This window comes from Clostridia bacterium (assembly GCA_026414765.1).
Lineage (GTDB): Bacteria > Bacillota > Clostridia > Acetivibrionales > DSM-27016 > SKW86.
In genome coordinates, this window is the sequence record JAOAIJ010000003.1 from 1 (window position 1) to 43,322 (window position 43,322).

Here is a 43,322-nt window from a genome sequence, read left to right on the forward strand (position 1 = left end):
GGATTGGTTGTGGTACTGTGGAAGCATCCCAGAATCGACACGATCTTATTGCCGTTCACGCCGGTATCTTCACGCTTGGCTGCTGCGCCAACGTGTCCGCTGAATACAAATCTGATATTTGGGTATACCTTTACAAGGTTATCATACAAGTATTGAGGGGAATTTGAGCCGTAACCCCCGTTAGACTGATTAATGGAGCCGTCGCCATTCAGATATGAGTGTGTCTGAATAATCACATTATGGTCCGGATGATTCTGTACAACACCTTTGGCCCAATTAATGGCTGCAGTACGCGGCCAGAGCTCCAAACTAAGCACCATCCATTTTTTCCCTTCAGCTTCGAAGGTACGATAGGAGTTTTCCACCTTATTGGATTCAAACGTCACTATACCGGGAAACCGTGACAAAGGAACAGCGGAGTTGAAAGCAGTCGTGTTACGAACATTAACTGAGGCATCGCCCGGCGCCGCACTGCCGCCTACTCCCGTCGCTGCCGTGTCATGATTTCCGAGGGCCGGAAGGTATGGAATGCCGGCACTGCCCAACACTTGCAAGCCTGTTGCTATAATCGGCATTTGGTCGGCATCGTGCGCAGGCCAATTTGCCAAGTCACCGGTAGCGAGAACATAGCGCAAATCCAAGGTACTTTTGTTGTTAACCAGCCACTGCGTACGGTTTTTGAACCATTCACCCGTGATAGCCGCTGAATTTGTCACTTCATTTTGTGTGTCAGGGATTATTGCGATTGTAAATTTGCCATCCACGACTGGGTCTACCGCCATTACTGGCGTGAAATTTACGACTGTGAGCAGAAATACCATACAAAGTAAAAGCACCAGCCCCTTAGCTCTTTTGGGCTTTGAAAAATTTGACTTACCAGAGCGTACAAACATACTAATTACCTCCTCGTTTTTTTAGTTGTGTAACATTCTTACCGCAGTAAGACACGACTTGACCATGCAGGAGCAGACCTGCAAGGTATCAGGATTTCTAGGCCGGCTTCACCCCCTTTGATTATAAAATTCAGTTCCTTCGCTCATATGTCATCACCTCCTTTCATAAATACAAGCTGATAAAGACTGAGTCAGTGCCCAACTTGTCCACATGTCAAGCACCAATTATTTTTCTAATATTCAACTTATAAAAAGGAAAATGTTGTAATATTCTAGAAATTCATACTACTTATTTTGATGTTTTCAAAGCACATTGTAAACTGCAAAATGGAAATATTTCTATAAATACAACTTTAAATTGGAAATATAATGGAAATGCAAAATTTTAGATAAGCCTGCTAAAAGGTCATAATTGTTCTAATAACCGAGCTTTCAAGCAACTAAACAAAAATTTTCCTACAAGCAAAAAAGTCTTCACACAATTGTGCAAGACTTTCTGATAAACTGCTGCTTCACTTACTCTGCATCTTTCTATATTACTGTAATCATCCTTGTACCTTCAAACGATATCTGCGAATAATCCTCCTTCATATATCTATAACCTTTAAAACATCATAAAACACAATTCTATGCTCTATATGAAAAACACTAATCAAGTAATGTTTTTGGAGATCAACGTAGAATGTGTTCATTTATATCACTCCCATGTATTTCTTAAAAACATTCAAATAGGGCAAACACAAGGTTTGCCCTACATTTTACTGAATAATCTGCAACATTTTTCCATATATATTTTTTAAAATAACTGTCAATTATCCTATGTCAACTTTCAACTGACTTCACCCCACTACCTGATTTTCACTTATCATATTTGCCCATTTACCGCACTTGTCTCCCCAACGTGCGATTACTTCCCCGTTCGAAGCTATTTCTATGACTTCACACATATTTGAGCAATCACTGCACTCTACACTTTTTGCTTTGTAATCGTTCTGAGCTGTTTCAAAACCATAAAAATTGGTTTTGAATCCTCCACCAGCCATTTTTTCCTTTGCAATCAAAGCTGCTCCGAAAGCCCCCATGACATCATGGTATTCGGGGATTATGATCTTTTTGCCAAGCTGTCTTTCAAAAGCTGCTACAATACCCACATTGGCAGCAACACCACCTTGAAACACGATTGGCTCCTGAATATTCTTACCCTTGCCGAGATTATTCAGGTAATTCCTTACCAAAGCTTCACAAAGTCCGTTAATTATATCTTCCATGCTATGTCCGGTTTGCTGCTTATGAATCATGTCGGACTCGGCAAAAACTGCACAACGTCCCGCAATTCTCACAGGTGAATCGGATTTCAAGGCATACCCCCCAAACTCCTCTATGGGTATTTCAAGCCTTGCTGCCTGTCTATCCAGAAATGATCCTGTGCCGGCGGCACATACTGTGTTCATAGCGAAATCATACACAACACCACTTTTAAGAATAATTATTTTAGAATCCTGTCCACCTATCTCCAAAATGGTTTTAACACCCGGAACCAGTTTTTGGGCTGCAACAGCATGAGATGTTATCTCATTTTTCACTATATCTGCTCCAACTATTATACTGGCAAGTTGTCTGCCACTTCCCGTTGTTCCTACACCCTTGATATTAATATTCTCTCCTATGAGTTCTACCAATGCATTCATACCATTGCGTAATGCATTTATTGGTTGTCCGCTTGTTCTTAGATATAGTTTTTCAATAACCTTATCATTTTCATCTATAACTACAAGGTTTGTACTTACTGAGCCAACATCAATTCCCAGATAATAGCCAGTTTCCCTCAAAAGCTGCTCTCTCCCTTCTCTTTTCCAACAAATCAATAAATGCTTCAACCCTTGTAAGATATCCTGCTTCACCTGTCATTTCATCAATAATCAAAGTTAAAACCGGAATATTGTAATCCTTTTCAATAGCAGGCAAAATACTTTCAGCAACTATCTCAGGCATGCATGTAAGCGGATATATCTGTATTACCCCATCATATCCATTCCTAGCGTAAAGGATTGTATTTCCTATAGTTTCCTGAGCATGCCCCCCGATCATGGTTCCCAAGTAAGGCTTTGCTGCTTCTGCATAGCTCATATCCCTCGGTAGGTGCAATGCATTCTTAATAATATGGTCTATAACCCATTCACTGACTGTAACCGACCGGTCTACTTCGATTCCCATGTTCCCAAGTTTAATGTCAATATTGAAGCTTGTGTATGAATCTATAGTTGTGTATATTTCTCCAACAATTCCAACCTTTAATGGAACACAATCCCTCTCCATCTCTACATTCTTCAGTTCGTTTTCCGTTTCCCTTATCAGTCCTTTTATTTCCTTGGAGCCCCTTATTGCTTTTACATTATTGAGAAATGTCTTATAAATTTTATCAGTAGTGCCCTTTCTAATTTCCCTCGGTCTTACCTTATAGCTTAGTTTTTCAAGTTCATCTACCATTCTTGAAACTTGCGCTGTATTTTTTATTGCTTTCAATAACACTGGTATATTAAGTCTTCCTGAAAGTTTTTTTATTCGGTTCGCCAGCTCTTTTATTCCCTGATCCGGCATTTCAAGAGTGATCATATCCATCTCATAACCATTATCTCTCAGTATTTCCCTCTGTATTTCACAGTAATACCCAAATCTGCAAGGACCACAACCACCAGCCATCAGGATAGTATCAGCACCATCTTCATAAGCTTGTACGTAGTTTCCCAAATTAATCTTAAGAGGAAGGCAAGCAAGTTCTGGTGCTAATTTTGTTCCTACTTCCAAAGCCTTCTTATTATTAAATGGAGGAATTACGTAATCAACCCCTAAATCGTCCAATAATGCCTTTACAGTAACGTATGTATTACCCATGTGCGGAAATGTCAGTTTCATTTTTGCCCCTCCACCTTATCATATCAATAAATGCTTCCAGTCTCGTATCCATACCGGCTTCACCCGAATGCTCATCAATAGTGAGGATGGTCAGGGGGATATCCCGTGCCCGTCTTAATTTCCTTTCTGCCAGATCAGCTACAAAAGAATCTATCCCGCACCCGAATGACATAAGAAAAATAACACCGTCAATATCCTGTCTGTCCAATATATGAAGAGCACTTCCCATTGCCTTGCTCCCAAAATTCCAAAACATCCTTTTATTTAGCGTGCCTGACTTTTCGTTAATCAAGGATTCGTCCATCATATCAACTGTAATGACGTTAACCCCATATCCTTCAAGTTTGCACAGCATATCCATATTTAAATAACTGTCATAAACATTATATACATGGCCTATAACTGCAACATTAAGTTTTCTCCCGTCATAAGGTAAATGCTTGTTGATTTTTCTATTTGATGTCCCGAATGGATTTGTACCATTTTTTATTTTTGCCTTATGCTCGTTATATGCTTTTAACGCGTTTATATAGGCATTCTCAATAGTCTGTCTGGAGTCAGTAAAATACTTACCTGCATCCAAAGCTGCTTTTAGTGAATTACTTTTAGATTTCCTCATATTAACTTCGACATCTATAATCTGAGGAAGATTGCTGAAAGTATGCCTCACCATATCCGGAAGGCCTCCGAACTTAGGACATATATATTCATTTTTCGAGACACTTGTAAATCTGGGAATAAACAAATAATCCACTTTATCCTTAATATTAATTATGTGCCCATGAAACACTTTCACAGGCAGGCATGCCTCATCAACACACGATTTTACCCCGTCATCCAGTATTTTCTTTGTTGTCTGATCGGAAACAATAATCTCTGCTCCCAATTCTTCAAGGAATGCTTTCCACAAGGGATAATACTGGTAATAGAACAACCCTCTTGGAATTCCTACTTTTTTTCCCAATTGTCAACACCTCGAAAGATATTATTAGCTTTTGACAATTGAATTATTCAAACAGCTTTCAATAATAAATCCAAATACTAAACATTTGTCCTTATCCGGATAAATTTATTGGAATAGTATTGTATTTGCTAAAATACTATATTAAAATAACAATATTATCTAAAAAATATTGTTATTTTCAAATTTCTTCAGATTAAGCTTCCTTACCCAGAACCAAATGTTCCTTATTGCAAGTATTGCAGTTATAATTATTACCAATAATGTAACCGCTTACATAACACTAAAACAAAGGAGTTGGCAAAATGAAAAAAAGAGTTCCACTATTTATTGTTTCTGCATTAGTGATACTTGTTGTAGCAGGTATTATTTTGCAGCAGCTCGGGGTATTCTCACAGAAGGAAGTCGTTGATACGGCAAAGTCAAAACAGGCTGTCACAACCGAAAAGGGTAAGGATACCGCAAATACAGCTGAAGAAAAAATAAGCGAAAAAGTAAGAATAGTAAAGGCAAATGAGTTTATCGACATCGATGACAAAACAGTAAAATTTCTCTTCAAAACTGAAAAGGATGCTACTGTTGAGTTCTATGTAGGTGACTCGCAGGATAATCTACAGTTGGTTAAAACAGTCGACAAATACAAATTTCAATCCGGCCTCATACTTGACTGTTTCAAACCGGGTCAGAAATACTATTATCAAATAAAGTCCAAAATCAATGGGGAAATGAATAAAACCCCTGTATTATCCTTTGAAAAGTTGGCTGATACAAAAACCGACAAAATAGCTGAGTGGGCAAAAACAGCTGTTTTTTATGAACTTCAGGTAATGAATTTCTATGATGGTAATGGTGATGGTATAGGTGATTTTAAAGGTCTAAAACAAAAGATCAACTATCTGAAGGAACTAAACATAGATGCTTTGTGGCTCATGCCCTGTTTTGATTCACCAAGCTATCATGGGTACGATGTATCCGATTATTATAAAATAAAGCCTGATTATGGTACCATGGAAGATTTTGAAGCGTTCCTCAAGGAAGCACACGATAATAACATCAAAGTAATTCTGGATCTGGTAGCCAATCATTCTTCTTCTGAAATCAACTGGTTTAAAGAGTCAGAGGGTAATATAAACAGCGAATACAGGAATTATTATACTTGGAGCGATCCTTTCGACGATACCAGTGAAGCCGGTCCTTTGGGTACAGCATGGCATACAAATAATAATTCGGACTACTACTATGGAGTTTTTTGGTCTGGAATGCCCGATCTGAATTACAGGAATCATGTTGTAAGAAGCAAAATGAAAGAAATAGCTAAATTCTGGCTGGATAAGGGTGTCGATGGTTTCAGGCTGGATGCTGCCATGCATATAGATAATAAAGACAGAGATGTCACACATAATTGGTGGCAGGAATTCAACAGTTACGTTAAGTCCGTTAACCCAAATGCTTTTGTTTTAGGAGAAAACTGGACTGATACAAGTACAATAGCACAGTTTGCAGATGATCTTGATTCCTCATTCAACTTCCCTCTCAGAGATACACTGTTAAGGGTAGCAAACGGGGAATACTATGATATTCTTGAAGATATCCACAGCATGTATGAATCGTATGCAGAATATTCAACCAGGTCATTTGATTCGACCTTTATCTCCAACCATGATGTGGGCAGGCTTCCCTCGGTGGTAGGCGGCGATACTAAAAAAATAAAGCTGGCTGCATCCTACTTACTGACTTTGCCTGGAACCCCGTTTTTATACTATGGTGATGAAATCGGCCAACAGGGCACAAAACCTGATGAAAACATCAGAGAACCTATGGACTGGTATGCTTCTGCAAAAGGTACCGGCATGATTGATAATAATGAATGGTCAAAAAGAATCGGCAATAGTGCTTCATTTGCATATACCCTGCCTAACGACGGCGTTTCAGTAGCTGAACAAAGGAAAAAGGCTGATAGCGTATTAAATCATTACAAGAAACTTATAAACATAAGAAAACAAAATCCGATATTCTTTACAGGTGACTATAAAAAGGTTGATACTGTGGAAGAAACTTATGGCTATGAAGTCTCCGGAAGTATCCTGGTTGTACATAATATGTCAGCTGAATCTAAAAAGAGCATAACCTTGAAAAAAGACTCAGTTGACCTGTTTACAGGTAAAAAATATAAAGCAGGTGCAAATATCAGCATCACCCCGTATGATACAGTGATATTCAAATACGCCGGTTAAGTCTGCTGAAGTAGTGCAAGAACTGTTTAGCAAAAATAGCTTATAAAGTAATACAAAAGGGAGACGGTTAACCGTCTCCCTTTTGTATTACTTTATATTTGATGTAATATTATGCTTTGTTGTCGCAGCCTAATACGTTTACAATTTTCTTCTTAACAAGTTCTTTTATTGCAGCTCTTGCAGGGCTGAGGTACTGTCTTGGGTCAAAATGGCTCGGATTCTGAGCAAAGTACTCTCTTACTGTTCCTGTCATAGCAAGTCTCAAGTCTGAGTCTATGTTGATTTTACATACTGCCATAGAAGCAGCTTTTCTTAACATTTCTTCAGGAACTCCCTGTGCACCAGGCATATTTCCGCCGTATTTGTTGATCTTCTCAACAAACTCAGGAATAACTGATGAAGCACCGTGGAGTACTATTGGGAAACCAGGAAGTCTCTTAGCGATCTCTTCCAGTATATCAAATCTTAATTTTGGTTCACCCTTGAATTTAAAAGCACCATGGCTTGTCCCAATAGCGATAGCCAATGAGTCAACACCTGTCCTCTTAACGAATTCTTCAACCTGGTCAGGATCAGTGAAAGCAGCGTCCTTGTCAGATACGTTTACATCATCTTCTATACCTGCAAGTCTTCCTAATTCTCCTTCTACAACTACACCCTTATCGTGTGCATAGTCAACAACCTGCTTTGTAAGCTTAATGTTGTCTTCGAAGGAATGGTGCGAACCGTCGATCATAACTGACGTAAATCCGCCATCTATACAAGATTTACAAAGGTCAAAAGTATCACCATGGTCAAGGTGCAAGCAGATTGGAAGACCAGTTTCAATAATAGCAGCTTCTACAAGCTTCATTAAGTATGTATGATTTGCATACTTTCTTGCTCCTGATGATACTTGAAGAATCAATGGAGCCTTTACTTCCTTGGCAGCTTCAGTAATACCCTGTACTATTTCCATGTTGTTAACATTGAACGCACCTATAGCATAGCCGCCTTCATAAGCTTTCTTAAACATTTCGGTTGATGTAACTAATGGCATTTCAAACACTCCTTTGTCAATTATATATTAGCTATTTTAGCATACTACAATTTGTTAAGTTTTTATCATAATAATTTTACCAGATTTATCTTCAAAATCAAGCCTAATTTTAAAATTAACGCACTATACCTGCTAAATCAACCTCTTACAGTATCTGATTTTTGCTGCAAGTTTATTTAATATTTACTTCTTACCACTGTTTAATGCATTCTCAACAGCTTCCAGTATAACCCTGCTGCTATTTGAAGCACCCGAAATGATATCAACATCCAAAGACTGTTTATCCAGCACTTTTTGAATTATCACCTCTGCCGGTCCGCCCTTGCCATTTTTATGCTTAACCAACTCTATATCCTCAATTCTGTGATCTTTTACAGTAACTTTTACTTCTACGTTTATAAACTCGACATCACACACGCCTGTATAAATACCATCATTGACTTTACTCAAATCAACTTTTTCTATCTTTATTTTGTTAACATTTTCCTTATAACTCCTTACTGAGGCTATATACCTCGCACCAAAAACTGCGCCTCCCAGAATTACAATCACTACTGCCAGAATAATTATTCTCTTGATATTTGACATTAAAAGCACCCCTAGTTTAAGTATATTAATATGTTGAACACAAGCACTATTGTCAGTTCTGATATATGTCAACATATTTCTCAAATTATATCAGAATGTACCTTTTTTTCATAGTTGGAATTGCATTTTAAATGCTATTATGGTATATTTTATTTTGATTGTGCAGAATTACTCAGTACGCATATGATAATAATCTTCCGCCTCTGAGTAATCAAAAACAAGCAAATTTACATAATTATATTGAATTAAGAATTTAAAATTCTCAATTCTCATTATTAATTTTAATAAACTAAGGAGGTACTCGAAATGGCAGAATTAAAGGGTGCTGCTATATTTGGTCAGTCAGGTGGACCAACATCAGTTATTAACGCCAGTGCAGCAGGTGTTATTCAAGAAGCTCTAAAACAGGGATGCATTACAAAGGTTTACGGTGCAGCTCACGGTATCAAGGGTGTTCTTACAGAACAGTTCTATGATATGAGCCAGGAAGATTCATATGAATTGGATTTATTAAAGACAACTCCTTCATCAGCTCTTGGTTCAGTACGTTACAAGCTTAAGAAAGCTGAAGAAGATGAAACTGATTATAAGAAACTCTTGGAAATTTTCAAGAAATATGATATCAGATATTTCTTCTATAATGGTGGAAATGATTCCATGGATACTTGCAACAAAGTCAGCAAATATATGCAAAAAGCTGGTTATGAGTGCAGAGTAATGGGTGTTCCTAAAACAATAGACAACGATCTTTGGGGAACTGATCACTGCCCTGGTTACGGAAGTGCGGCAAAATACGTTGCTACTTCTACAATGGAAGTTTACCATGATGCAAGAGTTTATGATACAGGAATGATAACCATTCTTGAAGTTATGGGAAGAAACGCAGGCTGGTTGACAGCAGCTACAGCTTTAGCTGCACATAAAGGAAACGGACCTGACCTTATATACTTGCCTGAGCTTCCTTTCGATATGGACAAATTCCTTGAAGATGCATCTGCAATCTATAAGAAAAACGGTAAGGTTATAGTTGCCGTATCAGAAGGTATTAAGGATAAAGACGGAAAATATATTTCAGAATACGGTTCAAACCTTGCACAATCAAAGGATTCTTTCGGACATGCTCAGCTTGGTGGTCTCGCAGCTACTCTTGCAGCTATCGTAAAAGAAAAAACCGGTGCCAAGGTTCGTGGAATCGAATTCAGCCTGTTGCAAAGATGCGCAGCTCATGTTGGTTCATTAACCGATGTTAACGAATCCTACATGGCAGGTCAAATGGCTGTTAAATATGCAGTAGAAGGTATTACTGACATGATGGTTGCTTTCGAAAGAGCAGCCGGTCCTGAGTACAAATGCAGTATAAAGCTTATCAACCTTACTGATGTTGCAAATACTGAAAAGAAAATACCAAGAGAGTGGATAAATGAAGCAGGAAACGGACTTAATGAGAACTTTATAAACTATGCACTTCCGTTAATCCAGGGTGAATCTCAGCCACCTTTGGAAGATGGATTGCCAAGATTCGCTAAGTTAAAGAAGGTTCTTGCTACAAAATAATTCTATATTTAAAGGATATACAAAAAGGGAGTAGTTGATTACTCCCTTTTAATTTTACCGTATTCTTATGCCTTTTTTCCGCAATTCGGGCAATAAACTGCGGCTTCATCTATCTCTGACATGCATCCTGAGCATTGCTTCAGATTTTTTATTTCAATTAACTTCAGTTTCTTTTCTTCAATACTTTTTTCAAGAGACACTATCTCGTCACATTTAATACTGATTTCGGCTTCAACCGCCTTACCTGAATTGTAGCCGTCAAATACCGATTTCCCTATATCGAACATAATATTTTTGATTTTATCTTCATCAGATTTTATTGCCAGATTAATCTTTGTTGCCTCTAAAAAATCACTTGATGCTCTAACCGCCGTTCTTGTGGCATCCTTAAACTTCTGCCGGAAATTTTCTACTAATGACATGTGCTTTTCTCCTTTCATAATACAGACCGGTGTGATAATCTATCTCTCAACATACAACCCGGTTGAACTTTATTCCTTTATTCTACATTTTATTATATTTTCCTTTTAAAAGCTCATTATTTTTCATATTTTTTTTGATTGACAATATAATTTGGAATAAATTATACTATATATAGTGTTGTAAAATACATTACCAACAAAATATATTAATCCATACAACTGGCGGAAGTGGAGTTTACCACAGGGAGTATGGTATGTAGCCTGAACGATTATGTTTCAAAAGCGACATTGAATTTGCCGACCGCCTGGGCTTTATCATATTTGCCTGGGTGGTTTTATTATTTGAATAAAGGGTAAATATGAATTGAAAAAATTATCACCGGTTTTACAAGGGGGTTTTATCAATGTTTGAAAAGGCCTGGAATGGATTTATACCTGGAAACTGGCAAGAAACTATCGATGTTCAGGATTTTATAAGTAAAAATTTCTCATCTTATGACGGTAATGAAGATTTCCTTATGGATTCAAGTGTCCGGACAAAAAAGCTCTGGAGCAGGTGTAAAAAGCTTCTTCGCGATGAATACCTTAAGGGCGGAGTTCTGAATGTAGATACGAAAACAATCTCAAATATAACAAGTCACATACCCGGTTATATTGATGAAAGATATGAAGTTATAAAAGGTCTTCAGACGGATAAACCTCTAAAAAGAGCTGTCATACCTTATGGGGGCATAAGGATGGCAAAGCAGGCTTGCGAAGAATATAACTTCACTCTCTCCCAAAGAACGGAGGAGATTTTTGAAAAACACAGAAAAACCCACAATGACGGGGTATTCAGCGCATACACCCATGAAATGCGGAATGCCAGAAAAAGTGGTGTTATTACCGGATTGCCCGATGCATATGGACGTGGAAGAATTATCGGAGATTACCGGAGAGTTGCGCTTTATGGTGTAAGTAAACTCATAGAAGAAAAGAAAATGGATCTAGATAATCTTCTTAATACGGGAATGTCAGAAGAAATCATACGTTTGCGGGAAGAAGTTACAGAGCAGATAAATTCACTAAACGAGCTTATAGCTATGGCTTCATCCTATGGCTGTGATATATCACGCCCGGCAGAAAATGCACAGGAAGCCATTCAGTGGACATATTTTGCTTTCTTAGGATCCATTAAGGAAACGAATGGAGCAGCTAATTCACTTGGCAGAGTCAACACCTTTTTTGATATATATATTACGAGGGATCTGGATAATGGAATACTCACGGAAGCCGAAGCCCAGGAGCTCATTGATCAGTTTGTAATAAAGCTCCGGCTGGTAAGACACCTTCGCACACCGGAGTATAATGAGTTATTTGCCGGAGACCCTGTATGGGTAACAGAGTCATTGGGTGGGATGTGTGGAGATGGCAGACATATGGTTACCAAAACCTCATACCGTTTTCTGCAAACTCTGTTCAACCTTGGTCCTGCACCTGAGCCCAATCTGACAATACTCTGGTCCGAAAAGCTCCCTCACAGCTTTAAAACGTTTTGTGCAAAAGTTTCCATGGTCACCAGTGCTATCCAGTATGAAAATGATGATATAATGAGACCGGATTTTGGTGATGATTACGGCATTTCCTGCTGTGTATCGGCAATGCGTATCGGTAAAGACATGCAATATTTCGGTGCACGCTGCAACCTGCCAAAACTTCTCCTTCTGGCATTAAACGGCGGGAGGGATGAGATAACCGGAGAGCAGGTAGGCCCTGAATTCGAGCCCTATACTGAAGATTATCTTGACTATAAAAAAGTGCTTGCAAAATACCAGTATATGCAGAAGTGGCTGACTAAGCTCTATGTAAATACCATGAATGTAATTCATTTCATGCATGACAAATATGCTTATGAACGCCTCATGATGGCCTTGCATGATACAAAGGTCGAAAGGCTTATGGCTTTCGGTATAGCAGGACTTTCAGTCCTTGTAGATTCCTTAAGTGCAATCAAATATACTTATGTCAGAGCGATAAGGGATGAAAGAGGACTCATTACAGATTTCGAAATAAAAGGTCATTTTCCTCAATTCGGTAATGATGATGAAAGAGTGGACAGTATAGCAGTAGATATTGTAAAAGGCTTTTACAACGACCTGAAAAGGTATGGCACTTATAGGAATGCAAAACATACACTTTCTGTTCTTACAATTACATCTAATGTTGTTTATGGAAAGAAAACAGGCTCTACGCCGGATGGCAGAAAAAAGGGTGAGCCTTTCGCACCCGGTGCCAACCCTATGCATGGGCGTGATAAAATGGGTGCGCTTGCAGCACTGAATTCGGTTGCAAAAATCCCGTATGAATACTGCAAAGACGGCGTATCGCTCACACTGACACTTATCCCGAGAGCTTTAGGAAAGGACACGAAGTCCAGGCTTAATAATCTCGCTGCACTCCTGGACGGTTATTTTGTGCAGGGAGGGCACCACATAAATATAAATGTACTAGAAAGAGTAGTGCTTGAAAAGGCAATGGAAGACCCTTATAACTACCCTCAGCTTACTATCAGGGTTTCAGGCTATGCTGTGAACTTTATCAGGCTGACGCCCCAGCAGCAGAAAGAAGTTATTGCCCGGACTTTCCATAATGCCATGTAATAACTGAAGAGGACAAAACTATCTTTTAAAAACGGTTTTGTCCTTTTATATAATCTTATCTTTACCTACTGTGTCAATCACACGGAGCACGCAAAATCTTCTGATAGTAAACCAGATCCAGCAGTTTTCCAAACTTGCTGCCCACCTCTTTGAAGCAGGCACACCTCATATAGCCGTTTTTTTCAAAAAGCCTTATACTGCTGTTGTTTTCTCCGCATATACCTGCTATAAGGACATGTATAGCATTCCGCTTCGCCAATGTTTCTATATGCCTTACAGCCAAACTACCTATTCCCTTGCCTGTATATCCGTTTTTCAGATATACCGTAACCTCTGCAGAAATATTATAAGCTTCCCTTTTCCTGAATTGGGTTAGTATGCAATATCCGCATATTTCAGAATCATTTATTATTACAAAAGCCTTATACTTTGGATTTTCAAAGAATACAAGGTCTCTCATCCCGGCTTTATCCAACGGCTTTATATGAAAAGTGGCAGTTGAGTTGAGAACATAATAATTATAAATGTCCAATACAGCATCAAGATGTTCTTCTTTTATCTCTTCAAATACTACTGCCTGCATTTTTGTTACCCCCTGACTTATTACGGAAACACAGGGCAGCCTGCAAGTGCCCCTACACTTTATTACTTATTTTCTTTTCTTTTTCTTTTTCATTACCGAATATCCGAATTTGCCCAATACTTTGTGCAGAGTCCAGTATTCTCCATGTGAATAGCATATTAAGTCTGCCTTGCCCAAGTGCATTTTCCCCTTTTCATCCATTAACCCTTCATCTACGTTTACTGCTACAATTTCACCTAAAAACATATCGTGAGAACCCAGCTCTATCACATTTTTCACTACACACTCAATATTAACCGGACTTTCTTTTATAAGTGGCACACTGACCTTTGAAGCTTTTTCCGGTGTCAGCTTTGCAGCCTCAAACTTATCAACGTCCCTACCGGATTTCACACCGCAATAGTCAGTAGCAAAAGCAAGTTTTCTACTTGTAAGGTTTATAACAAACTCACCTGTTTCTTTAATCATAGGGTATGAGTATCTTTCCTTCCGTACGGATATCGATACCATGGGTGGCTCTGAATTTATAGTACCAACCCATGCCAGAGTAATAATATTGTTTCTTCCCTGTTTGTCTGAACACGTTACCATTACAGCAGGAACCGGATTCAGGATGGTTGAGGGTTTCCATATTTGTTTTGCCATAATAACCGCCATTCCGCCGCTGTGCACGGCATTAATTTAGTATAATTTATTAGCTTACCATACACAGCAAGAAATGGTAAGCTGTTAACTGTATTATCCTAATCACCTTTATCCTTGCAAAATATATTAACCGGACACTCGTCGCACCTCGGGTTTTTATTAAGACAGTATTCTGCTCCTACCCCATCAATCTGCGCATGAAAGTCATTAAACAATTCTACATTATGCTCAAGATTATCCATAAAGAACTTCTGCATTTCTCCATAGCTGGTATTTTTATTAAAATACCCCAGTTTGCCAAATACCCTTCTTGTATAAGAATCCACAACAAATATAGGCTTTTCAGCAGCATACAGGATGATACTATCTGCAGTTTCCTCACCTATACCATATAATGAAAGCAATTCTTTTCTCAGACTATACAAATCCTTATCGAAGAATTTGTTCAAATCACAATTGTAATTATCCATCAGGTAACTGCAAAACACCTTTAACTTTTTTGCTTTCTGTTTATAAAACCTTGTTGCCCTAATCAGATTTTCAAGCTTTCCGGTATCTATACTGGATATCTCATTGATGCTTAGTAAGCCTTCCGCTTTCAAATTATCAATTGCCGTAGTAACATTCTTCCATGATACAAATTGAGCCAGCAATGCCCCGATAATCATTTCAAATCCGGTCTCGGCCGGCCACCAATTCCTGTGACCATCCTTATTATACATCAAATCGTATATTTTAAGTAAATCACTATTGATTTTTTTATTCACAGATAGCCCTCCATTTATATCTCTTATGTTTCTCCCCCTGCTTATCATACCCTGATCCATGGTATACCAACTCTTATACAAAAATAGCCCGCTGCTTGCAATAATTATCATACACAACAAACATCAAGTATTCAACCTTTCATTTGACAGTATTGCTATAAAGCAGCTTTTTCTCTATAATAATATCAAGAACTCTTTAAACGTATTATCTATTAATTAACAAAATTTGCACAAAAGAATAAATTAGGGGGTCATTCCAATCAAGAAGCACTTTTCACTGCTCATTGTTGCAGCAATTATTGCATTATCTTTTCCTGCGTCAGCAACCGGAAAAAACGAATTGATTTTTAATGGAAAGCAGCTCTCTGTAAGCACAAATACGATTTCTGTAGACGAAGCAGAAATGGTACCTTTAAATACCATGGCTTATCTTACCGGTATAAATACTCGAATCAATCCAAAAGAGAAGACTGTTGTTTTAAAAAATAATAAAATTGATCTTGAAATAGAAATAGGAAGCAGTCATATGATAGTAAATGGCGAGGATGTAGATACAGGTATTGCTATTCCTTTAATAAACAATATTGTCTATATTCCAGCTGACTTTGTAGAAATAGCCTCCGGTGGAACAGTAACCTGGGATGGAAAGTCAAAAAGAATGGCTTCTGTTATTGACCCAGATTTATATTTACCTGATTCTGCATCGGATAATACAGCCAGTAAAACTCAGAAGTTAAGCATAAATATCAGTAAGTCTGCATTTATCGGTAATCTTGTACTGGTTAACAAATCCAATCCTGTATCCGATAAGTTTATACCTGACGGTCTCATAAGCGCACTTGATAAGAATAAGAAGTACCTAATACCTTGCAAGACCTCCAGTGTTAAACTAAAAAAAGAAGCGATGGATGCTGCTGTAAACATGTTTAAAGCTGCAAATAACGCAAAGCTCAAAAATCTTATAGTATCAAATGGTTACAGGTCATATGGCCTGCAAAGTTCTTACTACAACAAAAAAATCAATGCATATAAAAAGATTTATACTGCAAAGCAAGCTGTGGAAAAGGCCTCCTTGATAGTTGCTCCCCCGGGAAAAAGCGAGCATCAGACAGGATTGGCAATCGATGTCACTACAAAAAAAATGCTCAAATCCAAGCAAGGATTAACTCAAGGTTTTTCATCCACACCAGAAGGCAAGTGGGTTAATCAAAACTCCTGGAAATATGGCTATATTGTACGCTATCAGGCGGATAAGACAAAAATAACAGGTATAATATCCGAACCCTGGCACTTAAGGTATGTAGGTCTTCCACACTCGGAAATTATGAATAAGAAAAAAATGTGTCTTGAAGAATATCTGGAGTACATTGCTAAATCGGGTCATATTTCATTCAAAACTGTTTCCGGGTCTGAGTACGAGATATTCTATATAAATGTGCCTGCCTATATAGAAACACTATCCTTAATCTATACGGCCAAAGAGAAATATGATGTCTCTTCATATGGAAAGAGTGGTTTTATTATAACTAAAGCAGTAAAAAAATAGGATGTGACTCCACATCCTATTTCACACCTATATCATTACGTTTCCAGTTTGCTGTAACGATGTTCAGCCAACGCAAATAGTCCGATTGCTGACGGTATGGTTAACAGAACAGTAATTACTATAAGGCTAAGATATACTGTTCCTTCGGATAAACCTAAAAAAATCAGGAGCATGGAAATACCAAAGAGGATTCCCATCATAAACATTGTCAGAAGAATACCGATCAATCCGTTAATATTACGTTTTACAGCCTCCTGAGGATTAGTCCATTCGAGCTTCGGTCTTATCACATCTATCATAAGATTTAGTACAATCAAGAGCACAGATGCAAGAACGGCAATCACAAACAGGATTAAAACCTTGGTTATGGCAACATTCAAAAATGCAATCAGAACAATACCTGCGATAGCAATACCTATTGCCTCGACAGCTACGCAGTGAAATATTTTTGCAAGCACCTGATATTTGGGGGAAACAGGAATCATCTTTGATATCCAGAACATCTGCCCTTCCCTTGATATGGATGTATTCGCTATAATATTCAAATTGGCTCCAAACAGCATTATGCCAAGCGCTCCAAGTGAAATATACATGCTATATCCAGGGTTTTCCATAATCATAAGCATCTTTTTCCCGACTTCCTTGTCTGCAATAAATGGCATTATCACCAGGAACGGAGCCAATACCATCCCAAAAATCCCATTCATTACATAAATGGGCGTTCTGATAAAAAGCTTCCATTCCTTACGGAAAAGTGCCATAACAGGACTTGCCTCAGCTGACTTCTGCCTTGCACCCTGTTTTTCCGTAAGTATTCTACGTTTTCGCACAGTCTCCTGACCGGAAACGAAACTCCTGTAGAATACCCGGTTTCCAAGCCACATAAGCGCAATATACAGTAATACTGATACTGCTATAAACAAAAACAAGTAAGCCAGCCCTTCTGTACCTGATTTGGTTATTCCGTATGTAGCCCATAAACTTGGAGGAAATTTTTGTCCGATGCTTTCGATAATCTTCGACTGTGTTGCCATTAGGTTGTCAATAAACTCCTGCTCGTTTCCCTTAGGCATTCTTTGAAAAAAGAAATTAAATCCTACTGCTGCAAGCAGTCCGAAAAAACCTCCGACTATAGTCAGGAGATCTTTGCTCTTACGTACATTGACAAACCTCATCAGGAGAAGAACGAAAAAGGCACCGATCAACAGTGGAATTGCCGGCATTGTAAGAAATACTACCATACTTTTTACCCAATAAATAAAGCTCTGATCTGTACCCGTTCCATATATTATGAAAGAAGGAACCATAAACAGAAAAAGAATCAGATATTCACTAAACATAATAACAGCAAATTTGCTGCCAAGTACCTGTGATGGCTTTAAAGGCAATGGTATCAGAATATTAAGATCCTTGGCAAAATAGAACGAGCCAATAATGAGAAATATCCCGAATATAAGAATAACCAACTGTCCGCCAACCAGCGACAGGGTCAATACCAGCTCAGGTTTGTTTAAAAGCTTTCCTGCTGTAAACAAGCCATACATAAACAAACTTATCATAACCATTAATGTACCGATTCCAAAAAGTGCACTAATACCTATCAGTATAGGTTCCCAGAGCCGCTTTTTTTCCTTGGTGATTCGGTATTTTAATGCAGATATTCCAAAGTGAATATTCAACGCCGTCTTAAATAAAGTAATAAATGTTTTCATCCTTCAGTCAACTCCAAAAAGATTTTTTCCAGAGATTCTGCCTGATCTCCCTGTCTTAATTCCTCCATGGTTCCCATTGCAACCAGTTTTCCCTTGTTTATAATGCCTATTCTGTCACAAAGTTTTTCTGCTACCTCCAGCACATGGGTTGAAAAGAATACTGTGTTACCCCTTTCACAGTGTTTTCTCATTAATTCCTTTACAAGATGTGCTGATTTTGGATCAAGTCCTACCATTGGTTCATCAAGTATCCAAACAACAGGGTCATGTATCAGGGCTCCTGCAAGAGCTATTTTCTGCTTCATACCGTGTGAAAAGCTTTTTATAAGGTCTCCAGCAGCATCTTGTAAACTGAACATTTCAAGAAAAGTATTCATGCGTTCCTTTCTGACCTGTGAAGGAACCTGATATACATCCGCCATAAAATTCAGGTATTCAATACCTGTAAGCCTGTCAAACAAATCTGGATTATCCGGTACGTAGCTTATACTTCTTTTTGCTTCGATTGTCTGTTTTTGGTTATCAAAACCATTAATAATGATGCTGCCTCCATCAGGATTTAAAAGCCCTACAATCATTTTGATAGTAGTAGTTTTACCTGCACCATTCGGGCCTAAAAATCCGAATATTTCCCCCCGCTTTATTTCCAGATTCAGATTATCAACAGCTTTAACCATACCTTTATTGTAGCTTTTAGAGAGGTTGTTAATGCTAATCATGCTGTGCCTTCCCTTCATTTAGTTTTAGTCGTTTCCATAGCACCTTGAATAATCTTACCAACTTCTAATTATACCATATGTGCCTATCGATCTTTTATATTTATTACGTTTTAGTGTAGGAAAAAGTTCATTAACAATCACAAATTACACCATACCTCTTCATCAGCGCCTTACATGCAGGAATATCAGCCTCTGCCCAGTCATATATCAACAATTCGTCAATATCGACCCATTCAAGCTTTACATGTTCCTTTAAAACAGGTTCACCATGCAGAATTTCACATTCATAAACATGCAGCATGATTTTGTTTTCTCCTATTTCAGAACTTCCTGCAGCCAGAAAACCATTTACCTTTATTTCGATCCCTAATTCCTCCTGCATTTCCCTTTTAAGTGCATCAATATGTGTTTCACCTTTTTCAACCTTACCTCCTGCAAATTCCCACTTGAGGGGTGACTGCATAGCAGCAGACCTCTGTACTGCAAGAACTTTATCATTATTTACTATTGCCGCACCAACAACATGTATTTCACTCATGCACAATCCTCCTAGAAATTATTGCCCGCCCAATATGTTATGTCGACTATATATACTTCTGGATAAAAATAACCAAACTAAAAATAATGGAATAAAAAATAAAGAGGCCATGATTTTACGCAGTAGAATCCGACCTCTTTAATAATATACCTTTGCACTAATTTACATATTTTGTTTTTCCTTCAACTTACCTCATGCTTATTTCTCAGGGTAGTTTTCTCTCTTTTGATAGTGAGTATGCAAAAGGTCATGAGATTTATGGCTACCCGGCTTTTCAAAGAATTCATCATAAAGCATCTTAATTTTAGGATTTTCATGTGATTTCCTTATTGGAGCTTCACGATCTTCCTCATAAATTGCCTTTGCTCTTTCTTTTCTGAGATCTACCCAGCTTCTGACCTGTGCAGGCTGTATAGGCTGACCTCCACCATTTACACATCCGCCCGGACATGCCATAATTTCAACAAAATGGTATTCTGCCTCTCCTTCTTTTATACTCTCAAGCAGTTTTCTTGCATTTCCAAGCCCATGTGCTACAGCAGCCTTCAGCTTCATACCGCCAGCTTCTACAGTGGCCTCTTTAATACCTTCCGTACCCCTTACAGCTTCATACTCAATCGCTGCTACCTTACCGCCGCTAAGGATCTCAGCTACAGTTCTGAGAGCGGCTTCCATAACACCGCCTGTTGCACCAAATATAACTGCTGCACCGGTAGCTTCTCCCATAGGATCGTCAAAATGTCTTTCAGGAAGTTCCGCAAAGTCAATACCTGCTTCTTTTATCATCTTAGCCAGCTCTCTGGTAGTCAATACAACATCTACATCTGCGTACCCAGTTGAAGAAAGTTCCGGTCTCTGAGCCTCAAATTTCTTAGCTGTACAAGGCATGATTGAAACAACAAATATCTTTGAAGGATCTATTCCCATTTTTTGTGCATAATACGATTTTAATACAGCACCAAACATTTGATGCGGTGATTTACAGCTTGAAAGGTTATCAAGGAATTCTGGATAGTTATGCTCACAGAACTTAATCCATCCCGGACTGCATGAAGTTATCAAAGGCAGCTTACCACCATTCTTAATTCTTTCAATGAGCTCCGTACCCTCTTCCATGATTGTGAGATCGGCAGCTGTGTCTGTATCGAATACCTTTGCAAATCCAAGGCGTCTCAATGCTGCAATCATATTGCTTGTTACCCTTGAACCGATTGGCATTCCGAATTCCTCGCCTAAAGCAACTCTTACCGCAGGAGCTGTCTGCACAACTACATGCAGCTCCTTGTTTGCAAGTGCTTCCCAGACTTTATCTGTATCATCCTTCTCACGAAGAGCCCCAACAGGACATACATTTATACATTGTCCACACATTGCACAAGGAACCTCGTTCAGTGATTTACCAAAGGCAGACGATACTATAGTCTTAAAGCCTCTTTCCATTGTGTCGATTACTGACACAGTCTGTATGTTCTTACACATACTTACACAACGCCTGCATAATACGCATTTGTTTGGATCTCTGACTATAGAAGGCGATACTTTATCCAAAGGAAGTTTTGCTGATTCACCCTCAAACCTTATATCCTGTATGTTCAAATCTTCAGCAAGCTTTTGCAGCTCACAGTTTCTGCTTCTTACACATGTAAGGCACTTCTTCTCATGATTTGACAGTATTAGCTCAAGAGTCACCTTCCTTGCTTCTCTTACTGCCGGAGTCTGAGTATTTATAACAAGTCCTTCCGATACAGGATACACGCATGCAGCCTGTAAGCTTTTTGCCCCTTGTATTTCAACTACGCACATTCTGCATGCGCCAATTTCATTTATTTCCTTAAGGAAGCAAAGTGTCGGTATAGATACGTTTGCATGTCTTGCAGCTTCCAATACCGTATAATCCTTAGGAACCTGAATCTTTCTACTGTCTATTGTAATACTTACCATTTCCATTTTTCACACTCTCCTTCCATTAATGATTCTTGAATATTGCCTTGAACGGACATTTCTCCATACAAGCGCCACACTTGAGACATTTATCCTGTTGTATTACATAAGGTACTTTCTTTTCACCGCTTATACAGTTTGCAGGACATACTTTTGCACAAATGCCGCAGCTCTTACATCTTTCAGCGTTAATTACAAATTGCGTCATTGACTTACAAACTCCTGCAGGACACTTTCTCTCATTTACATGAGCCATATATTCATCTTTGAAGTATCTCAAAGTACTGAGTATAGGGTTAGGGGCAGTCTGTCCCAATCCACAAAGTGCAGATGCCTTTATGTTTTTGGCCAGAATCTCAAGCTTTTCTATATCCCCTTCTTCACCTTTTCCTTCTGTAATTCTTTCCAGAATTTCATACATTCTCTTTGTACCTATACGGCATGGAGGACACTTACCACAGGATTCCTCAACCGTAAATTCAAGGAAGAATTTCGCAATATCAACCATACATGTATCTTCATCCATTACGATAAGTCCACCTGAACCCATCATGGAACCTATCTGTATCAATGAATCATAATCTATTGGTGTATCTATCAACTCAGCAGGTATGCACCCGCCTGAAGGTCCGCCCGTCTGAGCAGCCTTGAACTTCTTTCCGTTGGGAATGCCACCGCCGATATCATATACTATTTCTCTGAGAGTTGTACCCATAGGAATTTCAACCAATCCGGTGTTGTTTATCTTACCGCCGACTGCAAAAACCTTGGTACCCTTACTCTTTTCAGTACCCATGCTTGCAAACCATTCCGGACCTTTAAGGAAAATTACCGGAATATTAGCATAAGTTTCAACATTGTTCAAAATTGTTGGCTTTTGCCATAAACCTTTTACTGCTGGGAACGGAGGTCTTGGTCTCGGTTCGCCCCTCTTTCCTTCGATCGAAGTCATCAGAGCTGTTTCTTCTCCACATACGAAGGCACCTGCACCCAACCTGATTTCAAGGTCAAAGCTAAAATCTGTTCCAAATATGTTTTTACCGAGAATACCATAATCCTTAGCCTGATCTATAGCGATCTGAAGTCTCTTTACTGCAATCGGATACTCTGCTCTAACATATATATATCCCTGATTTGAACCTATCGCATAACCTGCAATAGCCATTGCCTCTATTAATGAATGAGGGTCTCCTTCGAGAACACTTCTGTCCATGAATGCTCCAGGATCACCTTCGTCAGCATTACAGCAAACATATTTCTGATCATTCTGGGATTTGCTTGCAAACTCCCATTTCAGACCTGTAGGAAATCCTGCGCCACCTCTTCCTCTAAGGCCGGACTTCTTAACAGTATCTATTACCTCTTCAGGCTTCATTTCGGTTAACACTTTGGCTAAAGCCTTATAACCGTCATATGCTATATACTCATCTATTTCCTCAGGATTTATAATTCCACAGTTCCTTAAGGCAACCCTTAACTGTTTTGTAAAGAAGTCTACACCCTCAAGCGACTTTGTAATATCTGCCTGTTCTTTATCACCAGCAAGTAATCTTTTTACAATTCTGCCCTTTAAGAGATGCTCCTCAACAATTTCCTTTATATCCCCTAACTGAACCATTGTATACATAGCACCTTCAGGATAAACAACAACTATGGGGCCTTCAGCACATAGACCGAAACATCCGGTTCTTACTACTTTCACTTCGTTTTCCAGTTTATTTTTTGCTAATTGTGTTCCTAGTTCAGTTATTATCTTTTCTGAATTTGAGGATGTACAACCTGTACCACCACAAACCAGAACATGCGCTCTATAAAGTTGCATTTATAACCCTCCCTTATTTCAGTTGACAGTTGAAAGTGGACAGCTCGATCATCTTCATACCCATGTTTTCAACGTCTATTATATGTTAATTCCGCATTTGCACTTTCCTCGCTAATCACCAGGAAAGTTACCTTTCGGTTAATAATATTTACCTTTTTGTTTATTTCTTTTTTTATTACTTCAGATCTGATGCTCCTATAGTCAAGTCTGCACATACCCTGCCGTTTACAATATGTTCAGCTACGACTCTCACAGCTTTTTCCGAATCCATTTTAACATAAGTTACTTTGCTGCCATCCGGATTTATCACTTCAATCACCGGTTCAAGCTTACAAACACCTATACATCCGGTCATTGTAACACTTACATTGCCTATATTCCTTTTTTTCAATTCTTCGAGTAATGTATTCATTACAGGTCTTGCTCCGGCAGCAATTCCGCAAGTAGCCATACCAACAACTATTCTCAACCCTTCCTTATTGGTTCTCAGGCTGATTTGTTCCAGTGTTTTCTTTCTTATCTCTTCCAATTCAGCTATAGATTTCATCTAATACACCTCCGAATGTAATCTTTATCCCCTCATTAACGAATTCCTTAATCCAGGCTAGTACATTATACTCAGTGATAGGGACTTCTCCAAGTTTTTCTTTAACTTCAGAAGAATTAAAGCTAAAACTTTCTTTGTTACTATTCAATATAAGCTCAACCTGTATATCAGGATTTGAAAGAATAGTACTTATGACAGTTTCAGGTATATCACCCAAAGGAATCCGATCTATACTGCTTATCCTGAAACTCACTTCCAATTCTGTCCCTTTACCCTTTTCCGATCTGATTTCAAGCTTACCGCCTGCTTCTTCAGCCGAAGCTTTGAATAAAGAGATTCCCAAGCCCACTTTTCTTGTTGTCCTTGTTGTAACAAAGGGGTTTGTCACTTGTGCCAAAAGCTCTTTATCCATTCCTGAACCATCATCCGATACAATTATTTTCAAGCAATCCTTTGCCTGATCTGCATCTATTATCACCTTTATTCTGCCTGCCTTGGCTGTCACAGAATTCTGTATTATATCAGTCAAATGCAAAGATATGTCCTTCATTATATCTCTCTTTTACTATTTATCCTTATATTTTTCTACTATGCCCTCTATATCATCAGGAACAAGTCTTCCATATACGTCTTCATTTACCATTATTACAGGAGCCAATCCACAAGCACCTATACACCTGCAGGCGTCAAGGGAAAATTTGCCGTCCTCTGTGCATTCACCAACCTCAATACCAAGCTTTTCCTTCAATTTATCAAGTATCGGTCCGGAACCTTTTACATAACAAGCAGTTCCCATGCAAACATTTACCTTGTATTTTCCTTTTGGATTCAATGAAAACTGAGTATAAAACGTTACAACTCCATAAATTTCTGTAAGAGGGATATCAAGTCCTTCTGATATCTTTTTCTGAACACTCATAGGAAGATACCCGTATACCTCTTGTGCTTCATGCAGTACAGGAATAAGTGCACCTCTAGTTGTTTTGTACTTTTCGATAATTTCCTGCAGTTTCTGCTCTTTCTCATCTACACATCCACAGCAGCAGTTATTTGTACTCATTCAATCTGACCTCCTAATCTTACTTTGATAGAATTATCTTTCCTATAACCTTATCAACTTCTTTGGCTAAAACTTCTGAACTTGCTAAATAATATGTAAAACACTAGATTATACATACATGTTTGAATATTATTTAACAATGGTTGTTAAGTATTTAACAATTTCATCATTATTATAACAAATATTTTGTTAATATTCAATAAATTTAACAAATAATTATCATTAGGTAATAATTATATTATTAGCCAATAAAACTAACTAGATTATCATTGATGAAATTGTAAAGAATAAAAAACGAGGGGTACTATCCTCTCGTTTTTTATTTTATGTCCTCAATATTAAATGGCGTCTCCTGGTAGACATAATAATTCAACCAGTTACAATACAATAAATTGGCATGGCTTCTCCACAGAACCAGAGGATCCTCAGCAGGATCATCTCCGGGGAAATAATTATTAGGTACGGCTATATCGAGTCCCTTCGCTATATCCCTGTCATACTCGGCTTTTAGCGTAAGGGGATCATATTCGGAGTGACCTGTTACAAAAATCTGTTTTCCGTCTTTAGTTGCCACCACATATACCCCTGACTCCTGAGACTCGGAAAGCACTTCCAATTCTGAAACCTTTTCTATATCTTCCCTTTTAATTTCCGTATGCCTTGAGTGCGGAACATAAAATATGTCATCGAAACCTCTGAACAACTTAATGTTTTTCTTATTCAGCGTATGTGGGAAAATACCAAACATCTTATTTTCAAGAGGATATTTGGGTACCCCGAAGTGATGGTAAAGTCCGGCCTGAGCTCCCCAGCAGATATGAAAAGTTGAAGTGACATTATGATAGCTCCAGTCCATTATCTCTTTAAGTTCATCCCAATAATCGACTTCCTCAAACTCCATGCTTTCTACCGGTGCACCCGTTATTATAAGCCCATCAAATTTCTGTTCCCTGATTTCATCAAAGGTATTGTAAAACTTGATTAAATGCTCTTCAGGAGTGTTTTTTGATGTATGAGTTTTGGGATGAAGCAGTACTATATCTACCTGTAGGGGTGAATTCCCCAGCAACCTCAGTATCTGTGTTTCGGTAGTGATTTTAGTAGGCATAAGGTTAAGTATAGCTATTTTAAGCGGTCTGATATCCTGATGGAAAGCACGATGCTCAGGCATTACAAATATATTTTCATTTAACAGTATTTCATAAGCAGGCAGATTGTCCGGTATTTTAATCGGCATTTCAACTTCCCCCTTGAAGTTTACAGCTCATTTCATATGTAACCACTGTTATCATAAGCCAATGTTACAATAACAGAAAATGTACCCCAAAAAGAAGATCCGAATTCTTCTTAAAGTGCAACTATTATTTTGAATATAACAAATACTCACAATTCCGTGTTTTGTAAGTTTGCATAACAGGTTAATAAATTAGCCTGTACATATAAATTTATAATACTATAGGTTAATTAACAGGTCAAGAAAATATTGCATGCAAAAGGCGGGATATGCTCTATTTAAGCAATTTCCCGCCTTAATAACCAACTTGAGTTTTCAGATATAAGATTAATCAGCTTTCCTGGAATAACACAGTCGACAAGTACCTTTCACCGGTATCAGGCAGAAGAACAACTATTGTCTTACCTTTATTCTCAGGTCTCTTTGCTATCTGAGTTGCTGCAAAGGCAGCTGCTCCTGAAGATATCCCCACCAGCAGCCCTTCACTTTTAGATAGCTTTCTTGAAGTCTCAAAGGCTTCTTCGTTTTTAACCTTAATAATTTCATCGATAACGGATTTGTTTAGAATATCAGGCACAAACCCCGCCCCTATTCCTTGAATTTTATGAGCTCCGGGGTTGCCTCCGGACAATACTGGTGAATCATTTGGTTCAACTGCAATTATTTTTATATCAGGATTTTTTTGCTTAAGTACTTCTCCCACTCCAGTTATTGTCCCACCTGTACCTACTCCGCCGACAAATATATCCACCTGACCGTCAGTATCTCTCCATATTTCCTCTGCAGTAGTCCTCTTGTGAATTTCCGGATTAGCAGGGTTTTTAAACTGTTGGGGAACGTATGAATTCTGTGTTTCCGCAGCTAACTCTTCAGCCTTCCTAATAGCACCTTTCATCCCTTCAGCACCAGGAGTAAGTACCAATTCCGCTCCCAAAGCCTTCAGAAGATTCCGTCTTTCAATACTCATCGTATCAGGCATAGTCAATATTAATTTATATCCTCTTGCTGCTGCAACAAAAGCCAATGCTATCCCTGTATTACCGCTTGTAGGTTCAATAATAACCGTATCCTTGTTTATCAGACCCTTTTCTTCAGCATTCTTAATCATTGCATATCCAATTCTGTCTTTTACACTTCCTGCCGGATTGAAGTATTCAAGTTTTGCTATGAGCTTTGCGTCAATATTATTTGAACTGTTATAATTTGATAGCTCCAATAGCGGAGTATTCCCTATAAGGTCAGTTAAGTTTTTAGCTATATTTGGCATTTAGATTCCTCCATTTTATATTCCTATAATTCCGATATGTTTTATTGGTTTTATTGTAATATAATAAGAAATAATTGTCAATATGTTTTTCAAAAATATATGTTTTATTCCGAGCGGTATACTCAAGTTTAAGCTATTTATTATTTTATTATTATGCATAATTTATGAATTTAGTCAGAATTTTTACCTTCACCGAGTTTGCTTATCAAGCATTCCATACTCAATTCCTCCAGCTCAATAAAGCATTCCCTTTCAAGAATATTACCAAGTGTATGTGCATCAGAAGATCTTATAAAGTTATATCTGTTAAGATAAGAATATTTTTCAAGTAATTCTTCAAGATTACAGCTTTTAGAAATTTCTATAAATTTAAAATCAAGATGCTGCGGAATAAGACCAAGGTTTGATATTACACTATAGGAATTTCTGTCGATATGAGCAGGAATAGCAACTCCCCCAAGCTCCTTTACCAATCTGCATGCATCATCCAAACCTATATTTACTGCAGTTATCAGCATATTTTTGTGATAGCCCACTATTTCATCATATTCATTCATCATTATTTGCTGTCCAAATACTTCGCTGCGGTTATCAATCTTCGGAAGCAGTTCATAGATATACTCCTGCATCCTGAAAGCAGCGACCTTCCCCGGAAAGAGGCATATCAGATGCACCTCTTCCCTGGTTTCAAGCTCCATTCCGGGGACTGCCAATATATTGGCATTTTCTGCACATTTGGCTATGGCACTATAGTTTTCCATAGAGTTATGATCGGTTACTGCAATTATATCCAATCCCTTTAAAGAGGCCATATTTACTATATTATTCGGAGTCATATCATTATCTGAACAAGGCGACAGCGCAGAGTGTATATGCAGGTCTATTGCAACCTTCATAGGAGCCTCCCCCAATAAACATAGATTTTCTTATTTCTTATATTCTATGGCCTTCGTTGGCCATAATTTCAGCTTTACCCTAACAAATTATGAGCCTTCCAGCATATTTCATATGCCCTCACAGTTGTTCCCAGTAAAACCACGCCTTCCTCATTTGCCTTGTTGATTGTATTTTCATCAACTGCAATACCCTCAGGTATGATTACGCATGCAACTTCCGTAAGTAAAGCAACTGCGATGACGTTAAGATGAGTATGGACAGTTATCCATGCATCCCCCCTCGAAGCATGTGACATGACCCAACTCATCAGATCGCATACATACATACCCGAAACTTCTTTATCAAGATTCTTTTCCCCTGCAATTACCTTCATATCCAGCTTTTGTGCAAACTCTTCAACCCTCACAAGTATCAGCTCCTTTAATCTTTTGAATCGGTATTCTTATCCAGAACAGGAGGCATTTTAGCTTCCAACTCCATCATTTGGACTGCCAGATCCCTTACTTTTTCCCTTAACCTGAAAATGCAATCAGTTTCGTTTGCATTTCCTCTGACAATATCTTCAGCAAGAGCTCTGCAGCTGGGAGCACCACAGGCTCCACAATCAAGCCCGGGAAGGTTTTTGTTTATAAGCTCAAGGGCCTCAAGCTTTTTCATTGCCTCACGAATATTTTCATCCAGCTTCATAACCGGCTTATACTCTATTTTTCCTGTCCATACAAGATCATCTTCTGATTTTTCCGACTGGTCGGAAGAAAAGCATTTTTCTTTAGCTTCATCAATTATTTTCTTTAATCTTGTCTTTGCTACATAAACATTCTCTACCGTCAAGGGCCCGCCCAGACACCCCCCGGTGCACGATAAAGCCTCAATAAAATCCACATCATCAAGTCTGTCGTTCTCAATCTCTTCAAGAATCGTTATAACATTATGAATCCCATCAACTGCCAGAAACCTGTCAGTACCCAGCGCGAGGCTTTCCCCACCGGAATTAGCCCAGCGTATTCCCTCAAACCCGGCCTGTTCAAGCCCTTCACACTGCCTTATTTTATTCATACTGTTCAAGAGTTTCATATAAATATCTTTTATTGAAATTACCCCGTCGACAAATGAATCTTTTTTTTCATAAGGGGCTTTTACACTTGTTACTTTTGCTGCGCATGGAGTTATGAAAAACACTCCTATGTCTTGTGCGTCAATACCTTCTGTTTTCGAAATCTTGTTTTTTGATATCTCTGCTGCTACCTCCATCGGAGATTCCAGTCTTACTATATTATCAATAAGGTTCGGAAACCTTACCTGGATAAGCTTGACAACCGCGGGACAAGCCGAGGATATAAGCGGCTTCCTAATTCCTTTTTTTATCAAGAGCTTCCTGGTTGCCGCTGTTACTATCTCTGCTGCACGCGCCACTTCATAAACATAGTCAAATCCAATACTCTTCAACGCGGTAAGCAGCTGGTCCCTGGGGACTGTATTTTTAAACTGCCCATATAGGGATGGCGCAGGAATAGCTATCTTATACCTGAAAGACTTTATCGCACCAAACGGATCGCTTATAGCTTTTTTGGCATGATAGGGACAGACCCTGATACATTCTCCGCAATCGATACAACGTTCATTAATTATCCTGGCTTTACTTTTTCTTACTCTTATCGCTTCTGTAGGACATCTCTTGATACAATTCGTACAACCCCTGCACTTTTCTTCATCAAGAGTAACTGAATGAAAATATGTCCCCATAATGCTTCACTCCATTCTATAAGAAATACATGAAAGTTTATATCTGATTAAAAGTATATTTCCCATATCCCAGTCATTAGACTATATTGACAACAATTGTCACTTTTGTTCCTTTTCCTACTTCAGTTTCAATATTCAGATAATCAGAATATCTTTTTATGTTTGGAAGCCCCAACCCTGCCCCAAATCCCATTTCTCTTATTTTATCCGAAGCAGTAGAGTATCCTTCCTGCATGGCTAACTCAACATCTACTATTCCGGGCCCCTCATCCTTAAAAACTATAGTTATTTTGTCCGCACCGATTTCTACCTCTGCAATTCCGCCGCCCGCATGGATTACCGCATTTATTTCCGCTTCATACATGGCAATAGCAGCTTTTTTTATTGTCAAAGGATTTATTCCTAACTGATTCAAGGTTTTTTTCACATTACTGGATGCTTCTCCGGCAATAGTAAAATCATCTGCAGGTATGGTATAGTGAAGATATATTCTGTCTTCGCTCAATCCCACACCCCCTTTCCCGTTATGCCTGCACTGTATAATTTACCACAGGCTGTAAACATAGGGTTTTTGGTAGTCATCACAGCAATCCCCTTTTCTCTGGCAAGCGCAATAATGCTATTATCCGGCTTCTTCCCTCTCACAAAAACTATTGCCTTTATGTCCATCATCTCTGCTGTTCTCACAACCTGAAGATTCACAAGTCCTGTGAGCATCAATACATTGTCCTTGACATAAGCCATAACATCACTCATAAGATCCGATCCGCACGCAGCTTCTATATCCATCTCAAGATTTTCTTCTCCAGCCAGTAATTCAGCATCCAGAACTTTTAATATTTCTTTTATTTTCATATACTACACCCCTACATCAAATGTTATTATTATTCGGATCTTTTATAAATCGGTACTTAACGCTTATATTCTTTGATGAATAAATTATAACACATTGTTAATTAAATAACTATCAGTAATATATAATATGTTCAAAGAAAAAGACATTGCTGCCGGTCTTTAGTTTTCCTTTGCTTTCATCTGATTTGAATAATTTGCTCATTAAAGACCTATAATAATTCCGACAAGCTCATACTTGTCCAACAAGATACAAAAAGGAGGGTTTATTAATGAGAGTAGAAAAAATGGATCAACCAAATACAGGTATAAAATGTGTTGTTAATACCTGCTACTATTACATGTCAGGCGATCACTGCTCCGCTCAGAGGATAGAAGTACAGCCAAGGAATGCTGCTGATACTCAGGAAACAGACTGCGCTACTTTTGCACCAAAGGGATAAAAACATACTATACCTGAAGGCTGGGGCTTGAGAGAAAAAAAGACTGAAACCCGATAACAAAATCAAGTTCCAGCCCTATTTGCTTTATTAACTGTAGAATACATTTCCACCAATAAACTCTCTGATAATCGAGTTATTTGGTATATCCTTCGAATCAATAGGTAAAAAATAACTCAAGAATTCTATCAGCCTTTTAGCTTCAGAATATTCCGGCTGTGCACTGTCTACCTTTGTCAACTGAGGTTCTGCAAGAGTTTTAAGTACTCCTAGCTCATAAATCAGTGAGGAATTAAACATTATATCAGCTTCTTCCTGGAAGGGGAAAATGTTCCTTATTTCACCCCTCCTCACAGAAGGCCACCGTTTCAATGTATTCAATGCTGAACAGCCTCTGAATTGAAAGTCTCTCACTATCCTTCTGATAACCCTTGTATCAGTTGTAGGTATTCTGTTATGGTCATCTATATTCATTGAAGTCAGTGCACTTACATATATCTTAAACTTGCTCTCCCTCGGAATTGTAGATGTAAGTTTTTCATTCAGTCCATGTATGCCTTCTATGACCATAACCTGATCATCCGCTATACACAAGTTCCTTCCCTTGCTTTCCCTGCACCCGCTGGGAAAGTTGAAAACAGGCACTTCTACTTGCCTGCCTGAAACCAGGTCTGCCAGATGCTGATTAAATAATTTCACATCGATAGCTTCCAATGCTTCATAATCATAATCACCGCTCTCATCCCTCGGTGTATCCTCCCTGTTGACAAAATAATCATCAAGGGAAATTGTTATAGGCTTTATGCCATTAACTCTGAGCTGAATTGCCAGTCTGTTTGCAAACGTAGTCTTTCCTGATGATGATGGGCCTGATATAAGTACAACTTTTTTCTTTTCCTTACTGTTTGAAATCATGTCGGCAATCTGGGCGATTTTCTTTTCATGCAGCGCTTCCGATATCCTGATAAAGTCACCGATACCTCCACCTTTTATTATATCGTTTAAAGCTCCGACATTTTCCACACCTAAAATATGATTCCATCTTTTATATTCGATAAAAATATTAAAAAGTTTTTTCTGTTCTTTAAACTCAGGAAGAACACAGGGATTGCTTTTTTCCGGAAACAGAATAATCAGTCCGGGTGCATGATATTTGACAGAAAACAATTTTATGTAACTTGTATCCGGAACCATATAGCCATAAAAGTAATCATATACCCCTTCACAACTGTAAATCGTTACATAAGGCTTTTCTCTGTATTCAATTGCATGATATCTGTCTTCCCTTCCTCCCTTTATAAAGAATTCCTTGGCATCTTCTTTGGATAAGACCTGCTTTACAAAAGGTATTTTCGCATTTACAATCTCACACATACGTTTTTCAAGCATATTTACTTCATCTTCAGATAGTGTCTTATCACCTTTAACCTCACAGTAAAGGCCTTTACTAATGCTATGGCTTATCGATACTTTTCTTCCGGGGAAAAGATCTTTTACCGCCTTTATCAATATAAAATAAAGACTCCTCCTGTATATCCGCATTCCATCTTCATAAGTCATATCAATAAATTCCACTTTGCACGGTTCACTAAGCTGAAAATTCAATTCTTTTATATCGTTATCCACCTTAGCAGCAACAATAGGAGAACTGTACTTTCCCTCATACTCACGGCTTAATTCAATCAGTGAAATGCCCTCTGGAACATCTTTTTCTTTGCCATCCTGAAAAACTATTTTGATCATTTTTGCATCGTTTTCTTTCATATGCCATGTCCCCTTATGTGTAAGTATTATTATTTCTGCTCTGATATAGTATTCTATACCGATATTATAAATTCCTTCTTTATGTTTAATACATTGAATGAACACTTCTCAGGTGTACCGCTAGTCGGCGTGCGTTTTTTCCGTTCCTGTTGAGCTTATTTATATAGCTTATATTAATAGCTTCTGTTTTAAACCCAGCATCACTACACAAAGTAAATTTCATATTTGGTCAATAAGAAAATATACGTTTCATAAATCCCATATTAATTGACAGAATACTTGACTATAATATAAAATGAAATACGTCTGTGATGCGGACAACAGGCTTTTAGTACCGGGTCGCCGCAGCAATACAGTTTTTCTAGCAAATTTATTGTATCAGCACCTATAAACATAATGATTTAGAACTATAAATGTGGAGGTATAAATGCAAGATATAAAAAGCAAGATAGGCAATGAAGTATCCAGAAGAAAAACTTTTGCCATAATATCTCACCCTGATGCAGGAAAAACAACTATGACCGAAAAGCTTCTGCTTTACGGTGGGGCCATCAGGCTGGCAGGATCGGTAAAAGCGAGAAAGGCAAATAAATATGCAGTATCGGACTGGATGGAAATTGAAAAGCAAAGGGGTATTTCGGTAACCTCCAGTGTAATGCAGTTTGAATATAACAACTATTGTATAAATATTCTTGATACCCCGGGTCATCAGGACTTCAGTGAAGACACTTACAGGACTCTTGTTGCAGCTGATAGTGCCGTAATGCTTATTGACGGTGCAAAAGGCGTAGAAGAACAAACCATAAAGTTATTTCATGTATGCCGTATGAGAGGAATACCTATTTTCACTTTTGTCAACAAAATGGATAGAGCCAGCAAAGACCCTTTTGAACTGATGGAAGAGCTGGAAAATGTTCTGGGTATACGTTCATATCCAATGAACTGGCCTATAGGTATAGACGGGGATTTTAAAGGAGTATATAACAGAAAGCTGTCGCAAATAGAATTGTTTGATGGCGGAAATCATGGTCAAACAGCCGTTTCTACCATTACCGGCAAAGTTGAAGATCAGGTGTTTGCTGATTTTTTAGGTGAACACTATCACAAAAAGCTACGGGAAGAAATTGAACTTCTGGATATAGCAGGAGACGAGTTTGATAAAAAGAAAATCTTAATGGGTGAATTGACACCTATGTTTTTTGGAAGTGCTATGACAAACTTCGGAGTTCAACCCTTTCTTGAAGAATTTCTTGACCTGGCCCCATGTCCTGGAATAAGGACTGCATCAACAGTGGAAGTAGATCCTGAAGGAGAAAAATTTTCAGGATTCATATTTAAAATTCAAGCAAATATGAACCCTACTCATAGAGATAGACTGGCTTTTATGAGAATCTGCTCCGGACGCTTCTCACGCGGTATGTCTGTCTACCATGTACAAGCCGGCAAAGAAATAAGACTATCCCAGCCACAGCAGTTTATGGCTCAGGAACGTACTATTATAGAAGAAGCATATCCCGGTGATATAATCGGTCTCTTTGATCCCGGAATATTTAACATAGGTGATACGTTAAGTGAGGGCAATAACCAGCTTAAATTTGACGGTATACCCATATTCCCTGCCGAACACTTTGCAAGGGTATCAGCCTCTGACTCAATGAAGCGCAAACAGTTCCAGAAGGGGATTACCCAGCTTTCAGAGGAAGGTGCTGTACAAGTATTCAAACAGGTGGATATCGGTATAGAAGAGCTTGTGATAGGTGTCGTTGGAGCACTCCAGTTTGAAGTGCTGGAACACAGATTAAAGGGGGAATACGGAGTTAGCTTGAGAATACAACATCTTCCTTTCAGGTTTGCACGCTGGATTGAAAATGAGGGCTTGGATCCAAAAACTCTAAACCTGACCAGCTCGACAATGATTGCCACAGATAAGCTTGACCGCTATGTACTGCTTTTTGAAAATGAGTGGTCTATTCGCTGGGCAGAAGATAAAAATAAGGATTTAAAACTACTGGATATTGCAAAACAATAAGTAAGTGAAAAAATTTAGTCACCTCAAATATCAGGATCATCTGGTATTTGGGGTGTTTTTACTTCATGCTCCACTTCTCAGATAGTAAATTTATTTCACAATTACTTTATATTCAAAATAACTTTTGACTTTTGTTGTATATACAATTATACTATTTACAACAGGAATAATTATGCAAGAGTAAAACATTTTTATTAGAGGTGTCTTTATGTCACAGTTGCGGCAGGGCGGTTTCTTAATCTCCAAAATACATCAGCTATCGGGAAGGATATTTTCAAAAAAACTAAAAAAACATAATATAAATGAAATCAATCCGGCACAGGGCAGAATACTCTTTGCCCTATGGCAGAAAGACAATATACCCATACAGGAACTGGCAAGGATAACAGCACTTGGCAAGTCTACACTGACGCGCATGCTGGACAGGCTTGAAGAGTCCGGACACCTTATGCGCAGATTTCCAAGCAGTGACAGACGTAAAGTACTGATACAATTAACGGATGAAAATAAGAAAATGAAAGCAGCCTACGAACAGGTATCCAGCGACATGACAGATTTATTCTACAAAGGCTTTGAGGATACTGAGATATTGCAGTTTGAAGGATACCTTAAAAGAATATTTAGCAACCTGGCAGATTTTGAGGGTAAAAAAGAGTAAAGGAGAAGCAGCATGACAAAAAAAACAAACAACCTATCAAATGTTTTCACACCAAAGACTGTTGAATTTCTTGCAGAGCTAAAAATTAACAACAGTAAGGCTTGGTTTGAGGAAAACAGGGAGACATACAATCAATATGTGCTTGGCCCTATGCAAAACCTGGTTATGAGCCTGAGTGGTTTTATGCTGTCAATCGACCCCTGTATTGAAACAACTCCATCCGTGGGAAAAACCATATCCAGAATACATCGTGATATACGGTTTTCCAATGACAAATCTCCTTACAGAAGCAATGTATGGATTACCTTCAAAAGGCCTTCCAGGGAATGGCAGGACGCTCCGGCCTTTTTCTTTGATTTATCCCCCTCCTCCTACTCTTATGGAATGGGCTTTTATGCGGCTGATAAGAAAACCATGGAGAAGTTCAGAGCAATAATAGAGAGCAGGCACGATGAGTTTAGAAACGCAGTTTCAGTCTTCTCTAAACAGGATATCTTTGCAGTAGGCGGAGAAAAATACAAGAGAATTCTGAACAAGGATATCCCTCAGGATTTACTTGACTGGTATCAAAGAAAAGACCTTTATTTTATTTGCAGCAAAAACATAAGCGAAAATCTTTTCAGCAGCAGCCTGGCAAAAGACCTGATAACAGACTTAAGCCTGCTTGCGGATTTTTACAGCTACCTGTACAAGATAAAAGATACAAAATTGTAGATTAACCTGCTCAACAAGTTTATAAGTTAATAAATAAGAAAGGACGTATATATATGTCAGGTGTATATTCTTTTGAAAATGTAGTCAATCTTGCAAAGGAAACATCATCCAAAGATGAATTATCGGCTGAAATCGAAGAAATCCGCTGTAAGTCACTGCAACTCATTGAAAGCTGCGGTATAGCGATGGTAGGTTCAAGTGACGGAGATGGATATCCTAATATCAAAGCAATGCTGAAAATGGAGACAGAGGGTCTGAAAACATTCTGGTTCAGCACCAATACCTCCTCCAAGAGAGTAAAGCAGTTTAAGGATAATCCCAAAGCCTGTGTTTATTTTTCTGATCAAGCTAGTTTCAAAGGTTTGATGTTTGTAGGCGAAATGGTAGTTCTCTCTGATTATGAGTCCAGAAAAAGGCTGTGGAGAGAGGGATTTGAAGTTTATTATCCTCAAGGAGTAAATGACCCCGACTATTCGGTACTATGCTTCACCGCAAATTGGGGCAATTATTATCACGGCTTAAGCAATATAAGTTTTAAAGTATAAAAGGCGTAGTCATACGCCTTTTACTATGCTAATTAAATGTATTTTCTTAAAGACAGCCTTGCAAAGCTATTATCTTCTATAGCCATTTTACTACCGGTTCACGTCTTTTTGACTCTTCAGGAAACCCTTGTGCAGGATAGCCGAATACTATAGGCCCAAATATTTCTTCATCCCCTTTTATTTCCATTGATGCTCTTATGTCATCCGTTAATCCCATTTGACCGAATCCCAGCCAGCAGCTGCCTATTCCCAGTGATTTTGCAGCCAGCATCATATTTTCACATACCATAGGGCAATCATAGGCGTATGAAAGTACTTTCTTACCAATAACAAAGACTATTGCGGGGGCTGAATAATAGATCGAGTCTTCAAGCATTTCGTCAATAGATTTTCTCATCTGTTTGAAGGATTCATCCGCATGCTTCATATAATTCTGATATACGGGTTTTGCGTTTTTTGCCAGCTCTTTTCTTATCTCTTCACTCTGTATTACAACAAATCTCCAGGGCTGCAAATTGGCACCTGTAGGAGCATAGTTCCCTGCTTCAATAATAAGTTCCATGTCTTCCCTGCTGATAGGCTGTATACTAAAAAATCTTACAGACCTGCGTTCTTTTATGTTGCGTATTACCTGATTCATTTTTATCATCCTTTCCCGTCTGTCAAAAGACTTTTTATAATAATATTAATTATAGTATATAGATTTTTCTGAAACCCGGCTTTTAAAATACAACCAAATATTTATATAATACTATCATAATAAAGCAAAACACTGGTAACCCATAGATTACCGGTGTTTTGCTTTATTATGACTATTTTAATTTTGGTTTTACAGGAATTAACAGATCTAATTGCATGCATTTATCAAGTTCCTCGTTGCTTAAGTGAAATTTATTAATGTAGTTCAGATGCTCTTCCAAAAGACCGCCCATACACTCGGAGTTACCCCAATCAGGTTCATATTCCTCATTGTTTTTTGCCCATTCACAAAGCCATCCCCATTCTTCAAAATTCCCCATCTGTATCATATGAGCAGCATATAAACCCCCAGCAAATTTCTTTTTTATAAATGGCTCATGTACTTCCATATTGTCGGGAATTGTGACCCATCTCTCATAACCATGATCGCTCCCGTCTGGGTTGCTTCCATCCGGATGGTTAAAACCGTATTGACGCAAGTCAGGTTTTATTTTATGAAGTTCTGTCTTATCCATGAATTTCTTAAGTTCATATGCCGTATCGTATTCAGGTGTACCACCTATGCGCTGAATAGATGCCACAGTTGCGGGCGGAATATATACTATCCTTACATCAGTTAACTTTGACAGCTTGTCGCTTGCTTTCTTTAAATCATCCATTGTTTTTTCCTCCTTAAAATTAATTTTTGTTACAGTTAATGCATCAATGATTTTAAGTAAGGACTCATCAGCCAATAATCTGTGCTTTATATTTACTTCAGTGTTCTCTTTCAGGCGCGATACAAACTCTTCTAAAATAGATTTTATCGTGGATAAAGCAGTTATTTCATCAGATAGCTCTCTTATCTTATCCAGAAAAATTCTTATCGCATCCGCAAATTCTTCCCTTTGCAGAATTAGTTGAATATCCCGTAACGGAATTCTGAGTTTTCTTAAAATAATAATCTGTTTCAGCCTGTTAAGAGAATTTTCATCGTACGAACGATATGCATACCCGTCCATTTTTACACTTTGAATTAATCCGATCTGCTCATAATATCTTATGGTTCTGGTAGATATATTAAAGCTTTTCGATACCATGCTTATTGTCTGTAAGTCCATAGTATCCCCCTTTCAGAAATCAGTATAAAGTGCGACGCGACGTCAAAGTCAAGTGCCAAGTGAATATTTATTTAGCTTTGATTTACAGATTTTTTTATCCGGCAAATTGTTTTACATTGCAATTCAGTTATCCCGACAAACACATCCATAAATTCCAGCATTCGTTTGAATATATCAAAATGTTTTCCTATAACCATACAAAAATTTCTTATCCATTACTACTATCCAATAGTTCTTTAACGTATCATCAGGTACTAATTCTCAATTATATCAATTTACCATAAGCTAGCAGCAGCTTCAATACCTTTTCAGAAGTAAAAAAACGTGACTTCCAATTTGGAAATCACGTTTTTGGTGAACTATCCGTTACTCGAACGCAAGACACCTTGATTAAAAGTCGCGTGTATTAAAACATTCGTTATAAATTCGCTGATTGTGCGTATTTCACACTCTATTCTTTCTTAAACATCCATATTTCCATTTCTTTCCACTCCAATTTTCAGCTACTGTTTTGACTAACTTGTCCGATGTATCACAGTTTAATGGCATAACCCTACCGTGGTAAACATAATAAATTAAGTATGAGTGCAAAACTTCATATCCTCCCTTATCATATTCTTCAGCGGTTGGAAGATAACCGTCACATCCATTTGTATATCCTCCAAAATAGAAAAAGTTACTACTGGATGCCTTAACTGCATTAACAGCAAGTTCACACATTATTTCATTTGCAACGCCACAGAAACACCCATCATCAACAATGAAATACTGAATCTCTATATCTACACTTTGTTGTTTTACGTTTTCATTGTGCAATCGAGCAACCTCTTCAAGCCACTGTGTACCATCAATATTGTTTTCCCTCATGGCTTCCTCTGAAATTGCCTTGGCTCGTTCTAGTGTAGGAACATCTGCAAAGAAAGTTTCCTTTTGTGAAAACATAGATAGTATATTAATTTTGTTGGGCTTAAGGCTATCAACACAAGTAGCGATAGCATCCCTAATGGCAAACGCCATATTATCCAAAGCTTCTAATGAACCATTATATTTGGGTTTGACATTCCCAGAGGCACCTTGTGTTATCATAACTTTGCATCCATATTTTTCTTCAAGCAGTTCTCTTGTAACTCCAAAAAAATCTGACGATATCAGGAAGTTATCTTGAAGCAACACATTAGCATGAGCTGTAACTCTTAAAATAAGTAATCGTAACTGTTTGGTGTCAGTATCTACAATTTTAAGAACACCTACACGTCTATCTAAAATACCATGAGCATTACGTCGGTTTAGTCCAATATCAGCTTCTGCCATCCCCCATACTGCTTTGATTGATGAAGTGTTTTTTTCTGCCTCACTCACTCCGAACAGAATCTGTTTACAAAGGAAGTTAAAATATTCTGGTTCGAGGCTGATATTAGGTGCACTATGCGTATGACTAAAGCATAACATAACCTTTTCACGTGTAATACCAAGCTTGTTTCCTATCTCATCACGTAACAGGTTTGCATCCCGGCACATAAATCCTATATGGTCGATAGCTACAAGACAGCACATTCCTTCATTTGAATGCCATACTGAGATCTGGGCAAACAGTCTGTGCAGTATTCCCCTTGATAAATTATCTTTTCTGTTAAAACCAACGGTTTGAACATTAGACGATGGAGTAATATCCACCTCTGCGAATCCTAATAATATGTTGTTTTTCATAACTTTGCTCCTTAAATAAAAAATTTGGTATTTAAGAAATGCAAAGCCCAATTTTGGACGGTAGGTCTTACCGCTCCATACAACCACCGTCCTATATCAGACAATGCATGGAGCAAAAACAATGCACAACGGCTGTAAGCTCATAGTAAACACCTCGATTTCGTTTGCTCTTAAGCTACTAAATCCTTTGCCTGGCTATAACAATATTAATAGTATCATAATTATTATGGAAAAAAAAGAAAGAAAAATTGTACATATTTCACCGTTTCAAGTGCTGTAACACACACCGTTATTACCCGATTTCATACTTTTATTAAGACGGTTTTTACGGTAGGTTGCAACGGGAGGATTTATTATGATAGATATATGAGTTGCTCTGAATGAGCGTTTTTATATTTGTTGACTGTAAAATAGTAGCAATGATATAATCAGTCGATGGTTAAGTATTATGAGAGGAGGCGGTTCTATGGCAACAAAAGTCAAAAAATATGAGGTGCTTGATTTATAAACTTCTCTTTTCACCATAACCATGTGAATTGAGTATAGTTTATAATATATTTACAAATAAGGAGATTATTATGGACTATATAAAATCCAATAAGGAAGCCTGGGAAGAAGCGTTTGAACACCGCTCACGAGGGTGGGGGGAGGACTTATCCATAAGATTACAAAATGAACCCTACCCTTTTCTCGAAAAAGAGCTTATTGAGGAACTACATGAATTCGATTTCACTAATAAGACTATAGGTCAATTTTGCTGTAATAACGGTAGAGAATTACTATCAATTATGAAATTTGGTGCTAAACAAGGCATAGGATTTGATATCGCTGAAAATATGGTTGCATGGGCTAATGAGACTGCACAAAAAACAAAATCAAATTGCTCCTTTGTCGCATCGAACATTCTTAATATTGGCGAGAAGTATTATAACAGCTTTGACTTTATCTTTGTAACCATCGGAGCCTTAACATGGTTCCATGACTTAAGTTTATTTTTTGAAAAGGTAACTTATTGTCTAAAAGCTGGTGGAATGTTGATTATCAATGAAATGCACCCTGTTACAAATATGCTTGCATTTGCAGGGGAAGAAAATTATGATGAAGAAAACCCGAGCAAACTGGTAAATTCCTATTTTAGACAGGAACCATGGGAAGAAACCAATGGTATGGGCTATATGTGTGAATATCCATATAAATCAAAAACTTTTTATAGCTATTCCCATACTTTTTCTGACATCGTAAACGCATTAAGTTCCAATAAAATAATGCTTTCAAAGCTACGTGAATTCCAACATGACATATCCGGTAGCTTTGGAAATTTAAACAATCTCGGCATACCCCTATCCTATATTCTTATAGCTAAAAAGTTAGGTTAGTGTGTATCCGTAATAAAACTCTATATAAATAGCCGGATTGTTTTGTAATAGCTACATAAGTGAGATTTCCTTTGAGGCGAAAGTTTAAATGACTTTTGTCTTTTTTCATACTCACTTTTAAGCAAACACTTTGCTCTTACCTGTTAAATTCAAAACAACATAACAGCAACATTTAGTATAGAATCATAAAACTATAGCGTATATTTTTGACAGGCTTAATCCAATATCAGACACGGGGTACTCCCCGCCATACAGTAGGGCGTACATAACGTCATTCCGACAAATATAACGGAACGAATTATATACACCCACCACAGTCCACTAACCACCGTATCACACGCCCATATCATTACTTGCAACTATATTGTCCCTTTGAAAATTGGGACATTTCGGAATTTATGCAAATACTCTCGGCTCTCATTTTCGCAAATGTGTGGTATTAAGAGGTCTTATGAAGGTTCCGGCGCTTATTATACTTCATCATAGCGTGTTTGGAGCCGTCCACAGTCAGCTGTCCACCATATAAGCATAAAAGGATTGACTTAATTTAACAGGTAATTGGCGTTTGATTAACGAAAAAAGCAGACACTATGATTAGGTCAAAACACATAAAAATCTGATTGCTGGAATTTCAATGAAAAGAAAAAACGTGATCCCCAATTTGGAAATCACGTTTTTGGTGAGCTATCCGCGACTCGAACGCGGGACACCTTGATTAAAAGTCAAGTCGTTAACTTTTTCAATTCTCAGAAAATGGCAAACCCCACAACGTGCTATTTCAAGCCATTTCTTTGATTGGCACTTCCCCATTTTCCAGCAACTTCAAGCACAAGTCAAGGGCAAGGGTGATAAGGAGCGAATTGTACCTCTTGGAACATATACCCAAAAAGCTATGTTAAAATATCTTAATTTCCTACGCCCCCAGCCCGCTCTTGATAGTATCAAGAATTTACTGCTTTGCAGTGATGGCAAGCCGACAACTAAGGAAACAGTAAAATCTATGGTTGTTAGGCTATCAAAAGCGATTAACATTCCCGGCCTCCATCCACACCTATGCCGCCACACATTCGTAACACGGTATCTAATGGCAGGAGGCAACCTGTTCACTCTACAGAACATCCTAGGTCATACAAGTCTTGAAATGGTGCGGAATTACTCACACCTAGCTGCCAGC

39 protein-coding genes and 1 riboswitch are annotated in these 43,322 nt (G+C 38.1%); of the genes, 10 read left to right on the forward strand and 29 right to left on the reverse strand.

All coding sequences use genetic code 11. The features are described from left to right. The 4 genes from N3I35_00070 to N3I35_00085 form a co-directional block, all read right to left on the reverse strand. The coding region (locus N3I35_00070; protein ID MCX8128480.1) for a metallophosphoesterase at positions 1 to 893 on the reverse strand (893 nt) is incomplete at its 3' end. Between the two features lie 839 nt (positions 894 to 1,732). Further along, positions 1,733 to 2,722 (reverse strand): acyl-CoA dehydratase activase, encoded by a 990-nt coding sequence (locus tag N3I35_00075; GenBank protein MCX8128481.1) that lies wholly within the window; start codon positions 2,720 to 2,722, stop codon positions 1,733 to 1,735. Then, entirely contained in the window at positions 2,691 to 3,806 is a 1,116-nt protein-coding gene (locus N3I35_00080; protein MCX8128482.1) for a CoA protein activase, read from the reverse strand. Before N3I35_00080 ends, N3I35_00075 begins: the two co-directional genes overlap by 32 nt. Then, positions 3,778 to 4,770, reverse strand: coding sequence for an acyl-CoA dehydratase activase-related protein (locus tag N3I35_00085; protein ID MCX8128483.1), 993 nt, complete (start codon positions 4,768 to 4,770; stop codon positions 3,778 to 3,780). Before N3I35_00085 ends, N3I35_00080 begins: the two co-directional genes overlap by 29 nt. A gap of 302 nt (positions 4,771 to 5,072) precedes the next feature. Between N3I35_00085 and N3I35_00090 the strand changes: the two genes are divergently transcribed. Next, entirely contained in the window at positions 5,073 to 7,001 is a 1,929-nt protein-coding gene (locus tag N3I35_00090) for an alpha-amylase family glycosyl hydrolase (GenBank protein ID MCX8128484.1), read from the forward strand. Between the two features lie 109 nt (positions 7,002 to 7,110). Here N3I35_00090 and fba read toward each other — a convergent pair whose 3' ends face one another. Together fba and N3I35_00100 are read right to left on the reverse strand one after the other, a co-directional pair. Next, entirely contained in the window at positions 7,111 to 8,040 is a 930-nt protein-coding gene (fba, locus tag N3I35_00095) for a class II fructose-1,6-bisphosphate aldolase (GenBank protein ID MCX8128485.1), read from the reverse strand. A gap of 183 nt (positions 8,041 to 8,223) precedes the next feature. Next, positions 8,224 to 8,628: an FMN-binding protein gene (locus tag N3I35_00100; GenBank protein MCX8128486.1), complete on the reverse strand. Its 405-nt coding sequence runs from the start codon at positions 8,626 to 8,628 to the stop codon at positions 8,224 to 8,226. A 306-nt stretch (positions 8,629 to 8,934) separates the two neighbouring features. On the opposite strand from N3I35_00100, the gene N3I35_00105 reads away from it, so the two are divergent. Further along, positions 8,935 to 10,182 (forward strand): 6-phosphofructokinase, encoded by a 1,248-nt coding sequence (locus N3I35_00105; GenBank protein ID MCX8128487.1) that lies wholly within the window; start codon positions 8,935 to 8,937, stop codon positions 10,180 to 10,182. A gap of 65 nt (positions 10,183 to 10,247) precedes the next feature. On the opposite strand, the gene N3I35_00110 is transcribed toward N3I35_00105, so the two are convergent. After that, a complete protein-coding gene (locus tag N3I35_00110) occupies positions 10,248 to 10,604 on the reverse strand; it encodes a hypothetical protein (protein ID MCX8128488.1) in 357 nt (118 codons plus the stop codon). Between the two features lie 205 nt (positions 10,605 to 10,809). Continuing rightward, positions 10,810 to 10,922: riboswitch (ZMP/ZTP riboswitch) on the forward strand. Positions 10,923 to 11,008: 86 nt separating this feature from the next. On the opposite strand from N3I35_00110, the gene pflB reads away from it, so the two are divergent. After that, positions 11,009 to 13,243 carry a formate C-acetyltransferase gene (gene pflB / locus N3I35_00115; protein MCX8128489.1) on the forward strand — a complete coding sequence of 745 codons (2,235 nt, stop codon included), beginning with the start codon at positions 11,009 to 11,011 and terminating at the stop codon, positions 13,241 to 13,243. Positions 13,244 to 13,316: 73 nt separating this feature from the next. Here the strand turns inward: pflB and N3I35_00120 are convergent, their stop codons facing one another. From N3I35_00120 to N3I35_00130, 3 genes are all read right to left on the reverse strand, one after another. Further along, positions 13,317 to 13,826: a GNAT family N-acetyltransferase gene (locus tag N3I35_00120; GenBank protein ID MCX8128490.1), complete on the reverse strand. Its 510-nt coding sequence runs from the start codon at positions 13,824 to 13,826 to the stop codon at positions 13,317 to 13,319. Positions 13,827 to 13,892: 66 nt separating this feature from the next. Further along, a complete protein-coding gene (locus N3I35_00125; GenBank protein ID MCX8128491.1) occupies positions 13,893 to 14,471 on the reverse strand; it encodes a flavin reductase family protein in 579 nt (192 codons plus the stop codon). 98 nt (positions 14,472 to 14,569) lie between these two features. Beyond that, positions 14,570 to 15,238: an endonuclease III domain-containing protein gene (locus N3I35_00130; GenBank protein MCX8128492.1), complete on the reverse strand. Its 669-nt coding sequence runs from the start codon at positions 15,236 to 15,238 to the stop codon at positions 14,570 to 14,572. 340 nt (positions 15,239 to 15,578) lie between these two features. Here N3I35_00130 and N3I35_00135 point away from each other — a divergent pair, with 340 nt between their 5' ends. Continuing rightward, positions 15,579 to 16,784 (forward strand): D-alanyl-D-alanine carboxypeptidase family protein, encoded by a 1,206-nt coding sequence (locus N3I35_00135; GenBank protein ID MCX8128493.1) that lies wholly within the window; start codon positions 15,579 to 15,581, stop codon positions 16,782 to 16,784. A gap of 35 nt (positions 16,785 to 16,819) precedes the next feature. Here the strand turns inward: N3I35_00135 and N3I35_00140 are convergent, their stop codons facing one another. The 15 genes from N3I35_00140 to N3I35_00210 form a co-directional block, all read right to left on the reverse strand. Next, entirely contained in the window at positions 16,820 to 18,496 is a 1,677-nt protein-coding gene (locus N3I35_00140; protein ID MCX8128494.1) for a hypothetical protein, read from the reverse strand. Beyond that, positions 18,493 to 19,215 (reverse strand): ABC transporter ATP-binding protein, encoded by a 723-nt coding sequence (locus tag N3I35_00145; GenBank protein MCX8128495.1) that lies wholly within the window; start codon positions 19,213 to 19,215, stop codon positions 18,493 to 18,495. The genes N3I35_00140 and N3I35_00145 overlap by 4 nt, the downstream gene beginning before the upstream one ends. Positions 19,216 to 19,345: 130 nt before the next feature. Then, positions 19,346 to 19,753, reverse strand: a complete 408-nt coding sequence (locus tag N3I35_00150) for a (deoxy)nucleoside triphosphate pyrophosphohydrolase (GenBank protein MCX8128496.1) — start codon at positions 19,751 to 19,753, stop codon at positions 19,346 to 19,348. 198 nt (positions 19,754 to 19,951) lie between these two features. Then, positions 19,952 to 21,700 (reverse strand): NADH-dependent [FeFe] hydrogenase, group A6, encoded by a 1,749-nt coding sequence (locus tag N3I35_00155; protein MCX8128497.1) that lies wholly within the window; start codon positions 21,698 to 21,700, stop codon positions 19,952 to 19,954. A 19-nt stretch (positions 21,701 to 21,719) separates the two neighbouring features. After that, positions 21,720 to 23,516, reverse strand: a complete 1,797-nt coding sequence (gene nuoF / locus N3I35_00160) for an NADH-quinone oxidoreductase subunit NuoF (GenBank protein MCX8128498.1) — start codon at positions 23,514 to 23,516, stop codon at positions 21,720 to 21,722. Between the two features lie 175 nt (positions 23,517 to 23,691). Continuing rightward, entirely contained in the window at positions 23,692 to 24,063 is a 372-nt protein-coding gene (locus N3I35_00165; GenBank protein MCX8128499.1) for a (2Fe-2S) ferredoxin domain-containing protein, read from the reverse strand. Beyond that, positions 24,047 to 24,613 (reverse strand): ATP-binding protein, encoded by a 567-nt coding sequence (locus tag N3I35_00170; protein MCX8128500.1) that lies wholly within the window; start codon positions 24,611 to 24,613, stop codon positions 24,047 to 24,049. Before N3I35_00170 ends, N3I35_00165 begins: the two co-directional genes overlap by 17 nt. A 15-nt stretch (positions 24,614 to 24,628) precedes the next feature. Beyond that, positions 24,629 to 25,123 carry an NADH-quinone oxidoreductase subunit NuoE gene (gene nuoE, locus N3I35_00175; GenBank protein MCX8128501.1) on the reverse strand — a complete coding sequence of 165 codons (495 nt, stop codon included), beginning with the start codon at positions 25,121 to 25,123 and terminating at the stop codon, positions 24,629 to 24,631. A 319-nt stretch (positions 25,124 to 25,442) separates the two neighbouring features. Then, entirely contained in the window at positions 25,443 to 26,360 is a 918-nt protein-coding gene (gene metA, locus N3I35_00180) for a homoserine O-succinyltransferase (GenBank protein MCX8128502.1), read from the reverse strand. A 328-nt stretch (positions 26,361 to 26,688) separates the two neighbouring features. Continuing rightward, a complete protein-coding gene (gene cysK, locus N3I35_00185) occupies positions 26,689 to 27,624 on the reverse strand; it encodes a cysteine synthase A (GenBank protein ID MCX8128503.1) in 936 nt (311 codons plus the stop codon). A 170-nt stretch (positions 27,625 to 27,794) separates the two neighbouring features. Then, a complete protein-coding gene (locus N3I35_00190; protein MCX8128504.1) occupies positions 27,795 to 28,520 on the reverse strand; it encodes a PHP domain-containing protein in 726 nt (241 codons plus the stop codon). A 74-nt stretch (positions 28,521 to 28,594) separates the two neighbouring features. Continuing rightward, positions 28,595 to 28,927 carry a DRTGG domain-containing protein gene (locus N3I35_00195; GenBank protein ID MCX8128505.1) on the reverse strand — a complete coding sequence of 111 codons (333 nt, stop codon included), beginning with the start codon at positions 28,925 to 28,927 and terminating at the stop codon, positions 28,595 to 28,597. A 14-nt stretch (positions 28,928 to 28,941) separates the two neighbouring features. Next, complete coding sequence (locus N3I35_00200; GenBank protein ID MCX8128506.1) at positions 28,942 to 30,264, reverse strand: 4Fe-4S binding protein; 1,323 nt, start codon at positions 30,262 to 30,264, stop codon at positions 28,942 to 28,944. Positions 30,265 to 30,340: 76 nt separating this feature from the next. After that, complete coding sequence (locus tag N3I35_00205) at positions 30,341 to 30,769, reverse strand: ATP-binding protein (protein MCX8128507.1); 429 nt, start codon at positions 30,767 to 30,769, stop codon at positions 30,341 to 30,343. After that, the gene (locus N3I35_00210; protein MCX8128508.1) at positions 30,766 to 31,119 is read right to left on the reverse strand and encodes a DRTGG domain-containing protein; all 354 of its coding nucleotides are present in this window, start codon (positions 31,117 to 31,119) and stop codon (positions 30,766 to 30,768) included. The genes N3I35_00205 and N3I35_00210 overlap by 4 nt, the downstream gene beginning before the upstream one ends. 269 nt (positions 31,120 to 31,388) lie before the next feature. Here N3I35_00210 and N3I35_00215 point away from each other — a divergent pair, with 269 nt between their 5' ends. Then, complete coding sequence (locus tag N3I35_00215; protein MCX8128509.1) at positions 31,389 to 31,559, forward strand: DUF1540 domain-containing protein; 171 nt, start codon at positions 31,389 to 31,391, stop codon at positions 31,557 to 31,559. An 87-nt stretch (positions 31,560 to 31,646) separates the two neighbouring features. On the opposite strand, the gene N3I35_00220 is transcribed toward N3I35_00215, so the two are convergent. Then, positions 31,647 to 33,320: a nucleoside kinase gene (locus tag N3I35_00220; protein MCX8128510.1), complete on the reverse strand. Its 1,674-nt coding sequence runs from the start codon at positions 33,318 to 33,320 to the stop codon at positions 31,647 to 31,649. Between the two features lie 427 nt (positions 33,321 to 33,747). Here N3I35_00220 and N3I35_00225 point away from each other — a divergent pair, with 427 nt between their 5' ends. The 4 genes from N3I35_00225 (at position 33,748) to N3I35_00240 (ending at position 37,266) form a co-directional block, all read left to right on the forward strand. Next, positions 33,748 to 35,349, forward strand: a complete 1,602-nt coding sequence (locus tag N3I35_00225; GenBank protein ID MCX8128511.1) for a peptide chain release factor 3 — start codon at positions 33,748 to 33,750, stop codon at positions 35,347 to 35,349. Positions 35,350 to 35,557: 208 nt separating this feature from the next. Beyond that, positions 35,558 to 36,007 carry a MarR family transcriptional regulator gene (locus N3I35_00230; GenBank protein MCX8128512.1) on the forward strand — a complete coding sequence of 150 codons (450 nt, stop codon included), beginning with the start codon at positions 35,558 to 35,560 and terminating at the stop codon, positions 36,005 to 36,007. 12 nt (positions 36,008 to 36,019) lie between these two features. Then, positions 36,020 to 36,721: a DUF2461 domain-containing protein gene (locus N3I35_00235; GenBank protein ID MCX8128513.1), complete on the forward strand. Its 702-nt coding sequence runs from the start codon at positions 36,020 to 36,022 to the stop codon at positions 36,719 to 36,721. 53 nt (positions 36,722 to 36,774) lie between these two features. Further along, entirely contained in the window at positions 36,775 to 37,266 is a 492-nt protein-coding gene (locus tag N3I35_00240; GenBank protein ID MCX8128514.1) for a pyridoxamine 5'-phosphate oxidase family protein, read from the forward strand. Between the two features lie 76 nt (positions 37,267 to 37,342). Here N3I35_00240 and N3I35_00245 read toward each other — a convergent pair whose 3' ends face one another. From N3I35_00245 to N3I35_00255, 3 genes are all read right to left on the reverse strand, one after another. Continuing rightward, a complete protein-coding gene (locus N3I35_00245) occupies positions 37,343 to 37,906 on the reverse strand; it encodes a nitroreductase (GenBank protein ID MCX8128515.1) in 564 nt (187 codons plus the stop codon). A 172-nt stretch (positions 37,907 to 38,078) separates the two neighbouring features. Further along, a complete protein-coding gene (locus N3I35_00250; protein ID MCX8128516.1) occupies positions 38,079 to 39,065 on the reverse strand; it encodes an effector binding domain-containing protein in 987 nt (328 codons plus the stop codon). 444 nt (positions 39,066 to 39,509) lie between these two features. Beyond that, complete coding sequence (locus N3I35_00255; GenBank protein ID MCX8128517.1) at positions 39,510 to 40,772, reverse strand: alkaline ceramidase; 1,263 nt, start codon at positions 40,770 to 40,772, stop codon at positions 39,510 to 39,512. 578 nt (positions 40,773 to 41,350) lie between these two features. Here N3I35_00255 and N3I35_00260 point away from each other — a divergent pair. Further along, entirely contained in the window at positions 41,351 to 42,148 is a 798-nt protein-coding gene (locus tag N3I35_00260; protein MCX8128518.1) for a class I SAM-dependent methyltransferase, read from the forward strand. Positions 42,149 to 43,322: the final 1,174 nt, after the last annotated feature.

Coding starts and splice junctions, on each gene's coding strand:
- N3I35_00080 (MCX8128482.1), bottom strand. CDS start 3,806: ATGAAACTGACATTTCCGCACATGGGTAATACATACGTTACTGTAAAG.
- N3I35_00090 (MCX8128484.1), top strand. CDS start 5,073: ATGAAAAAAAGAGTTCCACTATTTATTGTTTCTGCATTAGTGATACTT.
- fba (MCX8128485.1), bottom strand. CDS start 8,040: ATGCCATTAGTTACATCAACCGAAATGTTTAAGAAAGCTTATGAAGGC.
- N3I35_00100 (MCX8128486.1), bottom strand. CDS start 8,628: ATGTCAAATATCAAGAGAATAATTATTCTGGCAGTAGTGATTGTAATT.
- N3I35_00105 (MCX8128487.1), top strand. CDS start 8,935: ATGGCAGAATTAAAGGGTGCTGCTATATTTGGTCAGTCAGGTGGACCA.
- N3I35_00110 (MCX8128488.1), bottom strand. CDS start 10,604: ATGTCATTAGTAGAAAATTTCCGGCAGAAGTTTAAGGATGCCACAAGA.
- pflB (MCX8128489.1), top strand. CDS start 11,009: ATGTTTGAAAAGGCCTGGAATGGATTTATACCTGGAAACTGGCAAGAA.
- N3I35_00120 (MCX8128490.1), bottom strand. CDS start 13,826: ATGCAGGCAGTAGTATTTGAAGAGATAAAAGAAGAACATCTTGATGCT.
- N3I35_00125 (MCX8128491.1), bottom strand. CDS start 14,471: ATGGCAAAACAAATATGGAAACCCTCAACCATCCTGAATCCGGTTCCT.
- N3I35_00140 (MCX8128494.1), bottom strand. CDS start 18,496: ATGAAAACATTTATTACTTTATTTAAGACGGCGTTGAATATTCACTTT.
- N3I35_00145 (MCX8128495.1), bottom strand. CDS start 19,215: ATGATTAGCATTAACAACCTCTCTAAAAGCTACAATAAAGGTATGGTT.
- N3I35_00150 (MCX8128496.1), bottom strand. CDS start 19,753: ATGAGTGAAATACATGTTGTTGGTGCGGCAATAGTAAATAATGATAAA.
- N3I35_00155 (MCX8128497.1), bottom strand. CDS start 21,700: ATGGAAATGGTAAGTATTACAATAGACAGTAGAAAGATTCAGGTTCCT.
- nuoF (MCX8128498.1), bottom strand. CDS start 23,516: ATGCAACTTTATAGAGCGCATGTTCTGGTTTGTGGTGGTACAGGTTGT.
- N3I35_00165 (MCX8128499.1), bottom strand. CDS start 24,063: ATGAAATCTATAGCTGAATTGGAAGAGATAAGAAAGAAAACACTGGAA.
- N3I35_00170 (MCX8128500.1), bottom strand. CDS start 24,613: ATGAAGGACATATCTTTGCATTTGACTGATATAATACAGAATTCTGTG.
- nuoE (MCX8128501.1), bottom strand. CDS start 25,123: ATGAGTACAAATAACTGCTGCTGTGGATGTGTAGATGAGAAAGAGCAG.
- metA (MCX8128502.1), bottom strand. CDS start 26,360: ATGCCGATTAAAATACCGGACAATCTGCCTGCTTATGAAATACTGTTA.
- cysK (MCX8128503.1), bottom strand. CDS start 27,624: ATGCCAAATATAGCTAAAAACTTAACTGACCTTATAGGGAATACTCCG.
- N3I35_00190 (MCX8128504.1), bottom strand. CDS start 28,520: ATGAAGGTTGCAATAGACCTGCATATACACTCTGCGCTGTCGCCTTGT.
- N3I35_00200 (MCX8128506.1), bottom strand. CDS start 30,264: ATGGGGACATATTTTCATTCAGTTACTCTTGATGAAGAAAAGTGCAGG.
- N3I35_00210 (MCX8128508.1), bottom strand. CDS start 31,119: ATGAAAATAAAAGAAATATTAAAAGTTCTGGATGCTGAATTACTGGCT.
- N3I35_00215 (MCX8128509.1), top strand. CDS start 31,389: ATGAGAGTAGAAAAAATGGATCAACCAAATACAGGTATAAAATGTGTT.
- N3I35_00220 (MCX8128510.1), bottom strand. CDS start 33,320: ATGAAAGAAAACGATGCAAAAATGATCAAAATAGTTTTTCAGGATGGC.
- N3I35_00225 (MCX8128511.1), top strand. CDS start 33,748: ATGCAAGATATAAAAAGCAAGATAGGCAATGAAGTATCCAGAAGAAAA.
- N3I35_00230 (MCX8128512.1), top strand. CDS start 35,558: ATGTCACAGTTGCGGCAGGGCGGTTTCTTAATCTCCAAAATACATCAG.
- N3I35_00235 (MCX8128513.1), top strand. CDS start 36,020: ATGACAAAAAAAACAAACAACCTATCAAATGTTTTCACACCAAAGACT.
- N3I35_00240 (MCX8128514.1), top strand. CDS start 36,775: ATGTCAGGTGTATATTCTTTTGAAAATGTAGTCAATCTTGCAAAGGAA.
- N3I35_00245 (MCX8128515.1), bottom strand. CDS start 37,906: ATGAATCAGGTAATACGCAACATAAAAGAACGCAGGTCTGTAAGATTT.
- N3I35_00250 (MCX8128516.1), bottom strand. CDS start 39,065: ATGGACTTACAGACAATAAGCATGGTATCGAAAAGCTTTAATATATCT.
- N3I35_00255 (MCX8128517.1), bottom strand. CDS start 40,772: ATGAAAAACAACATATTATTAGGATTCGCAGAGGTGGATATTACTCCA.
- N3I35_00260 (MCX8128518.1), top strand. CDS start 41,351: ATGGACTATATAAAATCCAATAAGGAAGCCTGGGAAGAAGCGTTTGAA.